Origin of the sequence: Aureimonas jatrophae, assembly GCF_900104035.1 — a bacterium.
GTDB classification, from domain to species: domain Bacteria; phylum Pseudomonadota; class Alphaproteobacteria; order Rhizobiales; family Rhizobiaceae; genus Aureimonas; species Aureimonas jatrophae.
In genome coordinates, this window is sequence record NZ_FNIT01000011.1 from 56,107 (window position 1) to 108,601 (window position 52,495).

Below are 52,495 nucleotides of genomic sequence, written 5' to 3' on the forward strand. Positions count from 1 at the left end.
GCCAAGAACCCCGAGGCGACCCGTATCCGCCTCGTGCGCTACGGCAAGACCTCCGACGTCACGACCGGGAACTGACCATGGCCGCGTCCCTCCGCAAGCCGCAATCGCTCGCCCTGCGCGCCGGTCTCTCGGCCCTGGTGCTCGCCCCGACCCTCGCGCCGCTGCCGGTCCGGGCCGAAACCGCGATCGTGTCGGTCAACCGCGTCAACCAGTCGATCGCGCTCGGACTCAACAAGTCCAAGGTCATCGACCTGCCGCGCGACGCGCACGACATCATCGTGGCCAATCCCGGCGTCGCCGACGCGGTGACGCGAACCGCGCGCCGCATCTACATCTTTGGCAAGCAGATCGGCCAGACCAACGTCTTCGTGTTCGATCAGGCGGGCCGCGAGATCGCGGTTCTCGACCTGCGTGTCGAACGCGACATCTCCGGCCTCGAATCGACGCTGCGCAAGTATCTCCCGACGAGCGAGATCCGCGCCGAGATGCTGAACGACAACGTCGTCCTGACCGGCACCGTGGAGAACGCGCAGGACGCCACGCGCGCGGTGGATCTAGCCCGGATCTACGTGACGGGCGGCGAGGCGACCACGAACCAGTACACGCAGAGTTCGGCGGTCTCGGTGTCGGGCGGCGTCTCGATCGGCACCGACAACAACGAGCAGCGCCAGCGCAGCCAGATCGTCAACCTGCTGCAGATCCAGGGCGAGGATCAGGTCACGCTCAAGGTGACGGTGGCCGAGGTCCAGCGCTCGGTGGTCAAGCAACTCGGTCTCGACGGCGTGGTCAAGGGCTCGATCGACGGCATCGCGTTTGCGGCCGCCACCGACAACCCGTTCGGCCTCGGCAAGTCCATCGCGGAGGCGGGCGCCGACTTCACCAACCTGACGGGCAACGACGACCTCAACGGCGTTTCGGGACAGCTGCGCGCGCTGGAGCAGGCCGGCGTCATGCGCACGCTCGCCGAGCCGAGCCTCACCGCCATCTCGGGCGAGAGCGCGAGCTTCAAGGTCGGCGGCGAGTTCTCGGTCGCCAGCGGCAAGGACGAGACGGCCGAGAAGCGCACGCCCATCCTGAACGCGGCCGGGGGGGTGATCGGCTACGACGTCACGCCGGGCGGCGTCCAATACGAGCATCGCGAGATCGACTACGGCATCGGCCTCGACTTCACCCCGGTGGTGCTGTCGCCCGGCCGCATCTCCTTGAAGATCCGCACCTCGGTCTCGGAGCCGACCTTCGAGTCGCCGTTCAACGTGCCCAAGGGCATCTCGGCCGGCCTCAACCTGATCGGCATTCGCAAGCGCCTCGCCGACACGACCGTGGAACTGCCGTCCGGCGGCAGCCTCGTGATCGCCGGCCTCGTGCGCGACGAGACGCGCCAGGTCATCTCCGGACTGCCGGGCCTCGCCAAGCTGCCGGTTCTCGGCACCCTGTTCCGCTCGCGCGACTTCCAGCGCTACGAGACCGAGCTCGTGGTGATCGTGACGCCTTATCTGGTGCGGCCCGTCGCCCGCCAGCAGCTCCAGCGTCCCGACGACAATCTCAGCTTCTCGGGCGACGGAGCCTCGAGCTTCCTCGGTCGCATCAACCGCGTCTACGGCACGGCCGTCGCCGCTCCTCCTCCCGGCCGCTACCACGGCAACGTCGGATACATCTACAAATGACGTCCCCGACCTTTTTCCGTCTCGTTCTTCTGGGCAGCGTCGTGACGCTCGGCGCCTGCGCCCGGCCCTCCGACCTCGTGACCGGCGCCATTCCCGACGATTACCGCTCGCGCCATCCGATCGTGGTGGCCGAGGATACGCGCGACCTGGAAATCCTGGTCGCCTCCTCGGACACCCGCCTGACCCTTCCCGACGAGAAGCGCCTCGCCGAGTTCGCCCGCCGCTTCCGCGCGGCGCGTGCGGCGGCGATGCGGGTCGAGGTGCCGGCCGGGGCACGCAACGCAAGGGCCGCCGACCTCGTCGCCCGCACCGCCGTCGCCGCGCTTCAGCGCAACGGCGTTCCACGCTCGCGCCTCGTGGTGACCCGCGTCGACGGCTCCGGGTCAGACGAGATCCTGCCGCTGCGCTTCAGCTTCAATGCCGTGACGGCCAGCGTCGAGGGTCCCTGCGGCCAGTGGCCCGAGGATCTCGGCAACACCTACGAGAACCGGAACTACCACAATTTCGGTTGCGCCAGCCAAGCCAACCTCGCGGCGCAGATCGCTGATCCGCGCGATCTTCTGGAGCCGCGCGGCCAGGAGGAGATCGACGCCGAGCGCCGGACCACGGTGATCGGCAAGTACCGCCAGGGCCAGCGGACCGGTGCGCAGGCGCCGGTCACCGAATCCGACTACAGCTGGTAGGAACGCCAAGGATGAGCGACGCTCCCGAGACACTCGACAGCGGATACCGGCCGAGCGACAGCGTCATGGCCGAACGCCTCGACATGCTGCGTCCCCTGCCGCGCATCTCCGTGCAGGCCTTCTGCGAGACCGAGGACGTGGCCCGCGCCATCGAGGCCGCGGGCGCCGACCGGCGCATGGCCAAGGCGCACCTGCGCGTCCAGACCGGCGGCATCCGCGCCGCCGCGGAGCACTATGCCGGTGCGCCGACGCCCAACCTTGTGATCCTCGAATCGTGCCTCGAGCCGGCCGAACTCCTGGTCGAGCTCGAGAGTCTTGCCGATGTCTGCGATCCCGGCTCCAAGGTCGTGGTGATCGGCCATGCCAACGACGTCTCGCTGTATCGCGAGCTGACGCGTCGCGGCATCTCCGAATACATCCTGGCGCCCGTGCATCTGGCCGACGTCATGGCCGTGATCTCGCATCTCTTCGTGGCGGAGGGCACCGCGCCGCTCGGGCGCGTCATCGCCTTCATGGGCGCGAAGGGCGGCGTCGGCTCGTCCACGATCGCCCACAACGTCGCCTGGGCGATCTCCAAGGAGTTCGCCAACGAGGTGGTGCTGGCCGACCTCGACCTGCCCTTCGGCACCGCCAACATCAACTTCGACAAGGACCCGCCTCAAGGCATCGCCGAGGCCGTGTTCTCGGCGGACCGGCTGGACGAGGTGTTTCTGGACCGGCTTCTGGCCCGCTGTGCCGACCGCCTATCGCTGCTGGCCGCTCCGTCCGCCCTCGACCGCACCTACGACTTCGGCGCGGACGCCTTCTCGGCGCTGATCGAGGCGGCCCAGCGCGGAACGCCGGTGGTCGTGCTCGACGTGCCGCATGGCTGGACCGACTGGACGCACTCGGTGCTGCGGCGGGCCGACGAGGTGGCCGTGGTGGCCTCGCCGGATCTGGCGAACCTGCGCAACGCCAAGAACCTCGTCGACACGCTGAAGCGCATGCGACCCAACGATCCGCCGCCCCGGCTCGTCCTCAACCAGGTCGGCATGCCCAAGCGGCCCGAGATCGCGGTGGCCGAGTTCGCCGAGCCCCTGGGCGTCGAGACGCTGGCCACGATCGGCTTCGATCCGCTCGCCTTCGGCAGCGCGGCCAATGCCGGCCGCATGCTCGCCGAAACCGACGCCAAGCATCCCGCCTCGGCCGCGTTCGGCGAGATGGCCTACGCCTTGACCGGCCGCAACCGCGTCAAGCGGCAGGCCAAACCCTCCCGCGTCGGCCTGCTCAACCGCATGCGGCGCCGCTGATCCGATCGCGGCCATCTCGGAAGGAAGCTGACCCATGTTCGGAAAGCGCGGAAGCGACACCCCCCGAGCCAGCGCGCCGCCGGCCGCCGTGGTCGCGGCCGCGATGCCCGAGCGTGCGCCCCCGCCGCCAACGGCCGTCCATACGCCGATCCCGCCCAACCAGCGGGTGGAAGCGCCCGCTCCCATGCGCGAGCGCGGCGAGAGCTACTATGCCACCAAGAGCAAGGTCTTCGCCGCGCTGATCGACACGATCGATCTGTCGCAGCTCGCCCGCCTCGAGACCGAGGCGGCGCGCGAGGAGATCCGCGACATCGTCAACGACATCATCGCGATCAAGAACTTCGCGATGACGATCGCCGAGCAGGAGGACCTGCTCTCCGACATCTGCAACGACGTGCTCGGCTACGGGCCGCTGGAGCCGCTCTTGGCGCGCGACGACATCGCCGACATCATGGTGAACGGCGCGCGCCAGACCTTCATCGAGGTCGCGGGCAAGGTGCAGGAGGCGGGTATCCGCTTCCGCGACAACCAGCAGCTCCTCAACATCTGCCAGCGCATCGTGAGCCAGGTCGGCCGGCGCGTCGACGAGACCTCGCCGATCTGCGACGCACGCTTGCCGGACGGCTCGCGCGTCAACGTGATCGCTCCCCCGCTCGCCATCGACGGCGCGGCGCTCACGATCCGAAAGTTCAAGAAGGACAAGCTCACCCTCGACCAGCTCACGAACTTCGGGGCCATCTCGCCCGAAGGGGCTGAGATCCTCCAGATCATCGGACGCGTGCGCTGCAACGTCGTGATCTCGGGCGGCACGGGCTCGGGCAAGACGACGCTTCTCAACTGCCTGACGCGCTACATCGACACCGACGAGCGCATCATCACCTGCGAGGACTCGGCCGAGCTCCAGCTCCAGCAGCCCCACGTCGTGCGCCTCGAGACGCGCCCGCCCAACATCGAGGGTGAGGGCGAGATCACCATGCGCGACCTCGTCAAGAACTGCCTGCGCATGCGACCCGAGCGCATCATCGTCGGCGAGGTGCGCGGACCCGAGGTCTTCGATCTTCTTCAGGCGATGAACACGGGCCACGACGGCTCGATGGGCACGATCCACGCCAATAGCCCACGCGAGTGCCTGAACCGCATGGAATCCATGATCGCCATGGGCGGCTTCACGCTGCCCTCGCGTACGGTCAAGGAGATCATCACGGGCTCGGTGGACGTGATCGTGCAGGCGGCGCGCCTGCGCGACGGCTCGCGCCGCATCACCCACATCACCGAGGTGATCGGCATGGAAGGCGACGTCATCACGACGCAGGACCTCTTCCTCTACGACATCCTCGGCGAGGACTCGCGCGGCCGCCTGATCGGACGCCACCGCTCCACCGGCATCGGCCGCCCGGCCTTCTGGGAGCGCGCCCGCTACTTCGGCGAGGAGCAGCGGCTCGCGCGCGCGCTCGACGCCGCCGATCCCGCTCGGGCGGCCGCGTCGTGATCGCGATCCTCTTCGTCGCCCTTGTCGCCTTGTCCTGCGGGGCGCTCGCCTTCGCGGTGCTGGAGCCGCGCCTTCAGGCCGAAAAGCACCAGCGCAACCGGTTCTCGCAGTTTGCGGTCACCGAAGGCGAGGCGGCCAACCGCCAGCTTGCGCGCGACCGCCTACAGGAGGTCGCCAAGCGGCGACGCACCATCCAGGCCTCGCTGGACGAGCTCGACGCCAAGAACCGCAAGCGCGACAAGCACGTGCGCAAGCTCTCGCTCGAGCGCCAGATCGCGCAGGCCGGCTTCCACTTCTCGGTGCGCAGCTTCTGGCTCGGCAGCGCGGGCCTCGGCGTCGTGGCGTTCCTGGTCGCTCTCGTGATGGGAGCAGGGCTTCTGATCGGCGCGGGCATCGCCCTGTCGGCGGCCTTCGGCCTGCCCCGCTGGATCCTGTCCATGCGCCGCAAGCGCCGCCAGGCCCGCTTCTCCGACGACTTCGCCAACGCGGTGGACGTGATCGTGCGCGGCATCCGCTCCGGCCTTCCGTTGACCGACACGCTGCGCATCGTCGCCAACGACACACCCGAGCCGGTTTCCACGGAGTTCCGCAACATCATCGAGGCCCAGCAGATGGGCCTGGGTATCGCGGAAGCGGTGGAGCGCCTCTACCAGAACATGCCGCTGCCCGAGACGAACTTCTTCGCGATCGTCATCACGATCCAGAGCCAGGCCGGCGGCAACCTCGCGGAAGCCCTGTCGAACCTGTCGCGCGTGCTGCGCGAGCGCAAGAAGATGAAGGCCAAGATCCAGGCCATGTCGATGGAGGCCAAGGCGTCCGGCGGCATCATCGGCGCCCTGCCGCCGATCGTGGGCATTCTGGTCTACCTGACGGCGCCCGAATACATCTCGGTGCTCTTCTCGACGACGCCCGGCAACTTCATCCTGGCAGGCTCCGCGCTGTGGATGAGCATGGGCGTCTTCGTGATGCGCCAGATGATCAACTTCGACTTCTGATCGGCACGAGAGGCCCTCATCATGGATGCCGTGCTCCGCTTTCTGGGCGTGTCCGGCGAGACGGCGCTCGGCCTTCTCGTGGCGGTGGCGGTCTTCGCCACGCTCGTGACCGTGGCCTTGCCGCTCCTCACGGGCCGCGAGCTCAAGACGCGTATGCGCGCCGTCGCCCTGGAGCGCGACCAGGTCCGGGCCCGCGAGCGGGCGCGCATGGCGAGCGAGCGCGACGGCAAGGGGCGCGGGCTGCGCCAGGAGTCCGCCCAGGGCTTCGCCGCAACCGTCGTCGAGAAGCTCGACCTTCGCAAGGCGCTGGCGGACGAGGCGACGCTCACCAAGCTGCGGGTCGCGGGCTTTCGCTCCCAGCGCGCCCTCACGCTCTTCCTGTTCTGCCGCGTGGCGCTGCCGCTGGTCTTCCTGCTTCTGGCCGTCTTCTACATCTTCGGCCTCGGCGTCCTCGCCTCGAAGCCCTTCTTCTTCCGGATGCTGGTCTGCGTGTTTGCGGCCTATGCCGGCTTCTACGCGCCGATCATCTATGTGCGGAACGTGGCGGCCAAGCGCGCGCAGTCGATCGGCCGCGCCTGGCCGGACGCGCTGGACCTGCTCCTGATCTGCGTGGAGTCGGGCAATTCGATCGAGGCCGCCTTTCGGCGCGTCGCCGACGAGATCGGCATCCAGTCTGTGCCGCTCGCCGAGGAGCTGGTGCTGGTCTGCGCCGAGCTTTCCTACCTGCCGGAGCGCCGGCAGGCCTACGAGAACCTGACGAGCCGTACCGGGCTGGAAAGCGTGCGCTCCGTTTGTACCGCGCTGATCCAGGCCGAGCGCTACGGCACGCCGCTCGGCGTCGCCCTGCGCACCATGAGCCAGGAAAGCCGCGACACGCGCATGAATCTCGCCGAGAAGAAGGCCGCCGCCCTGCCGCCCAAGCTCACGGTCCCGATGATCGTGTTCTTTCTGCCGGTCCTGTTCGCGGTGATCATCGGCCCGGCGATCATTCAGATCATGGCGCTGCCCTGAAAACCGGGAGCGCCGGCCAACGTCAGCCGCGCTCGGCGCGCAGCTCGCTCCAAGTGTTCTTCTGGCCCAGCATCTGACGCAGATACGCGACGTTGCCCTTGGCTTCCTCGGGCGACAGCACCGCCGAGGCGATGCGCTCGGCCTCCTCGAAGCGGCCCTGCAGCCCGACCACCAGCGCCAGGTTCTGGCGCACGCGCACGTCGGCGCCGGGCTGCTTCACGGCGCGCGACAGCGCGTCTTCGGCGGCCGGCAGCTCGTTCGACAGGAGGTAGCTCATGCCGAGGTTCGACAGGACCGAGGGTTCGTCCGGCTGGATCACCAGCGCCCGGCGGAACTGCGCGCGGGCGGCGTCCTTGCGTCCCAGCTGATCGAGAATCGCGCCTTCCGCCGACAGGAGCCGCCAGTCCGGCCGGTCCGGGGTCTGGGCGCGCCGCACCGTTTCCAACGCCTTGGGCAGGTCGCCCGCCGCCGCCAGCGCCTTGCCGTAGGCGGCCAGGACATCGCGGTCGGTCGGATGCTTGATCGCGACCTGCTGCATCACGGCGAGCGACTGCTCGTTGCGGCCCGCCGCCTGCAGCGCCGACGCGTAGGCTAGACCCGTGCCCCGGTCGTTCGGATTCTTCTCGTAGGCCGCGCCATAGACCTTCTCGGCCGCTTGCGGGTCGGTGGCGATCAGCGAGGCGGTTTCGGCGGAGGGCGGGCTGGCCGGCGCGGAGGCGGGCGTCACCGAGCCCGTGGTCATGCGCGAGGTCTGCGTGCAGCCCGTCAGGAGAACCGCGGCCAGAACCGCCAGCGCGCCCGCACCGCTTGCACGCACGGGGGAGCGGGGGTAGGCCAGACGACGTCGTCCGCTCGTCTCGGGCTGGGCGGGGACGGCCGTCACGCGGGTCTCGGGCAAGGTTCGCATCGCTCGTTCTTCTCTCGGCCGGTCCGTCAACGGGCGGCATCGGGGCGACCCTAGAAACCCAACCTTGACGCGCCCTTGATCCTCTGAAGGACAGACAACATGACGATTGCCGAGCGCCTGCTGTCCGACCCGTCCGACACGCGGCCCGTTTATCCGGTCTTCGAGGGCGGTCTGGAGGCGCTGCCGGAGAGCGCGCGGGTCTGGGCCGAGGCGAACGGCTTCAAGGCGAGCCCCGGCGCGCTTCTCGTCCTGCCGGGCGAGGACGGGCGTCCCGGCGGTGCGGTTCTGGGGCTCGGGCAGGGGTCTGCGGGCCCCGAAACGGCGATGCTGGCGGGCGCACTGGCCCAGCTGCCGGCCGGAGCCTGGCGCCTGGACACGGTGGGCCTCGACGCCGAGCTTGCGGCGCTCGCCTTTCTTCTCGGCGGCTACCGTTTCGAGCGCTACGTGAAGCCGGCCGATCCCGACCGGGCGCCGCGCCTCCACGTGACCGCGCTCGCCTCGCGCGAGGCCGTCCTGCAGGCCGCCGAGGCGATCGTCCGCGTGCGCGACCTCGTCAACACGCCCACCAACGACCTCGGACCGGACGGGATCGAGGCTGCCGCGCGCGACCTGGCCGAACGACACGGAGCAGGCATCGAGGTGACGGCGGGCGACGCGCTCCTGCCCGGCTTCCCGCTGATCCATGCCGTCGGGCGCGCGAGCGCGGTCGCGCCGCGCCTGATCGACATCCGTTGGGGTGAGCCGGGCGCGCCGCGCGTCACGCTGGTCGGCAAGGGTGTCGCCTTCGACACGGGCGGCCTCGACATCAAGCCGGCGTCCGGCATGCTTCTCATGAAGAAGGACATGGGAGGCGCCGCCAACGTCCTCGGCCTCGCCTCCATGGTGATGGCCGCCGGGCTGCCGGTGCGCCTGCGCGTGCTCGTGCCGGCGGTCGAGAACGCCATCTCGGCCAACAGCTTTCGTCCCGGCGACATCCTGCGCTCGCGCCAGGGCGATACGGTGGAGATCGGCAACACCGACGCCGAAGGCCGCCTGATCCTGGCCGACGCCCTCTCGCTGGCCGGCGAGGAGGAGCCCGAGATCCTCGTCGACATGGCGACGCTGACGGGGGCGGCGCGCGTGGCGCTCGGCCCCGAGCTTCCGCCCTTCTACACCGACGACGAGGCGCTGGCCGACGAGATCGCGGCCGCCAGTGCGGCTGTCCACGATCCGCTCTGGCGCCTGCCGCTCTGGCGTCCCTACGCCAAGGCGCTCGCCTCCAAGATCGCCGATACCAACAACGTGACGGCGGACGGCTTCGCGGGCTCGGTCACCGCCGCGCTGTTTCTCCAGCGCTTCGCGGGCGGGGCGAAGGCTTGGGTGCATTTCGACGTCTACGGCTGGCGGCCGCAGGCCGGGCCGCTGGGGCCTGCCGGCGGCGAGGCGCAGGGCATCCGGGCGTTGTTCCGGGTGCTCGCCGCGCGCTATCCCGCGCCCCGAGGCTAGCGGGACGCCGTGGTCGAGATCCGGCCCGCCCAGGCGCTTCGGCTCCTTCATCGCACGGCGCTCGCGCAGTCGCACGAGGCCGGGCCGGATCTCACCTTGCGCCAGACCGCGATCCTCCTCACCATCTATCTCGAGCCCCCGCCCCACACGGTGCGCGGACTCGCCGAGCGGCTTGGCGTGCGCAAGCCCGTGATCACGCGGGCGCTCGACACGATGGGCCGGATGGACCTCTTGGAGCGCCGGCGCGACCCCGCCGATGCCCGCGTCGTGCTCGTTCGTCGAACCGTGAAGGGAAGCCTCTACGTGAGCCACATGGCCGATCGTCTCGTCGCGGAAGCGGGAGCCCTCAACCGATGACCGCGCTCGATCCCCGCCTCAACGCCATCCGGCCGGACCTCGCCGACGCGCGCCTGCGCGGGCAGATCGAGGCCCGGCATTTCGCGGACGGGCGCGTTGCCACGGTGCGCACGCCGTTCGCCGACCTACGCCGCCGCGCGGGCTCCGATCAGCCGCTGGAAACGCAGGCGCTCTTCGGCGAGGCCGTGCGCGTCTTCGAGGAGGATGAGGAGGGCTGGAGCTGGGTGCAGCTCGAGCGCGACCGCTATGTCGGCTGGATGCCGAGCGCCTCGCTCGTCGACGGCGCCTCGCCCGAGCCGACGCACCGCGTCCGCGTATCGCGCACGCTGGTCTTCCCGGGACCCGACATCAAGCAGCCGCCCATGCACGACCTGCCGCTGGGCGCCATGGTCCGCGTGAAGGGCGAAGCCGAGGACCGCAACGCGCGCTACGCCCTGATCGAGCCGTTCGGCGCGGTGGTGCTGCAGCATCTGGAGCCTGCGGATGCCGTCGCCCCGGACGTCGTGGCGGTGGGCGAGCTCTTCATGGGCGTGCCGTATCTTTGGGGCGGCAAGTCGGCGCTGGGTATCGACTGCTCCGGGCTCGTCCAGCTGGCGCTGGCGCAGGCCGGCATCGAGGCGCCGCGCGATACCGACCTTCAGTTCCGCGACCTGGGAACCGCGCTTCCCGAGGGAGCGCGCCTGCAACGCGGCGACCTCGCCTTCTGGCCGGGCCATGTCGGGATGATGCTGGACGGGGAACGCCTGCTCCACGCCAACGCCCATCACATGATGACGGCGGTCGAGCCACTTGCCGAGGCGATCTCGCGCACAGGTGCCAAAGGCACGGCGTTCCTCGGTCTTAAGCGTCTCTGAGGGCGCCGGACCTCAGTAGCCCGCGCGCCGGTCCACCACGTGCCGCAGCGGCTCGCCGCGGCGGTGGGCGGCGATCTGCTGGGTGATCAGGGGCGCGAGCGCCGCCGGGTCCGAGGAGGCGGCGGCATGCGGCGTCACGAAGACGCGCGGGTGGCGCCAGAGCGGGCTGTCCTGGGGGAGGGGCTCGCGCTCGAACACGTCGAGCGAGACCTCCATCAGACGGTTGTCGTTGAGCGCGCGCAGGATCGCCGAGTCGCGCTGCAGGGCGCCGCGACCCGCGTTGATGAGAATCGGCGTGCCGAGCGGCGTTTCGCGCTTGAGGCGCGACAGGAACTCGTCGTCGATCAGGCCGCGCGTCTCGGCCGTCAGGGGCAGGAGCACGACCAGGATATCGGAGCGCGTCAGAACCTCGGACAGGCCCTCCTCGCCGTGGAAGGTCTCGACGCCCTCCACCTCGCGCGGCCCCCGGCTCCAGCCGATCACGGGAAAGCCCATGAGGCGAAGCTTGGCGGCCGCGTCGCGGCCGAGCTCGCCAAGGCCGAGAACGCCCACCGTCACCTCGGCGGCGGCCGGCTGGCGCCGCTCGTTCCAGATGCGCGCGGCCTGCTGCGCGCGGTAGGTCGCGCCGCGCCGCAGGTGGTCGAGCACGCGCCACACGACGTACTCGCTCATGCGGTTGGTAAGGTCGGGGGCGACGATCCGCACCACCGGCACGGAGGGCGGGACGGTGCGGTCGGCTAGGATGTGGTCGACGCCCGCCCCAAGCGAGAAGATCGCCTCGAGGTTCGGCAGCTCCGACAGGACGCTCGGCGGCTGGCGCCACACCACGGCGTAGCGGATCGTCTCGTCGCGCGAGGACGAGGGCCTGAGGACGATGGTCTCGCTGGGTGCGGCGCGCAGCATGGCGTCGCGCCAGCGCGTCGGGTCGAAGCCGGTGACCGAAAGAAGGATGCTCATTCTGCGCCTTGCGTCGTCAGCGTGTCCTGGAGAAGCCGCGCGCGTTCGCGGCCGTGGCGCGCGAACCAGTGGGTCGCGCAGAGAAGAAAGCCGTTCTCGATCGCTCCGGCATCGGCCGCCTCGACCAACGCATCGACCGGCGCGAGAAGCGGCAGGATGTCCTCGTGCTCCGAGGCGAGGCCGGCCGAGCCGGCAAGGTTCGATGCGTCCACCAGCGCGAGAAAGAAGGTGATGCGCTCGTCGGTAAGGCCGGGCGAGGAGAGCATGGAAAACAGCTCCGAGACCGCCTGCGCCTCAAGCCCGGTCTCCTCGCGCAGCTCGCGCGCGGCGCTGTCCTGCGTCGCCTCGCCGTCGTCCACGAGCCCGGCCGGCAGCTCCAGGGGGGCCGCGTGGGGGGTGGCCAGCGCGGCGCCGATGCGGAACTGGCGGATCAGGACGAGCGCGTCGAGCGCGGGGTCGTAGGGCAGGATCACCGCCGCGCGACCGCCCCGCATCACCTCGCGCCGCACCTCGAGCGGCTCGCCCTCGGCCAGACGCTCGTGCCGGATCTCGATCCCGTCCACCGGCCGGAAGCCGTCGAAGACGCGCGGTTCGTTCGTGATCGTGAAGTCGAGCGGCTGATCCTCCAGCCGGCGCCGGTAGAGGCTCACGAGCCGATCCCTTCCGCGGAGGCCGCCTCGATGCGGAAGGCCGCCGCCATCAGGGCACGCGTGTAGTCGCTTTGCGGCCGCTCGAAGATCGCCTCGGCGGAGCCACGCTCCACCACCTCGCCGCCGCGCATGACGATCACCTCGTTGGCCAAAGCCCGGACCACCTTGAGGTCGTGGCTGATGAAGAGATAGGCGAGCTGGTGCTTCTGCTGCAGCTCGCGCAGGAGATCGACCACCTGCGCCTGCACGCTCATGTCGAGCGCCGAGGTCGGCTCGTCCAGCATCACGAAGCGCGGGTTCAGCACCATGGCGCGGGCGATCGCCACCCGCTGGCGCTGGCCGCCGGAGAACTCGTGCGGGTAGCGGAAGCGCGTGGCGGGATCGAGCCCGACCTCCTCCAGCGCCGCGACGACGCGCCGGTCGCGATCCGCCGCCGACAGCGAGCGGTGGTGGACGCGCAGCCCTTCCGCGATGATCTCGCCCACCGGCATGCGCGGCGAGAGCGAGCCGAACGGGTCCTGGAAGACGATCTGCATGCGTTCGCGCAGCGCGCGCAGATCGCCCGAGCGCTTGTCGTCGATCCGCTCGCCCTCGAACAGGATCTCGCCCTCGCTCGCGATCATGCGGGTGAGAGCGAGGCCGAGCGTCGTCTTGCCGGAGCCGGACTCGCCGACCACGCCCACGGTCTGGCCGGCGCGCACCTGGATGTCGATGCCGTTCACCGCGCGCACGTGGTCGGTGACGCGGCGAAGCAGCCCCGTGCGCACCGGAAACCAGACCTTCACGCCGCGCCCTTCCATGACGACCGGCGCGTTCGCGTTGGCGGCGGGCGGGCGGCCCTTGGGCTCGGCCGCGAGAAGGTGCCGCGTGTAGGGATGCTGCGGGTTGGCGAAGATCTCGGCGGTCGGGCCGGTCTCGACGATCTCGCCTTTCGTCATCACGCAGACCCGGTCGGCAATGCGCCGGACGATGCCGAGGTCGTGGGTGATGAACAGGAGACCCATGCGGCGCTCGCGCTGAAGCTTTTTCAGGAGCTCCAGGATCTGGGCCTGGACCGTCACGTCGAGCGCGGTGGTCGGCTCGTCGGCGATCAGAAGGCGCGGCTCGTTGGCGAGCGCCATTGCGATCATGACGCGCTGGCGCTGGCCGCCCGACAGCTGGTGGGGATAGGCGCCGAGCCGCTTCTCCGGGTCACGGATGCCGACCTGGTGAAGAAGCTCCAGCGTGCGGGCGCGCGCGGCCGAACCCGACAGGCCGCGATGGACGCTCATCACCTCGCCGATCTGCCGCTCGATCGTGTGGAGCGGGTTGAGCGAACTCATCGGCTCCTGGAAGATCATCGAGATCTGGTTGCCGCGCACGCGCCGCAGCGCCGCCTCGTCGGCATGGAGAAGGTCGGTGCCCTCGAAGCGCACCGTCCCGCCCGGATGGCTCGCGGCGGGATAGGCGAGCAGCCGCAGGATCGAGAGCGCCGAGACCGACTTGCCGGAGCCCGACTCGCCGACCAGCGCCACGGTCTCGCCCTCGCGGATCGCGAAGGACACGCCCTTCACGGCCAGGCTCGTGCGCCCTTCCGCGCGGAAGGCGACCTGCAGGCCCTCGACGCTGAGGAGCGGCGGCGCGGCGGGGGAGGCGAGGGATGGGCTCAAGGGCGGCTCGACGTCTCAGGCGAAGCGGGGCGGGGCGGCGTGTGCATGGCCGTGCTCGTGGTCATGGTCGTGACGGCCGCCGGCGTGATGATGGTGATCGTGCCCGTCGTGGGCGCGGGTGGTGCCGCCGGCGCAGGCGTCGCTCCCCGCATCCGCACAGGCGCCGCGCTCGATCTCCACGGTCGCGTGGCCGATCGCGAAGCGCTCGCGAAGCTCGGTCTTGATGCGCACGACCGTATCCTCCGCGGCGCCGTCCGCGACGCAGGCATGAAGGGTCGCGGCCCGGCGCTGGGGCGTCAGCATCCAGACATGGACATGGTGGACGTCGGCGACGCCCGGAACGCTCGTCTCGAGATGCCGCGCCACGGCCGGGCCGTCGACGCCGGCCGGCGCGCCCTCGAGAAGGACGTGCGCGGACTGGCGCACGAGCCGCGCGGCATTGCCGAGGATCAGGAGGCAGACCAGCACCGAGAGGATCGGGTCGATCGGCGTCCAGCCGGTGGCGAAGATGACGATCGCAGCCAGGATCGCCGCGACCGAGCCGAGGAGGTCGCCGAGAACGTGGAGCAGCGCGCCACGCAGGTTGAGGTCCTCGGCGTCGCCCCCGTGCAGGGCGAAGAAGGCGCCGATGTTGACGAGGAGTCCGGCAATCGCGACCGCGAGCATGGGGCCGGCCAGGACCGGCGCGGGATCGGCGAGCCGCTCCCACGCCTCGTAGAGGATGAAGCCGGCGATCGCGAACAGGACGAGCCCGTTGGTGTAGGCGACGAGCACCGAGAAGCGGTCGTAGCCGAACGAGCGCCGCGCGTCGGCCGGCCGCCGGGCGAGGCGCGCGGCAAACAAGGCGAGCAGCAGCCCCGCGAAGTCGACCAGCATGTGGCCGGCGTCGGCCAGAAGCGCCAGCGAGCCCGACAGCCAGCCGCCCGCCGCCTCCACCACCATGAAGACGCCGGTGAGCCCCGCCGCGATCAGGAGCCGACGTTCGCTCGCGCCGTGGGCGTGATCGTGGTGATCGTGACCGTGGCCGGAATGATCGTGGGCGTGGTCGTGCTGGCTCATGGGGTCACCCGAAGCTCTTGCGGGGGTCGAAGGCGTCGCGCACCGCCTCGCCGACGAAGACGAGGAGCGACAGCATCAGGCTGAGCACCACGAAGCCGGAGATGCCGAGCCAGGGCGCCTGGAGGTTGTTGCGCCCCTGCGACAGGAGTTCGCCGAGCGAGGGCGAGCCCGGCGGCAGGCCGAAGCCGAGGAAGTCGAGCGAGGTCAGCGTCGAGATCGAGCCGTTCAGGATGAAGGGCAGGAAGGTCAGCGTCGCGACCATGGCGTTGGGCAGGAGGTGGCGGCCCATGATGGTCCAGTCGCCCACGCCCAGCGCGCGGGCCGCGTTGACGTACTCGAAGTTGCGCGCTCGCAGGAACTCGGCCCGCACCACACCCACGAACGCCACCCATGAGAAGAGCAGCATGATGCCGAGCAGGATCCAGAAGCCGGGCGGCAGGATCGCGGCGACGATCAGAAGGAGGTAGAGAACCGGGATCGAGCTCCAGATCTCGATGAAGCGCTGGAAGACCAGATCGACCCAGCCCCCGAAATAGCCCTGCACGGCGCCCGCGAAGACGCCGATCACGGCGCTCGCCGCAGTCAGGATCAGGCCGAACAGCACCGAGATGCGGAAGCCGTAGATCAGGCGCGAGAGCACGTCGCGCGCCTGATCGTCGGTGCCGAGCCAGTTGTAGTTGCCGAAGGTGCAGTTGGGATCGCCGACGCCCCCGGGATAGCGCGCGCAGAGCTCCTCCTTGGAGAAGGTCCAGGAGGGCGGCGAGGGGGCGGGCGAGGGGATCTCGTTGTTGACGCTGTTGTAGCTGTAACGGATCAACGGCCAGAGCGCCCAGCCGTTCGCGGCGATCTCGTTCTGGATGAAGGGATCGCGATAGTCGGTGACCGGCAGGAAGCCGCCGAACACCTCTTCCGGATAGTCGCGGAAGACCGGCGTATAGTACTCGCCCTTGTAGGACACGAGGATCGGCCGGTCGTTGGCGACGAACTCGGCGCCGAGCGTGACCACGAAGAGCGCGAGAAAGATCCAGAGCGACCACCAGCCGCGCCGGTGCGCCTTGAAGTTGCGCCAGCGCCGCTGGTTGAGCGGCGACAGGCGTGGCGGCCGCGTGACGAGGGCGGGCGGCGCCATCTGCGCAAGGCCGCCGCTATCGGCCTGCGCTTGCGCCTCCACGACGGTTTCGGGCGTCCGGTCGTGGTGCAGGCGATCCTCGCGCGGGCTGTCGGGGGTGCGGTCCGCCATGGTCAGGAACCCCGCCGCTCGAAGTCGATGCGCGGATCGATCCAGGTGTAGGTGAGGTCGGAGAGGAGCGTCGTCAGGAGCCCGATCAGCGAGAAGATGTAGAGGGTGGCGAAGACCACGGGATAGTCGCGCTTGTAGATGCTCTCGAACGAGAGAAGGCCCAGTCCGTCCAGCGAGAAGATGGTCTCGATCAAAAGCGAGCCAGCGAAGAAGGCCGAGATGAAGGCGCCGGGAAAGCCCGCCACGATGATCAGCATGGCGTTGCGGAAGACGTGGCCGTAGAGGACGCGCCGCTCGGTCAGGCCCTTGGCGCGGGCGGTGGTCACGTACTGCTTGCGGATCTCGTCGAGAAACGAGTTCTTGGTCAGCAGCGTCGTGGTGGCGAAGGCCGAGAGCGAGAGCGCGACGAGCGGCAGCGCGAGGTGCCAGAAGTAGTCGACGATGCGCTCGGGCCAGGAGAGCTGCGCCCAGTTGTCGGAGGTGAGGCCGCGAAGCGGGAACCAGTCGAGGAACGAGCCGCCCGCGAACAGGACGATCAGGAGCACCGCGAACAGGAAGCCGGGGATGGCGTAGGCGACGATGATGATGCCGCTCGTCCAGGTATCGAAGCGCGAGCCTTCCCGGAGCGCCTTTCGGATGCCGAGCGGAATCGAGATCGCGTAGGACAGGAGCGTGATCCAGAGGCCCAGCGAGATCGAGACCGGCAGCTTCTGCCAGATCAGGTCGACCACGGTCGCGTTCGAGAAGAAGCTCGTGCCGAAGTCGAAGCGCGCGTAATTCCAGATCATCTCGCCGAAGCGCTGCAGCGGCGGCTTGTCGAAGCCGAACTGCTGCTCGAGCCGCTTGATGAACTCGGGGTCGAGACCCTGCGCACCCCGGTAGCTGGAACTCTCGCCCGATGCCGCCACCGCGTCGCCGCCCCCGCCGCCCAAACGGTCGCCCGCGCCGCCCTGACCCTGAAGCGAGGCCACCACGCTTTCCACCGGTCCGCCGGGCGCGAATTGGATCACCAGGAACGACACCGCCATGATGCCGAACAGGGTCGGGATCATTAAAGCCAAGCGTCGAAGGATATAGGCGGCCATAGAGGGTTCCGTGTGGGGGCCGGAGCGAGCGAGGACCCGTCAGGCCCGGCCGATCGCCCGGGCCTTCGCCTCGTCGTACCACCAGAGCCGTTCCGCCGGAAACCCGTAATCGGGCTTGGTGGCCGGGCGGCCGAACATGTCCCACCAGGCCATGGCGTGCCCCTGCGCATGGATGTTCGGGATCCAGTCGAGCCGGGAGCGCAGGACGCGGTCGAGGCAGCGCATCGCCACGTCGAGCTCGGGCCTCGTCCTCGCCTCGCCAATTCTCGTCAGAAGCGCGTCGACAGCGGGATCGGCCATGCCGGGATAGTTGTAGGAGCCGTTCCGCTCGCGCGTGTCCGACCCGAAGAAGAGCGACAGGCTTTCGCGCGTCGGCGTGCCGTTCAGGGAGAAGCGCGCCAGCACCATGTCGAAGTCGAAGCGGTTCAGCCGGTCCTGGTACTGCGAGGCGTCCACCACGCGCATCGTGGCGTCGATGCCCAGAAGCCGCATCGTCTCTACCATCTTGCCGTAGACGCGGGCCTGCTCGGGGTCGTTCAGCATGTATTCCAGCGTGAAGCGCTCGCCGCTCGCATTGACGAGCGCGCCGCCCGAGCGCGTCCAGCCGGCCTCGGCAAGAAGCTTCGACGCCTCCTGCAGGAGCCGGCGGTCACGGCCCGACCCGTCCGACACGGGCTGGCGCCACACCTCGCCGAAGACCTCGGGCGGCAACTGCGTGCGCAACGGCTCCAGGATCGCGAGTTCCTCGGGCGAGGGGGTGCCGGCCGCCACGTAGGTCGAGAGCTGGAAGGGCGAGTCCGAGTGCTCGCGCAGGCCGAACAGGAGGTTGGCGTTGGTCCACTCGAAGTCGAAGCACAGGTTGATCGCGCGGCGCACGCGTGCGTCGGCAAAGCGCGCGCGGCGCTGGTTCAGTGCCCAGCACTGGAAGTTCGGCCACTTCTCCTCGGGCAGGATGTCCTTCACGACCCGCCCCTCGCGCACGGCCGGAAAGTCGTACTCGTTGGCCCAGGCGCGCGTGGTGAACTCCTCGCGCAGCGTCGTGTCGCCCTTCTTGAAGGCCTCCAGCGCGGTCTGCCGGTCGCGGAAGAACTCGACGCGGATCGTCCCGAAATGGTCGAGCCCGCGCTGGAACGGCATGTCGCGCGCCCAGTAGTCCTCGCGCCGCTCGTACTCGACGAAGCGTCCGGCAATGAAGGCGCCGATCCGGTAAGGGCCGGAGCCGGGGATCGGGTCGAAGCCGCCTTGGGTGAACGGGCGGTTCGCAAAGAAGCTCGCCGGCACCACGGGCAGGGACAGCGTGGCGAGCGCCGTCGGCAGGGTCTGCCGGCCGGAGAACCGAAGGACCACGGTCCGCTCGTCCTCGGCCGTCGCCTCCTCCAGCTCGGCCAGGGCGACCAGAAGGCTCGGATGCCCGTCCCGCTTCATGGATGTGTAGGAGAAGGCGACGTCGGCCGCCGTGACGGGCTCGCCGGTCGAGAAGCGCGCCTGCGGCCGCAGGCGGAAGCGGAACGTGTTCTCGTCGCCCGAGACCGTGACGCTGTCCGCCAGCTGCCCGTAGAGCCCGTCCGGCTCGTCCAGCGAGCCCACCATCAGCCCGTCATAGAGGTATTCTATGCGCGGCGGGGCGTTGCCCTGCAGGACGAAGGTGTTGAACGTATCGAACGTGTCCGGCGCCTGGTTCAGGATCCAGGACGGCACGGTGAAGACGACGCGCCCGCCCTTCGGCGCATCCGGCGTCGCGTAATCGAAATGCGGGTAGTCCGGGCCGTAGCGCAGGTCCCCGAAGGCCGAGAGTCCATGAAGCGGCGTGTCCTTCGCAAGCGCCGCGAAGGCACGGGGGGCCAGCGCGCCGGATGCCAGCGCACTGAGCGCCAGCTGGCCGAAGCCGCGACGGGTGAAGAGGACGCTCACGGGCGCGCAGCCGGGGCGCTGGCCGGGTCGGGCTCACCGGCAGCCGCCGCGTCCGCTGGCGTGTTGACGGCGACCTCGCCCTTCACCCACCAGGAATAGGGGTCGATGCCCTGGTAGGCCGGACCCTTCTCGGGCATGCCGAACTTGTCCCACCACGAGAGCCAGATCTCGGGATTGTGGTACTGCGGCACGACGTACCAGTTCCACAGGAGCGTGCGGTCGAGCGCATGGGTCGCGGCGACCAGCGTGTCGCGGTCGGGCGCGTAGATCACCTTGTCGATCAGGGCGTCCACCGCCTCGTTGCGGATGCCCGGCGTGTTGCGGCTGCCGGGCTGGGTGGCGGCGCGGCTCGACCAGAAGTCGCGCTGCTCGTTGCCGGGGGACAGCGACTGGGCGAAGAGGTCGGTGACGACGTCGAACTCGAAATTCGTGACGAGCGCCTGATACTGCGAGGCGTCCACGATGCGCGTGGTGGCGAGGATGCCGAGCCGGCGCAGCTGGTTGGCGAAGGGGTCGATCACGCGGCTGGCGGACGGGTCGGCCGCAAGGAACTCGATCGTGAAGGGCCTTCCCTGCGCGTCGACGAGGCTCGAACCCTTGCGCGTCCAGCCGGCCGCCTGCAGGAGTTCGAAGCTGCGTCGCAGCGTGTCGCGCTCGGCCCCCGGCTTGCTGTAGTCCGGCAGCGTATAGGGGGTCGTGAAGACCTCCGGCGGCAGCTTGTCGCGCAGCGGCTCCAGCAGCGCCAGCTCGCGTCCCTCGGGCAGGCCGGACGAGGCCAGCTCGGAGCCCTGGAAGTAGCTCGTCGTGCGCCGGTACAGCCCGTAGAAGAGCGAGCGGTTCATCTCCTCGAAGTTGTAGGCGAGCGTGATGGCCTGGCGCGTGCGCGGGTCGGCGAACTTTTCGAGGCGCGTGTTGAGCACGAAGCCCTGCATCGGCTCGCCGGTCTCGGACGGGAAGGCGCCCTTCTTCACGCGGCCGTCCGCGGCGGCGGGGAAGGTGTAGCCGGTCGCCCAGCGCCCGGCCGAGTTCTCGAGGCGATAGTCCTGGTAGCCGCCGCGCTTGTAGGCCTCCCAGGAGGCGCTCTGGTCGCGGAAGTAGGTGTAGCGGATCGTATCGTAGTTGTAGCGGCCCCGGCGCGGGCCCTTGTCGGCCGCCCAGTAGTCCGCGACGCGCTCCCACTCGATCACGGATCCCGGCTGGAAGCTCTTGACCCGGTAGGGTCCCGAGCCGACCGGGATCTCCAGCGTCGGCTGCGTGATGTCGCGCTTCTTTCCGCTCGCGTCGGTTCCCTCCCAGAAGTGCCTGGGCAGCACCACGAGGTCGCCCATGATGTTGGGAAGCTCGCGGTTGCCGGTCTGGTCGAAGCGGAACGTGACCTCTTGGCTGCCCGTCACCTCGGCCGCCGTCACGCTGCGATAGTAGTTAGCATAGAGCGGCGAGAGCTGCGTGACGGTCTGGAAGCTCCAGACGACGTCCTCGGCCGTGATCGGCTGCCCGTCCCCGAACCGTGCGGCGGGATCGATGCGGAAGGTGACCGAGGAGATGTCGGCGGGATAGCGCAGGGCTTCGGCCACGAGCGCATGGGCGACACCCGGCTCGTCGGTGGATTGCTCGAGCAACGTGTCGTAGGCGATGCCGCCGCCGAACGCCGCAAAGCCCGCCGCCGGCGTGCCGCGCACGGGAAAGGGGTTGAAGCTGTCGAACGTGCCGGGCGCCGATAGGCGCAGCGTCCCACCCTTCGGCGCGTCGGGGTTGACGTAGTCGTAATGCGAGAAGCCGTCGGGATAGCGCGACGGGCGGATCAGGCCGTTGGACGTGTGCCATTCGCCTGCGGCCGGCGCGGCGGCGGTCGCGGTCCCCGGAGCCGACGCCTCCTGGGCCATCGCGACCTGCGAGGCGGCGGACAGAAGAAGCGCGGCGACAAAGGCGAGGCGGATCGGGCGAGGGTCCAAGGGCTGGGATCTCCGGCGGAACGCATGGGGCGGCCCCGGCCGGTCGAAGGGCACGGGGTGGCGCCCCCCGAAGGTAAAGACGCCGGCGCCTCTGTCCACCATTGATGCGAAACGGGGCCGGACATCGCTGTCCGGCCCCGTTCAAGATGCTGCGATGTCGCGTGCGTCGCCTTACTGCGCGGGCTGCGTCGCCGGTGCGGCGGGTGCGGCCGGCGTCGCTTCCGGGGCGGCGGGCGCGGCGCCCGGAGCGGGCGCGGGCTGGGCGGCGGGGTTGCCGTTCGCGCCATCGGGCTGGACACCGGTCGGGGCCGGCGCGGGAGCCGCGCCGGACGCTGCCGGCTGCTGCGCGGGCTGCGGCGGCTCGGGGGCCTGCGGGGGTGCCGAGCCGGCATTGTCGCCGGTGGCGGGAACCTGGCCCGTCAGCGGCGCGGTGGGCGCACCGCCCGTGGCGGGATCGGTGGTTCCGGCGCCCTGCGGCTGCGACACCGGGTCGCCCGGCAGGGCGGTCGAGGTCGAGGTGGCGGGCGCGGTCGGCTGCGGCGCCTGGGCATTGCCTTCGGCCGGTGCCTGACCGGCGGCCGGTGCCTGACCCTCAGCCGGTGCCGCGCCTTCGGCCGGCGCTGCGCCTTCCGCGGGAGCCGCTTCGGCGGTCGCGCCGGCATCAGGCGCGGGCAGGGCCGGCGGGTTGTCGGAGAGCGTGCGCAGGTAGGCCAGGAGGTCGGCGCGCTCCTGGTCCTTGGGCAGGCCGGCGAAGCCCATGGCCGTGCCCTTGATGTACTGCTTGGGGCCGTGCAGGAAGTGGTTCAGGTGATCCCAGTCCCAGACCACCGACTGGCCCTGGCTGAACTCGGTCATCGCGGCCGAGTAGCTGAAGCCCTCGTGGCTGGCGATCGGTCGGTTCACGATGTCCCAAAGATCGGGTCCGACCTTGTTGGGGCCGCCCTTCTCGCCGGAATGGCAGGCCTGGCAGCGCTTGAAGATGCCCGCGCCCGCGTCCGCGTTGGCGCTCGCCATGATCTGGCCGACCGGGGTCACCTCGTTGCCGGGCGCGGGAGCCGCCGCGCCGCCGGCGGCCGGCTCGGCCGCCTGGATCGCGTAACCGGGCTGCTCGGGCGCCTCGGAATGGAAGAGCCCCTCCGCCACCAGACTGCCGCCGAACAGCACGAACACGGTGCCCAGGAGGGCACCGAAGATCTTGTTGGCCTCGAATGAATCCATGGCGATGAGGAGGCTCCGCTGCGGCCGCTGCGAACCCCTCCCGAGGCGGCCGGCCGTTCAAACAAACACGCGCGGGCGTTACGGCCTTTTGCCGGGGGGCGGCAAGACCTATAAGCCCGCGAAGCTGGAAGCGTTCTGACATTGTGATCCGTTGCGATCAAGCGTCCGCTCGCCACAGCCCCGCCAAATCCCGTCGCCTGCCCCAGAAGTTTCGGGCCGGGCGCGCGAGCCCTCCTGTCCCGCGTCGGAAGAACCGCCCATGTCCACGCTCGTCCTCGTGCCGGCCCGCATCGCCTCGACGCGCCTGCCCGGCAAGCCGCTGGCCCCGATCCATGGCCGCCCGATGATCGTCCACGTGGCCGAGCGCGCGCGCGAGGCCGATGTCGGGCGCGTCGTGGTGGCGACCGATTCCCAGGACGTGCTGGAGGCGGTCCGCAGGGCGGGCTTCGAGGCGGTGATGACGCGCACCGACCATCCGTCGGGCTCGGATCGCATCTTCGAGGCGCTGCGCCTCGTGGATCCCGAGGGCCTCGTGGACACGGTGGTGAACCTGCAAGGGGACCTGCCCACCGTCGAGCCCGAGACCGTGCGCGCGAGCCTGCGCGCGCTCGCCGATCCGGCCTGCGACATCGGCACGGTGGTGGTGCCGATTGAGAACCGGCGCGACCGCGAGGATCCGAGCGTCGTGAAGGCGGTTCTGGCCGGCGCGGGCGAGGGCGATGCGCCGCGCCGCGCCCTCTACTTCACGCGGGCGACGGCACCCACGGGCGAGGGGCCGCTGTTCCACCATGTCGGCATCTACGCCTACCGCCGCGCGGCGCTGGAGCGCTTCGTCGCCCTGCCGCCGGGCGCCCTGGAGCGCCGCGAGACGCTGGAGCAGCTGCGCGCGCTGGAGGCGGGCATGCGGATCGACGCCTGCGTGGTGGACGCCGTGCCGCTCGGCGTCGATACGCCGCGCCAGCTGGCCGAGGCGCGGCGGCTCCTGTCGCCCGCCGGGGCCGGCGCGCGCATCGCCTTCCAGGGCGAGCCGGGCGCCAACTCCGACATCGCCTGCGAGGAAATGTTCCCGGGCCGCGAGACGCTGCCCTGCGCGAGCTTCGACGACGCCTTCCGCGCGGTCGCCGACGGCCAGGCGGAACTGGCCATGATCCCGATCGAGAACACGCTGGCGGGCCGCGTCGCCGACGTGCACCACCTCCTTCCCCAGGCCGGCCTGCGCATCGTGGGCGAGCATTTCCTGCCGATCCACTTCCACTTCATGGCGCTGCCGGGCGTGGACGAGTCGGAGGTCCGCACGATCCACAGCCACGTCCATGCGCTCGGACAATGCCGCGCGCTTCTGAACGAGACCGATCCCGCGACCGGCCGGCCTCGCTGGCGCGGTCGGACCGAGGGCGACACGGCGGGCTCGGCGCGGCTCGTGCGCGACAGCGCAGACCGGTCGATGGCCGCGCTCGCGCCTCGGCGGGCGGCCGAGATCTACGGGCTCCACATCCTGCGCGAGCGGGTCGAGGACGATCCCACCAACCAGACGCGCTTCGTGGTGCTGCGCCGGCCGGAGGGCGACGAGCGCGCTCTCTGGGCGCCGGCTGCGGGAGGCGGAGCGCCGACGCCCGGCGTCGTCACGACCTTTGTCTTCGACGTGCGCAACATTCCCGCCGCGCTCTACAAGGCGCTGGGCGGCTTTGCGACCAACGGCGTCAACATGACCAAGCTCGAGAGCTACCAGCTCGGCGGACGCTTCACCGCGACGCGCTTCTATGCCGACGTGATCGGCCATCCGGACGACGCGCCGCTCGCACGCGCGCTTGCCGAACTCGAACACTTCACGACCGACCTCGAGATCCTCGGCGTCTACCGTTTCGCGAGCACCCGGCCGCTGACGGACTGACGGCACGCCCGAACGCCCACAAGGTCCCAAACGCAAAAACCCCGCCTCGCGGCGGGGTTTTTGCGTTTCTGCAGTGGTGTGCGGCGCTTAGCGGCCGACGCGCACCATGCGGTCGATGTCACCGCGCATCACGCCGATGTCGCTCAACATACGGTCATCCATACGGTTGAGCTCGAGAACGGTCTTGCGGTGCGCGCGAATGGTCTGGAAGCGCTTGGCGAGGGAGGTCAGCATCGGTCGTGTCCGGTTCGTCAGTCAATCTGATGACCGGTATGTAGACCCTCGACCTGCCCAGAAGGAGAGCAGGTTCTGCACGCCTCTTGTGCAATCTGTGCATGGCCTGCGCAATTTTTGCGAAACCTTTCCTTAACCCTCCCATGATTCGACCGGTTCTTCGCTTGTGTCGAAGCTCGCCGGATCGGCGGCGAAGCGGCGGATGAGATGGTGCGCGATGGCGAATTCCTGCGGCGCCTGGATGCCGTCCGCATGGGTGCCGGCGAGCATGGCGCGCACCTCGTCGCGCCGGAACCAGCGGCAGTCCTCGAGCTCGGTCTCGTCGCGCCGGATCTCGCTGTCCAGCGCCAACCCGGCGCAGCCCAGCATCAGCGAGCCCGGAAAGGGCCAGGGCTGGCTCAGGAGATAGCGAACCTCGCCCACCGTGATGCCCGCTTCCTCCAGCGTTTCGCGGCGCACCGCGTCCTCCACCGTCTCGCCCGCCTCCACGAAGCCGGCGAGGCAGGACCACATGCCCGCGGGAAACTGCGGCTGGCGTCCGAGCAGGCAGCGCCCCCGTCCGTCGTGCACGAGCATGATCGTGACCGGATCGGTGCGGGGAAACAGGATGTGCCCGCAGGCCGTGCAGCGGCGCCGGAAGCCGCCGGCCTCCGAGGCCGTGGCCGAGCCGCACCGCCCGCAGAAGCGGTTGGCGGCGTGCCAGTTCAGAAGGTGAGACGCCTGCGCGAGCTGGCCCTCGCCGTTCTCGTCGAGAAGCTGGGCGCTGCCGATCCGCCGCAGAGGTTCGGGCGCGGCGCCAGCGGGCGCGGGCCCTGCCAACTCGCCCGCCCAGCGCGGCGCGCCCTCGCGCGTGTGGCCCAGAAGCACCCGCTCGCCCGCCTCTGCCTCGCCGAGCCGAAACAGCGGATCGCCGTCGCGCAGCTGCCAGGCGCCGTCCCCGTCGCGCAGCATGATGCGCGCGCGCTCGTTTCGCGCCGCCGCCTCGACCTGATCGGCGTCGCGATGCTCACCGTCGCGTACGAGGCGGTTGCCGCTGTATCCAAGGCGCATGGGGCTTATCCGTTCGTCACAGCCGTTCCAGGAGGCGGGCGGCGAACGTCCCGGCTTCCTCGTCGTTCCAGGGTTCGCGCTGCCCGAAGCCCCAGACGGGGCCCGGCCAGTTCGGGTCGCCCTCGCGCCGCGCCACCACATGGAGATGGAACTGGCGCACCGCGTTGCCGAGCGTCGCGACGTTGGTCTTTTCGGCGCCCGTGGTCTCGCGCAACGCGCCCGCGACGCGCGCCGCCTCCTCCACGAGAAGGGCGCGCTCCTCGGCCGTCAGGTCGGTGATCTCGACGACCCCCGTCCGGCGCGGCACGAGGATCGCCCAGGGCCAGCGCCGGTCGTTCATGAGAACGAGGCGGCAGAGTTCGAGATCGGCGAGAAGCCGCGTGTCGGCGTGGAGCCGCGGATCGAGCTCGAAGGGGGCGGGCGAAGGGGAAGCGTCTTGCATTCGGGAGCGGTCTCGCCGATATGAGGAGCGGGAGGTTGGTGGTGGACGAGCCGCTCGCCAACCGGGTCAGGTCCGGAAGGAAGCAGCCCCAACGAATCCGGCACGGGTCATCGTGCCAGCCTCCCACCCTCCTTAATCCTCGCCACCCCGCCTGTGTAGCCGGATCGCTCCGGCCGCCGCCGGGGATGTGCGTTCCCGTCTCGCGGCTGTTCAAGTCGAGCGCGAGGCTTTAGGGTCGTCCGGCTGCCGTCGGCGGACCTCCGCCTTCATTCCTGGGACCTCCTATCTCCGACCTGATGGCCGATCCAACGGACACCGCCGCCCAGCCCGGCACGCCGTATCGCGTGCTGGCCCGCAAGTATCGCCCGCGCTCCTTCCGCGACCTCGTCGGCCAGGAGCCGATGGTGCGCACGCTGACCAACGCCTTCGAGGCGAACCGCATCGCGCAGGCCTGGATGTTGACCGGCGTGCGGGGCGTCGGAAAGACCACCACCGCGCGCATCCTGGCGCGGGCGCTGAACTACCAGACCGACACGGTGGACCGGCCGACGATCGACATGCTGGACACCGGCGTCCACGACCAGGCGATCATGGAGGGCCGCCACGTCGACGTCGTGGAGATGGACGCCGCCTCCCATACCGGCATCGACGATATCCGCGAGATCATCGCGCAGGTGCGCTACCGCCCGGTCTCGGCGCGCTACAAGGTCTATATCATCGACGAGGTCCACATGCTCTCGACGCAGGCCTTCAACGGCCTGCTGAAGACGCTGGAGGAGCCGCCCGAGCACGTGAAGTTCGTGTTCGCCACCACCGAGATCCGCAAGGTTCCGATCACCGTCCTGTCGCGCTGTCAGCGCTTCGACCTGCGCCGGGTCGACCCGGCCGCGATGATCGGGCATCTGCGCAACGTGCTGGGCCAGGAGGGCATCGAGGCCGAGGACGATGCCTTGCGCATCCTGGCGCGCGCCTCGGAGGGCTCGGTGCGCGACGCGCTCTCGCTCACCGACCAGGCGATCGCGCACGGGGCGGGCCACGTCGGCACGCAGACCGTGCGCGACATGCTGGGCCTGGCCGACCGCGCGCGCGTCGTCCAGCTCTTCGAACTCGTGATGCGCGGCGACGGGTCGGGCGCGCTGCGCGAGTTCGCGGAACAATATCAGGCGGGTGCCGATCCGGTCGTCGTCCTGCAGGATCTCGCCGACTTCGCCCATCTCGTCACCTCGCTGCGCTTCGTGCCGGAGACCGCGGGCGATGCCTCGCTCTCGCCCGACGAGGTGGAGCGCGGGCGCGACTTCGCCGCGCGCCTGTCCGTGAAGGCGCTGTCGGAGGTCTGGCAGATGCTGCTGCGGGCGATCGGCGAGGCGCGCGAGGCCGCTTCGCCGCGCCAGGCGGCCGAGATGGCGCTGATCCGCATCAGCTACGCCGCGACGCTGCCCGGTCCCGACGAGCTCGTGCGCCTGCTTCAAGGGGCGGCGCCCGGAGGCGTCGCGCCGAACCCCGGGTCTGTTCCGGCGTCCGCTCCGGCTCCTGCCGCCGCGCAACCCGCGAGGTCGGCGGAGGCCAGCCGCCCTTTTGACCTGGCCGCGGCCGGGCCGCGACCCGAGCCGCCCCGCCCCGCGCCGGTGCCTGTGACGCCGGCGGCGACGCGCCCCGCGCCGGTCGTCGCGGCACCGCCGGCCGCAAGGCCGGATCCGGCGCCGGTGCCGTCCGAGCCGCGGCCGTCCCCGGTCGCGGAGATCGTGCCCCCGCCTGCTCCCAAGCCCGCGCCGCCCGCGCGGCTCGAGCCTGTTCGCCCGGAGACCGCCCGCCAAGCCCCGGCCTCCGTCGGGCTTGCGGAGCGCATGCAGGCCGCCCCCAGCGCCGCGCTGGCCCAGCGTCCGGTGCCGCAGCTCGCCGAAGACGCGCTTCCGCGCACGCTGGAGGCGGTGGAGGCGCTGATCCTGGAGCGGCGTGATTCGCACCTGCGCGCGCGCCTGCGCCGCTACATGCGCCCCGTGCACGTGGAAGCGGGCGTGATCCGGTTCGAGCCGGCTCCTGGCGCCCCGCCGACGCTCGCCGGCGACCTGCAGAAACGCCTCCTGGAATGGACCGGTCGGCGCTGGGTGGTGGACACCGTCGAGACCGGCGGCGCGCCGACGCTGGACGAGGCGGCGGCCGAACGGCGCGCCCGCCTGATCCGCGAGGCCGAGGGCGATCCCGAGGTCGCCGCGCTTCTGGCAGCGCTGCCCGGCGCCTTCGTGCGCGAGGTGCGCCTGCGCGGCGAGCCGGAGCCGGAAGAGGCCGCGCCCGAGGAGGCCGAGGCGCTGGCGCCGCTCGCCGAAGAGGGCGGCGAGCACGGCCTGCCGGAACTGATCGACGCCGATCCCGCTGATAGGGACTATGGCGAGGACTCCGTCCTGTTCGACCAGGACGCCCAACCCGACGAAGACGACGACTAAGGAGCGGCCGTGAAAGATCTGATGGGAATGATGAAGCAGGCCAAGGCCATGCAGGAGAAGATGCAGGGTCTGCAGGCCGAGATCGCGGAAGTGGCCGAGACCGGCCAGTCCGGCGGCGGCCTCGTCAAGGTCACGCTGAAGGGCACGGGCGAGATGGTGGGCGTCCAGATCGACCCGAGCCTCCTGAAGGATGGCGAGGGCGACATTCTGGAGGATCTCGTGGTCGCCGCCCACGCCGAGGCCAAGCGCCGACTCGACGCCACGATCGCCGAGAAGACGCAGGCCCTCACCGCCGGCCTTCCGCTTCCCCCCGGCATGAAGCTGCCGTTCTAGGAGGGCCGGCCGGTGCCCAAGCCCATCGCGGGCCCCGAGATCGAGCGGCTGATCCAGCTCCTGGCGCGCCTGCCGGGCCTGGGGCCCCGCTCGGCTCGCCGCGCCGCCCTGCAGCTCGTGAAGCGGCGCGAACAGCTGCTGCGCCCGCTCGCCGAGGCGATGACGGTGGCCGCCGAGGAGGTGCGCCTTTGCTCCAACTGCGGCAACATCGACACGCGCGACCCCTGTACGATCTGCACCGACCCGAATCGCGACACCGCCGTGGTGATCGTGGTGGAGGACGTGTCGGACCTTTGGGCGCTGGAGCGGGCCAAGGCGCTCAACGCGCGCTACCATGTGCTCGGCGGAGTCCTGTCGCCGCTCGACGGCGTCGGACCCGACGACCTGACCGTCGCCCGCCTCGTGGAGCGCGTGGCGGAAGGGGGGATCGAAGAGCTCGTGATCGCGGTGAACGCCACGGTCGAGGGCCAGACCACGGCCCACTACATCATCGACCAGCTGGCCGACCTGCCGGTGCGCATCACGCGCCTGGCGCATGGGGTGCCGGTCGGGGGCGAGCTCGACTATCTCGACGAGGGCACGCTTCTCGCCGCCATGCGCACGCGCACGCGGATCTGAGCGAGCGAGGCGAAACCGCCGGCCCGTCCCCGCATTAACCCTCCCGCAAGGGACGGCACAGACGGGGATACACACGGATGCGGCACACCCACCTCGCGCCGGCGCTTGCGCTCGGCCTCGCCCTCCTCGGCCAGTCTCCGGCCGAGGCCAAGACCTACACCAATCCGACCTACGGCACCTCGGCGAGCTTTCCCGAGGCGGCCTTTCCGCAGGCCGATCCCGCCCCGCCGGGCGGCGAGGGCGGCGTCTGGCGCTCGCCCGACGGGGCGGAGCTCGTGATCTACGCCTTCGAGAACGCCAAGAACTACGATCCCGCGCGGCTGGTCGCATGGCGGCGCACCGTGGACCGCGTGACCTACCAGAAGCGCGGCGGAAACTGGGCCGTGGTGTCCGGCTACCGTCCGGACGGGCGCATCTTCTACGAGCGCTACATCTTTCGTGGCGACCTGATCCACTCGGTCTCGATCCGCTATCCCGAAGCCCTGCGCGACCCCTACGACGACCTCGTCGGCCCGGTCGCCCACTCGCTGCGCGCGCCAGCGCGCTGACGACCCGTCCGGCCCGGCGCTCACGCCTCCGGGCCGGTCCACAGGAGATCCAGCTCCTCGTCCCGGCGCATGCGCACGACACGGCGCACGAAGCGGGCGATGTCGGGGACGCCCGGCGAGACGGCCAGCTCCACCACGCGCTCGCCCCGGGCGCGCTTGCCGCGCCAATGGGCATACGGGTAGTCCTCGATCGACAGAAACGTGTCCGCCCCGCGCGGGGCGGGATAGCGTGCCGTGAAGCCCGTGTTGATCGGCGCCAGCGTGATGCGGTCGCGATAGGCGTCGACCAGCGGCGCAGCGGCCACCTCGATCACGTCGTGCTCGTCGTCCCGATAGGGCCGTGCCTGCAGGAGGCGCAGGAGACGCTGGCGGGAAAGCGACAGGAAGGCGCGCTCGTTGAGGAGGCGGTACCAGGCCTCCGGCGTCATCCCGTCGCCGAGGCATTTCTCCAGGCCCCGGTCGCTCATCGGCTTCTGGTCGCGCACGGTCGCCTCGCCGAGATCGGGATGCTCGAGCCGCACGCCCTCGGGCCGGCGTTGCGCCAGGATCGCCTCGCGCCGCTCGCCCCGCACCTCGAAGAGATCGAGAAGGGCGCGCGTGCCGAGCAGCCCGTGGTGCTGGATCAGCGGCCAGGAGCCGCGCGCCGCCATGTGGTAGAGCGTCGGGCAGTCGCTCAAGAGCTCCCCTAGTTCCCCATCCGTCATGCCGCGCGCCTCCCGTTGGAACAGCGCAACGCGGCAGCCGCCCTCAGGTGCCGCAGAAGGTGCGGTAGTCCCGCCAGTCGCCGGGCGGCTCCTCGGCCAGATGGGCCAGCTCGGCGGGCGGATCGTCGAAGGGGTGGGCGAGCACCCGCTCCAACGCGGAGAAGGGCGCCATGTCGCCGCGGTGGGCGGCTGCCAGCGCCTCCTCGACGCGATGGTTGCGCGGGATCACGGCGGGGCTCACCCGGCGCATCAGGGCGCGCCGCTCGGCCGCGTCCACCTCCGGCTCGCGCGCGAGGCGCTGACGCCAGCGCTCGGCGAAGGCGTCGAAGCGCGTCGGATCGATGAAGAGCGAGCGCGCCGGCTCCGCCTCGCCGGTCACCGCGTCGGCAAGGCGTCGGAAAAGAAGCGTGTGATCCGCGCCGTTCTCGGCCATCGCCTTCAGGAGATCGTCGGCGAGCGCGCGGTCGCCCTCCTCCTCTGTGAGGAGACCGAGCTTGGCGCGCATTCCGGCCAGATGCGCGTCGAGGAAGCGCGCGGCGAAGCCGTCGAGCGCCGTTTCCGCCCGCTTGATCGCCGTCGCCTCGTCGTCGGCGAGAAGCGGCAGGAGCGCCTCGGCGAGCCGCGTCAGGTTCCAGAGCGCGATGCCGGGCTGGTTGCGAAAGGCGTAGCGGCCCATCCGGTCGATCGAGGAGAAGACGGCCTCCGGGTCGGCGCGGTCCAGAAAGGCGCAGGGGCCGTAGTCAATCGTCTCGCCCGAGACGGTCATGTTGTCGGTGTTCATGACGCCGTGGACGAAGCCGACCAGCATCCAGCGCGCCACGAGGTCGGCCTGGCGCGCGATCACGCCCTCGAGGAAGGCGAGCGCCGGGTTCTCGGCGCGCTCCGCCTCAGGGTCGTGGCGACGGATCGCAAAGCGCAGGAGTTCGCTAAGCCCCTCGCGGTCGCCGCGCGCGGCGAAGAACTGGAACGAGCCGACGCGGATGTGGCTGGCCGCCACCCGCGTCAGCACCGCGCCCGGCAGCGGCACCTCGCGATAGACCTCGGCGCCGGTCAGCGTGGCGGCGAGCGCGCGCGTCGTCGGGATGCCGAGCGCGTGCACCGCCTCGGAGACGAGGTACTCGCGCAGCACCGGTCCGAGCGCGGCGAAGCCGTCGCCCCCGCGCGAGAAACTGGTCGGCCCCGCACCCTTCAGCTGGATGTCGCGGCGCTGCCCGGCGCGGTCGACGACCTCGCCGAGGAGAAGCGCGCGCCCGTCGCCGAGGCGCGGCACGAAATTGCCGAACTGGTGGCCGGCATAGGCGGCGGCGAGCGGCTCGGCGCCCTCCGGAAGTCGGGCGCCCGCCAGCGCCTCGACGCCCTCGGGCGCGGCGAGCGCGTCCGGATCGAGACCCAGCTCCCCAGCAAGCGCCCGGTTGAGGCGCAGGAGCGTCGGCGCCGGCGCGCCGAAGGGTCGGGCCGGCTCGAAGAAGCCAGCGGGTAGGCGCGCGAAGCTGTTCTGGAAGGGGAAGAGAGCGGTCACGGGCGGTCCTTTGCAGGAAATCCGGCGCATCGCAGGCCCGGACGGCGCGGGGACAGGCGGCAGCGGATGGCGGCGGGGTGGTCGCGTCCACATGGGTTCGCCCGGCATGTCCCGCAACCGGAACGCGCAGCTGCGGCCGTCATTCCGCGATGCGCATGTCTCGCCCCTCGAAACAGGCGTGCCGTCGATCGCATCGATCCGCCCGGCTCACCGAGGCCGCAAGCCTTACGGGACCGGCTGAGCGCCCGAGCGACGCCCTTGTCGTCGGCGCGTCAGAAGTCGCCCAGCAACGACAGCTGGCCGTCGGCACGCGGTCTCGGCATGGCGGGCACGACGCTCGCCTTCCGGCGCGTGGGGCGGGGCTTGGCCATGCGCTCCATCGCCTTGTCGCGCGAGACCTGCTCGGGCGCGGCGGGGTCGTCGGTCAGCCACTTGCCGCGCTTCACCACCTCGTTCACGCGGCCCTGGTTGACGCCGAGCTTGAAGGCGATCTCCTGCTGCGTCATGCGCGTGGCGCCGTGCAGCTCCAGGATGCGGCGGGCGAGCTCCGGCGTCATTTTGCGGCCCGTCACGCGGCGTGCGGGGCTCAGCGAGCGCTTGGCCTTGTCGCGCTTGCGCAACTCGCCCAGCACCTCCAGCGCCGCTTCGTTGCCGCTCTGGCGCAGGGCGTCCTCGAATTCCTTGATCGTCGTCACGAGCCGCGACCTTTCCCACAGGAACAATCAGCGAACTATGTGGACGAAGCCGCCGTGCGATCAAGGGGTTGCAGAGGCGCTGTCCACAGGTGGCTGCTGCGTGCCTGTGGATGCCGCGGCGGTGGAGCCCTGCGCTGCCGTGTCGATGCTGACCACGACCGAGAGGCCGGGCGACAGGTCCTCGACGCCCGCCTGGCCTGCGTCGATCGCGATGCGCACCGGCACGCGCTGGGCGACCTTGGTGAAGTTGCCGGTGGCGTTGTCGGGGCGAAGGACCGCGAACTCCGAGCCCGTCGCCGGGGCGAAGCGCTCGATCCGGCCCGTCATGCGACGGCCCTTCAGCGCGTCCACCGTGAACGACACGGGCTGGCCGACCTCCATGCCGGGCAGCTGCGTTTCCTTGAAGTTGGCGACCACCCAGACTTGGTTCGGCACGAGGCTGGTGAGCTGCGTGCCGGCCTGGACGTACTGGCCGAGCCGGACGCCGACCTCGCCCAGGCGCCCGGCCTTGGGCGCGACGACGCGCGTATTGGACAGGTCGATCTCGGCAAGCTTCACGGCGGCCTCGGCGCCCTCCACCGCCGCCTCCAGCGACTGGCGCTGCACGATCACGGTCTGGAGGTCCTGGCGCGACACCTCGGCCGACGCCTTGGCTTGGTCGAGAGCGGCGGCCGCCTGGTCGCGCGTGCGCGTCGCGACGTCGAAGTCGCTGCCCGGCACATAGCCCTGGCGGGCGAGCGGCTGGACGCGCTCGAAGTTGGCCTGCGCGGTGTCGGAGGCGGACTGGGCACTGGCGATCGCGGCCTCGGCGGCCTTGACGCGCGCCTCGGCGGCACGGCGCTGCTGGGCGGCGTTTTCGAGAGCGGCGCGCTGCGCGTCCAGCGTCGCGCGCGCCTGGGCGAGCTTCTGCTGGAAGATGCGGTCGTCGATCTGGGCGATCACCTGCCCCTGCGCGACCTCCTCGTAGTCCTGGACGTCGACCGCCGCGATGTAGCCGGCCAGCTGGGGGGCGATGATCGTCACCTGGCCGCGCACATAGGCGTCGTTGGTGACCTCGGTCGTGGTCGCGAACGGCGGCAGACGCCAGGCGTAGAGAACCAGCGCGACGCCGGCGCAGCCGACGGTGAGGGCGACAAAGGTGGCGAAGGAGCTGAAGAGCTTGCGCATGGATCAAAGGGCCGAAGCGAGGGGACGGGGTCAGGCGGCGGGGGCGGGCTCGGGCGCAAGACGCGCGCGCAAGGCTCGCCAGGCGACGTGAAGAAGCAGCACGCCGAGCCCGAAGACCGACAGGCAGCCGATCACGAAGAAGGCGTCGTTGTAGGCGAGGACGTTGCTCTCGCGGGTTGCGATGGCGCCGAGTTGCGCCACGCCCTCGGCCTGCCGCAGCGCGGGGTCGAGGAGCGTGCGGGCATAGGCCGCGCCCTGCTGGGTGATGCGGGCGGCCACCACCGGGTCCGACAGGACGATGTTCTCGGCCAGCTGCGAGGAGTGGAACTTCTCGCGGATGGTGACGAAGGTGCGGAACAGGGCCGAGCCGAGCGCGCCGCCGAGCGACTGCGTGGTCAGGAAGATGATCAGGAAGGAAAGGATGTAGTTCATGCCCCGGCTCATGGCCGACAGGAAGCCGATCGACATGGCGGGGGGCAGGAACAGGGTTCCGGCGGCCGAGATCAGGCCCTGGCTCAGATACATCTGCTCGGGCCGCGTCAGCTGGGTCGCCTGCGCGTCCATGAACGAGCCGGTGGCGAGCAGGCCGAGGGCGACGGCGTGGATCGCCGGCTCGCGCCCCGGCTTCATCACCGCCGCGCAGACGAGACCCGCCGCCAGCCCCGACCCCAGCATCACGAGATAGAGCACCGTCATCTGCTCGTTGCGCAGGCCGAGCACCTGAAAGAAACCGCTCGCGCCGCTGGTCTGTTCCGACAGGAGGAGGCGGAACAGGAACAGGACGCCCGCGAAATGCAAGATCTGCGGCGACAGGATCCAGCGCAGGTCGATCAACGGGTTGGTGCGGTTGAGCTCGATCGCGGCGGCCACCGTGAGGCTGGCGAGACCGACGGCCAGCATCCAACCGAGCCAGTCCACCTCCAGCCACCAGTAGAAGGCGCCGAGCGTCAGCGCGACCGCGAGCGAGCCGAGGCCGACCGCGATGAAGACATAGCTGACGAGGTCCATCGGCTCGATCACCTTCGCCTTGGGCGGCGAGTTGAGCGGCAGGAGGTTGATGAAACCGAAGCTGATCATGGCGAGCGCGGTCTCGAGCAGGAACAGGCCGTTCCAGTCGCCGATGTCGAGAAGCGAGGGCGAGACGAGACGCGCGATCGAGGGGGCGATCGCGATGTTGGTGAGCGCGAACGACAGGCCCATCGTCATCTTGCGCTCGGGCGGAAAGCTTTCCAGCATGTAGAGGAAGGCGAGCGAGGACATGGGGCTGGCCGCCACGCCGGCAAAGAAGCGCACCACGACGGCCGACTGGATGTCGTCCACGAAGAGATGAAGCGCCGCGACCACGACGAAGAGCACGATCGCGGCCTTGGCGAAGGCCCGCAGGCCGAACTGGGCCCGCATCTTGGTGAGGAAAAGGGTCAGGCTGACGTTGGGCGCGAGGTAGGCGGCGATCAGCCAGGTCGTCTCGTTGGTGGTGGCGCCGAGCGGTCCCTGGATCTGGTAGAGGTTGGCCGAGACGAGGTTGAGGCCGAGGCCTTGCGTCTGCGCGATCACGGTCGAGGCGAGGATGTAGAGCGCGGCCATGAGCGGAGGCTTGCGCACGTAGGGCGCGGGCGCAGGCATGGGCGCGCCGCGCCACCAGGGCTGGGCGGGAAGCGCCGGGCCCTCGTCCGGCATCGTGTCGGCAGGCGCCGGCCCGCCGAGCGCGGCGCGCGGCTCTTCCGGCAGGGAACGATCCTCAGCGCGCATCGCGGCAGACCTCGTCGAGGCGTTGGCAGACGGTTCGCAGAACGCCGAGCGCGACGTCGAGGTCCCGCTCCGGCACATCCGCCAAGATATCGCTCCGAAGCTCGGTGGCGATGCGCGACACCTCGTTTGCTTCCGCGACGCCGTGCGGTGTCAGCGCGACATGCCGTGCGCGCCGGTCGCCCGGCACCTCGATCCGCTCCACGAGACCGAGCCGAACCATGCCGTCGAGAAGGCGCACGAGCGTCGCGCTTTCCAGCACCATCTCGGCGGCGAGTTCGGTCTGCGTGCGCAGGCGCCCGTCGCGGAGGATCCGGAGGGCGCGCGCCCGCCCGAAGGTCAGGCCCCGTTGCGAGACGCGCGCATCGAAGGCGGTGCGCAGGCGGCGACCGGCTTGCGCGAGCGTATCGGCAAAGGCGGCATGCGTTTCGGACAGGTTCGACGACATGGCGGCACCGATCAAGATAGGGTGCTTAAGATAAGCTTGCATGATTTATAGCCGCCGGAACCGCGTTGCAACCGCGCGTCGCGGTTGCCAAGTCCGGTCGCACCGGTTCAGGATCGAAGCCGGTTCCTGGTTTCAAAGGTTTTCCCGCCCGTGTCCTCGCCCCGCATCGTGATCCGCTACTGCACGCAATGCGGCTGGTTGCTGCGCTCGGCGTGGCTGGCGCAGGAACTCCTCCACACGTTTGGGACCGATCTCGGCGAGGTCGCGCTGGAGCCGGGTACGGGCGGCGTGTTCGAGGTACGCTACGAGGGCGAGGTGATCTGGGAGCGCGTCGCCGACGAGGGCTTCCCCGAGGCGAAGGTGCTGAAGCGGCGCGTGCGCGACCGGCTGGATCCCGAGCGCTCGCTCGGACACTCGGACCGGTAAGGGTCTTCAGTCGGTAGGCAGCGGATCGTTGCCGCTGGAGCCGCGCCGCCAGTAGCTGACGACGAGGTGGTGCTCGCGCGGCCAACGGCGCTCGGTGCGCAGATGGGCGCGCATCGCACGAAAATCGCTGAACTCGCCCGCCGCCCAGATAAAGGCGTCCTCGCCCAGCGCATCGAGGTCGCACGCGCGCACCGCCTGCGGCAGGAGCCCAGCGGTTCCCGCCGGCCGGCCGGCGCGGTGAAGCCAGCGCGTCTCGATGCCGGGACGCGAGGCCAGCGGCAACTCGTCCTCCGGCCCGTCCACCTCGATCACGGCGCGCGCGGGCACGCCCTCGGGCAGCATCTCCAGGATGCGAGCGATGGCGGGCAGCGCCGTCTCGTCGCCGAACAGGAAGAGTGGGCGGTCCAGCGGCGCCTCGCCGCCGCCGGGACCCGTCATGCCGACCCGGTCGCCGGGCTGCGCCCCCAGCGCGAAGGCCGAGCCCGGCGTCTGGTCGCCCTCGTGGATGACGATATCGACGTCCACCCAGCCGGCTGCCGCGTCCATGCGGCGGATCGTATAGACGCGCGTCTCCAGCCGGTCCTCGTCGCACGGCCAGGCGATGCGCCCGTCCTCGCGAAGATGGGGCCAGAGCGGTTCGCGGCCGGCTGGGGGGAACAGGAGGCGGACGTGGAGGCCGTTCTCGCCAAAGCGCGCGAGGTTTTCGCCCGCAAGGCGGATGCGGCGCATGCGGGGCGCGATCGGGCGGGCCGAGGCGACGCGCATCTCGCGGAAGAAGGGCGGAACGCGCAGGCCCGCGTCGTCCCCGTCCCAGCGGATCGAGGGAGCGGCGTCGGCAAGACACTGCGCGACGGTCTCGGCCAGGCCCATCTTCACGTAGGCGAGGTTCACGGCGTCGCTCGCCTCGACGCGCGCCAGAAGCTCGCCCGATGCCACGGTCTCGAAGTGGGTGCGGCCGAACACGGTCTCGATGCGGCCCCGCCCGCCTTCCGCGGCGACCTCGCCGAACTCGGCGTAGAGGCGGCAGGCCTCGGCGATCAGCGCGGCGGGGTCGACGACCGGAAAGCGCGTCGTGGCCGAGAGCGGCAGAGGGGGCGGGGTGGCGATCTGGTCCATGCCGTCGATCCTGCGCGCCGGAACAGGGTAGATCGGGCGCCGCGCAGGGTTAGGAAATCCTGACCGCTCACGTCAACAAGCCATGGGCGCCCGCGACCGGACGCCCATGGGTCTTCGGTCAACGGACCGAGGCGGTGCCGAGGCGGCGCGAGAGCGCGAGGCCCGACGAGACCAGCGGCCAGAACAGGAGGAGCGCGGCGAGCACGATCAGCGTCGTGACGAGCCCGTTCGACCAGAAGATCGAGAGCGAGCCGTTCGACAGGATCATGGACTGGCGGAAGGCGTCCTCCGCCTTATCGCCCAGCACCATCGCGAGAACGAAGGGCGCGATCGGGTAGTCGAGGCGCTTGAACACGTAGCCGACGATGCCGAAGGCCACGGCCAGCCATACGTCGAAGCTCGAGCCCGCCACCGTATAGGCGCCGATCAGGCAGACCACGATGATGATCGGCGCGATGATCGCGAACGGGATGCGCAGGATCGAGGCGAAGATCGGCACGGTCGCGAGCACGAGGACCACGGCGATCACGTTCGACAGGTACATCGAGGCGATCAGGCCCCAGACGAAGTCCGGCTGCTCGGTGAAGAGGAGGGGGCCGGGCTGAAGGCCCCAGATCATCAGGCCGCCCATCATCACGGCGGCGGTCGCCGAACCCGGCACGCCGAGCGCCAGCATGGGCAGGAGCGCCGAGGTGCCGGCCGAATGGTCGGCGGTCTCGGGCGCGACGACGCCCTCCGGCTCCCCCTTGCCGAAGTTCGAGCCGAACCGGCCGAAGCGGCGGCCGATGCCGTAGCTCATGAAGGAGGCCGCCGTCGGGCCACCCGGCGTGATGCCCATCCAGACGCCGATCACCGCCGAGCGCAGGAAGGTCGCCCAGTAGGTCGGCAGGCGCCGGATCGCGACCCAGATCTCGCGCGGCTCGATGCGCGAGGACACGCCGCGGAACTTCAGCTCCTCCTGCACGGTGAGCAGGAGCTCGCCGATACCGAAGAGGCCGATCACGGCAACCAGGAACGAGACGCCGCGCAGGAGGTCGGTGAGGCCGAAGGTGAGGCGCAGCTCGCCCGACACCGTGTCCATGCCGACCGTCGCGAAGGCCAGGCCGGTCAGAAGCGACACGGCGGTCTTCATCGGGTCGGCACCGCCCAGGCCGATGAAGGAGCAGAAGGCGAGGAGGTAGATCGCGAAGAACTCGGGAGACGAGAAGCGCAGGGCGAACTCGGCGATCTGGCCGGCCAGCAGCGTGATCACGAGGATGCCGACGAGCGCGCCGAGACCGGCCGAGAAGAAGGCGGTGGATAGGGCCTCGGTGGCGCGTCCCGCGCGCGCCATCGGATAGCCGTCGAAGGTCGTGGCGACCGAGGAGGGCTCGCCCGGGATGTTGAACAGGATCGACGTCGTCGACCCGCCGAACAGCGCCCCCCAGTACATGGAGGACAGAAGGATGATCGCCGAGACCGGGTCCATCGTGAAGGTGAGCGGCAGGAGCAGCGTCACGCCGTTGGGCGCGCCGAGCCCCGGCAGGACGCCCACCAGGATGCCGAGCAGCACGCCCACCACGATGATGGCGACGTGGTAGAACGAGAAGGCGACCGAGAAGCCGTGCAGGAGCATCGCGAAGTCTGCGCCCATGGGGATGCTCCTATTCGAGGCCGAGAAGGGGCAGGACGACGCCCTTCTCCAGCGGGACCTGGAACCAGAATTCGAAGATCAGGTAGAAGGCCACCATCACGGCGACCGAGATCAGAAGACCCTTCCAGACCGGGACCTGGCCGAGCTTCCACATCGAGAAGACCAGGAACAGGACCGAGGCGAGGTAGAGGCCGAGCGAGGGGATAAGGGCCGCCGCGATGGCGGTCGGCACGAAGAGCACGAGGATGCGCCCGAACGAGCCCGGCTCGAAGAAGCGCGCGTCGAAGGCGGCCACCGCCTCGGTCGGATGGGCGGGGTCGGCGGCGGCGAGGCGCGCGGGGCGCCGCTGGCGGCCGATCAGCGCGTAGCGCACGGCGATCGCCAGGCCCAGCACCACGATCAGGAGGCCGATGCGGAACGGAAAGTAACCGGCGGCGGGGCCGATCTCGGTCCAGCCGATGCCGTTCTCCAGGCTGCCGTAGAGCGTGACGGCACCGATCAGCGCGAGCGCGAGGCCCGTGCCGACTTCCATATGACGTCGGGTCATCATGCGACGGGTTCCGGTCTGGGAAGAGGGGAGGCGGCCGAGCCGCGACGGGGCGCGGGACCGCCGCCGAGGCGGTCCCGAACCAGGCGAAGGATCAGCGCTGGACCAGCCAGCCGTCCTTCTCGTACTGCGCGCGCAGCTGCTCGCGGCTGGTGTCGACGAAGCTCTTCATCTCCTCGCCGGTCATGAAGCGGCCGGTCTGGGAGCTGTTCTTGACATACTCCTTGAACTCCGGCGTCTCGGACACCTTGCGCAGCATGTCGGCGTAGTAGCTGACCGCCTCGGGATCGGCCTCGCCCGGCATGAACACGGTGCGCGGCATCTGGTAGCTGTCGATCGGCAGCCCCTGCTCCTTGCAGGTCGGGATGTCGCTCCAGGCCATGGTGTCGGTCACCTTGGTCGTGTCGGCAAGGCGCTGGGCCGACATCACGCAGAGCGGGCGGACCTGGCCGGCGCGCCACTGACCGGTGATCTCGGCGGGGTTGTTGGTGTTGGCGTCGATGTGCTTGCCGGCAAGCTGGGTCGAGGCTTCGGCACCCGACTTGAAGGGCACGTAGGTGAACTTGGCGCCGGTCGCGTTCTCGATCTGGCGCACCAGGGTCTGGTCGGTGTCCTTGGACTGCGAGCCGCCGAAGCGCACCGAGCCGGGCGTGGCCTTGGCCGCCTCGACCATGTCCATGATGGTCTTATAGGGCGCATCGGGCTGGACCCAGACGATGAACTCGTCGAGCGCCATCACCGCCACGGGCGTCAGCTCGCCGGAGGTGAAGCCGACCTTGGCGACCATCGGCAGGATCCACTCGTTGTTGGTGCCGATGATGAGCTTGGTCTCGTCGCCGGCATAGCCCTTGCCGTAGATGAAGCCCTCGGCGCCCGAGCCGCCGCCCTTGTTCACCACCACGATGTTGGTGGGGTTGAGGTCATGCTTCTGGACGGCCGCCTGAATCTGGCGCGCGAACTGGTCGGAGCCGCCGCCGGCATTGCCGGAGACCACCATCTCCACGGGCTTGCGCGGCGCGAACTGGGCGTGCGCCGCCGGGGCGGTGGCGGCGAAGGCCGCGAGGGCGGCGCCGGCAGCGAGAAGTCGGGTCATCATCATGTCATCCTCCCTGGATGGTTGTGGAGCCGCACGGCGTGTCCGGGCGGGAAGGGAACGTCTCGTCCCGCCACGGTCGCGGCGGGATATCGGCGGTCCCGCTCCTCCCAGAGCGGGACCGGAACTCTCAGCGCGCGGCGTCCGGCAGGCGCTCGGCGAGGCGCCGCGCGATCATGGCGAGCGACACGGCGCCGGCATCGGGATGGCCGACCGACCGGCTGGCGAGCGGCCGGGCGCGTCCGAGCCGCGGTGTCATGGGGGCGGTCGCCTCGGCGGCGCGGGTCGCGGCCTCGGCCGCCTGCTTCCAAGCCTCGGCCAGCGGCCGGCCGGCCTCGATCCCGCCAGCCAGCGTATCGGCGAAGGGCACGAGCGCGTCCACCAGCGTCTTGTCACCGGGGCGCGCCCGGCCAAGGCGCATGACGCGGTCCACGGCCTCGCGCACGCCGGCCGCCACCATCGCGTCGCTCACGGCCTCGTCGTCGGAGAGCTTGTCGCTCCAGCCGCGCAGGAGGAGGCCCCAGATCGCGCCGGACGTGCCGCCCGCGCGATCGGCCCAGGCATCGGCAGCCGTGCCGAGCAGCGTGCGGGCACCCGCACCGGCCGAAGCAGCTGCTTCCGCCGCCTCGAGAGCGGCGGCCGAGCCGCGCCGCATGCCCTGGCCGTGGTCGCCGTCGCCAGCAAAGGCGTCGATGCGGCCGAGCTCCTCTTCGCTCTCGACGAGCAAGGCGGCGGTGTCGCGCAGCAGGGCGAGGATGCAGGCCGCGCTCCGGCGCGAGGCGTCGGAGGCCGGCGGAACCGCCGGCGCGGGATCGGGGTCGTTGCCGACCACGGCGGCCGCACGCGAGGCCAGCGCCGCGCCGCGTCGCAGGAAGGGCGTGTCGCAGGGAGCCAGCCACAGCGGCTCCAGCTCGTCGTCGAGAAAGCCGAGCGTCAGCGAGCAGCCGGCCATGTCGAGGCTGGTGACGAGCTCGCCCGCCTCGGGGCGCACCAGCGTGATGCCGGCCGCCTTGAGACGGTCCTCGACATGCGTCCAGAGAACGAAGAGCTCCTCGTACTTGGTGGAGCCGAGGCCGTTGAGGATGGCGCAGGCGCGCCGGTTCCAGCCGGCCGGCGCCTCGGGCAGGAGCTTGTCGACAAGGAGCGCGGCCAGCTCGCTCGCACTCATCGCGTCGACCTCGTCGACGCCGGGCTCGCCGTGGATGCCGAGGCCGACGCCGATGCGGCCCTTGGGCACCGTGAAGAGCGGCTCGCGCGCACCCGGCAGCGTGCAGCCGGAGAAGGCGACGCCGAACGAGGCGGTGCGCCGGTTGGCATGGGCGGCGAGGCGCATGACCTCGTCCATCGCGTCGCCGCGCTCAGCCGCGGCGCCCGCGACCTTGAACACCACGACGTCGCCGGCGACGCCCCGGCGCTTCTCCTGCTCGGACGCGTCCGCGCTCGCCACATCGTCGGTGACGGCGAGGATGCGCGCATCGATGCCCTCGGCCCGCAGCCGCTCGGCCGCCGCGCCGAAGTTCAGGACGTCGCCGGCATAGTTGCCGAAGCCGAGCACGACGCCCATGCCGCGATGGGCGAGGCGTCCGATGCGCGCCACGGCCTGCGTGGACGGCGAGGCGAAGACGTCGCCCGCGACCGAGGCGTCGGCAAGGCCCGGACCCACAAACCCGAGAAAGGCGGGGTAGTGGCCCGAACCGCCGCCGATCACGAGCGCGACCTTCTGCTGGCGCGTCTCGGCGGAGCGAAGCGCGCCCCCGTTCACGCGCTGCACGTGGTCGGGGTAGAGGCGGCAGAAGCCGTCGAGAGCCGTTGCGGCGAACTGGTCCGGTGCGTCGAAGATGCGGGTCATCGCGAGGTCGCCAGGGCGGTGGACAGGATGCGGCGCAGGTACTGCTGGTTCGCGGCGCAGACGCTGAGACCGTCGCCGCCGTAGTGCTCGAGCAGGAAGGCCGAGCGGAAGCCGTGCGAGAGCGCCAGGCGAACCGCCTCGCGATAGTTGATAACGCCGCTTTCCATGGGCGCAGGCGAGGACATCACCACGCCCGTGGAGCTGTCCTCGAGGCGCAGGTAGTTCTTGGCGTGCCAGTAGCCGGCAAAGGGGGCCAGCTTCTCCATCATCGCCTGCGGATGCTCGACCGGGCGATGGAGGCGCACGAGATTGCCGATGTCGCAGTTGAGCTTGACGTTCGGCAGGTCCACCTCGGTGCAGAAGCGCACCGCGCTCTCCGCCGTGCCAAGATAGGTGTCCTCGTACATCTCGAGCGCGACCTCGATCCCGAGTTCCGCGCCATGCCGGCCGAGCTCGCGGATGCGCTCCACGGCCTTCGCCCAGGTCGCCGGCTCGTCGGGGTTGACGACGCCGGGCACGGTCCAGAACCACAAGGCGCGCTGCTGCTCGGGCGAAAGCGGCCCGAAGAAGCCGAAAGACACGGCGGTGGCGCCGATGCGCGCCGCCGTGTCGATCAGGCGATGGCCGTAGGCGAGGTACGCGTCGCCCTCGACAGGGTCGATCACCGAGCGGCGCGCGGTCGAGATCGCAGGAACGCCGAGGCCGAGCGAGCGGGCGACCGCCATGAACTCGTCGACGCGCGCGGGTTCCAGATCCGCAAGGCGGATCCAGCTGTCGGTCGGGTCGACATGGTGGAAGCCGGCGGCGCGGACCTCGCCCAACGCCACGGCCCATTCCTCGGCGCTCTGATCCTGCACGGTGCGCCCGTCGCCGAGCGCGTTGCGGCGGTGGATCATGGCCGAGGCGATCGGCCAGGTCTCCGCCGTCCAGGGATAAGCGGCCATGTGGCTTACTCGGCGGCCTGGGCGAAGCGCCCGCGCTGCCGGGCCATGCGGATGGCCAGGCGCAGCGCCTCGCGCGTCGCGCCGACGTCGGCGATGCCGCGGCCCGCGATATCGTAGGCCGTGCCGTGGGCCGGCGTGCAGAGCGGGAAGGGCAGGCCGCCCATCATGGTCACGCCCTTGTCGAAGCCCATCATCTTCATCGCGATCTGGCCCTGGTCGTGATACATGGTCAGGACCGCGTGCCAGCCCTCCTTGAGGGCGCGCAGGAAGACGGTGTCGGACGGGAAGGGGCCTTCAACGTTCAGGCCGCGCCGCTTGGCTTCCGCCACGGCCGGCTCGATGATCTCGATCTCCTCCATGCCGAAGGAGCCGCCGTCGCCCGCATGCGGGTTGAGGCCGGCGACGAGGATGCGCGGGTTCTCGATGCCCGACTCGGCCAGGCACCGCAGCGTGAGGTCCATCTCGGCAAGGATCGCGTCCACCGAGAGGTGCTGCGAGACGTCCTTGAGCGGCACGTGCGAGGTGACGCGCGCGTTCCAGATCTGCGGCAGCACGTTGAACTCGCGAACCTTGCCGCGAAAGCCCGTGACGTCGGCCACGAAGCGGATCTCGTCGTCGTAGCCCTCGTAGGCGTAGCGCATCGCCTTCTTGTTGAAGGGCGTGAACGTGACGGCGTCGGCCTCGCCGCGATGGGCCATCAAGAGCGCCTCGCGGAAGTTGTGGGTGGCGAAACGTCCGCCGGCGGGCGTCGCCTCGCCGCGGTCGACCTCTTCGGGGGCGAGGTTGCCGAGATCCACGAGGACGTTGCCCGGGCGCGAAAGCGCTTCGGCCGGGGTCTTCACGGTGTCGATGTCGAGCGTGATGCCGGCGTCGCGCGCTCCGCCGTCCAGAATGCGGCGGTCGCCGAACACGACGATGCGGGCGTCGTCGCGCGCTTCCGGAAGGTCGAGGAACTTGGCGGTGAGCTCGGGGCTGACGCCGGCCGGGTCGCCCATGGCGAGCGCGATAACAGGCTTGGCGGACGCGGTGCTCGGGATCGTCATGATCCGTCTCTCCCTCAGATCTGCGATCCCTCTCGACTAAGCGATCTTTTTGCTTGTCTCAAGTCTTTTGTGTTGTGTATGCAAAATTCTACGTGGTGCGGCGCGGCGACTGGCGGTAGTCTTCGAGGGGGAGGGCGCCCGGGCGCCGAACAGCGGAGAGCGTCCCATGAGCGAGACCCTGACGGCGAACGCGGGCGACCGGATCAGCCGCCTGTCGCTGCACGAGATGATCGTCGGTCGCCTGCGCGACATGATCATCGAGGGCGAGCTGGCGCCCGGCACGCGGCTGCACGAGGTGCAGCTCGGCGAGCGGCTCGGCATCTCGCGCACGCCGCTGCGCGAGGCCATCAAGTATCTGGCGAGCGAGGGGCTGGTGGAGCTGATCCCCTCGCGCGGCGCCACCGTGAAGCGTTTCGAGCCCAAGGACGTGCGCGACATGCTGCGCGTCATCCGTCAGCTGGAGATGTTGGCGGGCGAGCTGGCCTGCGAGGCGGCGAGCGACGAGGCCATCGCGAACGTGCGCTCGTTGCACGACGAGATGGTTCGGTGCTTCGAGCGGCGCGACCGGCTCAGCTACTACAAGCTCAACCAGGCCATCCATACCGCGATCGCGGAACTGTCGGACAACGCGACGCTCGCCGCCATGCAGGCGCGCCTGCAGATGCGGCTCAAGCGCATCCGCTTCATCGGCCACGAGGGCGAGGAGAACTGGGCGGCGGCCGTCGCCGAGCACGAGGCGATGATCGCCGCGCTGGAGGCGCGCGACGGCCAGCGCCTGGCCGCCGTTCTGGGTCAGCATCTCGCCAATGCCTGGGACCGTGTCGAGCGGTTCGTGTGAGCTGACGCCCTTCGCGGACGCCGCCGCTGTCGGTCGGCCGTCCGCCCATCTCGTGCCGGAACCCGTGTCCGGCCCGTCCTGCCTGATCGTCAGGCTTCGCAGCGGTGCCGCGCCCCGATGGACGCGGCATCCGATCCAGGGACGGGGTCCTTGTCGGCCTCGTCCGAACGGGTCCGCCGTGGGAGCGGTGGGCCGGGAGGACTTGTTCCATGACCCCATCCCAGACGGGCGCCCCGTCCACGCTTGCGCGCGCCCCGGTTCCCCATGCCCCCGGAGCGGCGCCGACCGGGCAGCGCTGGCGCGTCCTTGCGCTTCTGTTCGGCATCTCGGTCCTGAACGGCGTCGACCGCATCGCGCTCGCGGTCGGCCTGCCGGTGATCGGGCAGGAGTTCCAGCTTTCGCCGGCCGTGCAGGGCATCGTCCTGTCGAGCTTCTTCTGGACCTACTGCCTGTTCCAGGTGCCGGGCGGCTGGGCCGTCGACCGCTTCGGCGCGCGGCGCGTTCTGAGCCTCGGCGCGGGCCTCTGGGGCTTGTTCCAGGCGCTCGCCTCGCTCGCGGTCGGCGGCGTCAGCCTGATCCTGACGCGTCTCGGGCTCGGCCTCTTCGAGGCGCCCATGATGCCGTCCGCCTCGAAGTTCACCGCTGCCTGGTTTCCCGAGCGCGAGCGCTCGCGCTCGATCACGCTGATCGACGCCGGCGCGCCGATCGGCTCGGCGATCGGCGGCCTCGTGCTGGCGGAGCTGATCGCGCTCTTCTCGTCCTGGCGCATCGCCTTCTTCGTGGTGGGCGCGGTGACGATCGCCTACGCCATCCTTCTCTACGTCCGCCTGCGTTCGCGCCCCGACGAGGACCCGCGCGTCAATGCGGCGGAGCGGGCGCTGATCAGTGCGCGGATGCAGCCCGAAGCCATCGCCGAGCCCGTGCGCTACATGTCGCGCCGCACGTTCGCCGCGATGATTGTCGGGCGCATCGGCTGGACCATGATCTTCTTCGGTCTCGCGACCTGGGGGCCGAACTACCTCGCGCAGGCGCGCGGCTTCGACCTGAAGTCCATGGGCTACGCGACCTTTGCGATCTTCATGGCGGGCGGCGTCGGCGCGATCGTCTCGGGCGCGCTCGCCGACTGGCTGCAGCGAAAGCTGCCGCGCGACTGGGCCTTCAAGATCCTGTTCGGCGTGTCGGGCCTCGTGGTGCTGGGCGGACTTCTGCTGCTGCCGCGCGTCAGCGATCCCGTCACGGCCGTCGTGGTCCTGTCGGTGCTCGTGATGTTCCACTTCTTCGGCTCGCTCTACTGGACCATCCCCGCCATGCTCGCCCCGCGCGAGCGGATCGGGGTCGTCGGCGGCGTCATGAACTTCGCGGGCACCTCGTCGGGCATCGCCGCGCCGATCCTGATCGGCTTCCTCGTGCAGTGGACCGGCGGCTTCGACGCCGTGCTCACCTACTTCGCGGCCTGCGCCGTGGTGTATCTCGTGGGCTCGCTCCTGATCGACTTCCGCGAGCGGCGGGTGCTTCCATGAGCGCGCCGCTCTACGACGGCCCCGTCATCGACGCCCACCACCATGTCTGGGAGCCCGAGCGCGGCACCTATCCCTGGCTGCGGCCGGAGGCGGCGATCCCGTTCCGCTACGGCGACTACACGGCGATCAAGCGGCGCTACCTACCGCCGGAGTTCCGCGCCGATGCGGCTGGCGTGCCCTTGGCCGCCACGGTCTACATGGAGGCCGAGTGGGACCCTGCCGATCCACTCGGCGAGACCGCCTACGTCCATGACGTGGCGAAGCACTTCGACCTGCCGAACGCCATCGTCGCTCAGGCCTGGCTCGACCGCGAGGACGCGGCCGAGGTGATCGCCAAGCAGGCCAGCTTCCCGCTGGTCCGCTCCGTGCGCCACAAGCCGGAAGGGGCCAGGTCGCCCGAGGAAGCGCGCGCGGGCGTGCGCACGCTGATGAGCGACGAGCGCTGGCGGCGCGGCTATGCGGAGCTCGCCCGCTACCGTCTCCACTTCGACCTGCAGACGCCCTGGTGGAACTTGACCGAGGGCGCCGAACTCGCCCGCGACTTCCCCGAGACCACCATCATCGTGAACCACGCCGGCGTGCCCGGCGACCGCGAGCCCGAGACGCTGCGCGGCTGGCGCGCCGGCATGGAGGCGTTGAGCCGGCACGAGAACGTCGTGGTGAAGGTGTCGGGCATCGGCGAGCGCGACCATCCCTGGACGGTGGAGCGCAACCGCGAGGTGGTCGAAACCATCCTCGACCTCTTCGGGGGCGGACGCGCGATGTTCGGCTCGAACTTTCCGGTGGACGGGCTCTGCGCCTCCTACCGGACGATCTTCGACGGCATCCGCCGGATCGCCGCGACGCGCTCCGCCGCCGACCAGCACGACCTCTTCTTCGAGACCGCGCGCCGCGTCTACCGTCCCCTCAAGGGCGGGGTTCCGCTGCCACGCATGGGAGACACCGCATGAACAGCCATCTTCGTTTTCCGCCCGGCAGCCGCCCCGTCGAGGTCGCGCTGGTGGGTGCCGGCGCCTTCGGACGCTCGCTCCTGGGCCAGGGTCGACGCATGCCGCTCCTCAACGTGCGCGTCGCCGTCGACGTCACGGCCGAGCGTGCCGCGGAGGCCTTCCGCGCGGTCGGCTGGCCGGAGGGCGAGATCGCGCTGTGCCGGAGCACCGATGAGGCGCGCGCCGCCTGGGAGGCGGGCCGCGCGGTCGCGTCCGGCCGGCTCGCCGACGTGCTGACGCTCCCGGTCGACATCGTGGTGGAGGCGAGCGGCCATCCCGAGGCGGGCGCCGCCCACGCCCATGAGGCGATCTTCCACGACAAGCACGTCGCGCTGGTCACCAAGGAAACGGACTCCGTGGTCGGGCCCTGGCTCGCCCATCTCGCCCGCGAGCGGGGGCGCCTCGTGACGCCGGTCGACGGCGACCAGCCGGCGCTCCTGATCGGGCTCGTGACCTGGGCCGAGACGCTGGGTCTGCCGATCATCGCGGCCGGAAAGTCGAGCGAATACGACTTCGTCTACGACCGCACCGCAGGCCGCATCGCCAACGAGACGGCGGCTGCCGACGTGCCGGGCTTCGAGGCGCTGTGGACGCTCGGGGAAGGCGAGATCGGCCAGGTCCTCGCCAAGCGGGCCGAGGCGGCGGCCAGGCTGCCCCAGCGCACCGTGCCGGACCTGTGCGAGATGGCGGTGGTGGCCAACGCGACGGGGCTGCGGCCCGACGTGCCGGGCTTCCACGTGCCGGTCGCGCGCATCGGCGAGGTCGCCGACGTGTTTTCGGAAGCCGCCGCTGGCGGCCTCCTGTCGGGCCGGCGCCGGCTCGACGTCTTCAACTGCCTTCGCGAGGCCGACGAGGTGTCGTTCGCCGGCGGCGTCTTCGTGGTGGTAGCCTGCGAGGACGCAGAGACCTGGCCGATCCTGGCCGCCAAGGGCCACACCATGAGCCGCGACGGGCGCTCGGCCATGCTCTGGTTGCCGCGCCACATTCTCGGGCTGGAAGCCCCGATCAGCCTTCTCGACGTGGTGCTGAACGGGCGCTCGGTCGCGCCCGAGCCCAAGCCCGTCGTCGACCTCGTCGGCCGCGCGACGCGCGCGCTTCCCGCCGGCGCGCTCCTGGAGGCGGTCGGTCACCACCACACGATCGACGGGCTGGAGCCCGCCCTGGTCGAGGCCGGGCCGCTTGGGAGCGAGCGCCCGGCGCCCTACTACCTCATCTCCGGCCGGCGCCTCGGCCGCGCTGTCGCCAAGGGCGCCTTCGTGACGCTCGGCGATCTGGAACTCGGCGAGGGCTCCGCGATGCTGGAGCTTCGCCGCGCGCAGGACCGGCACTTCTTCGGCGCGGACGCCAGGGCGGAGGCGGCCTGATGCATCTTGGGATCATCGGGGACGACTTCACGGGGTCGTCGGATGCGGCGAACACGCTGGCGCGGGGTGGCTTGCGGGTCGTGCAGTATGCGGGGGTTCCGTCGGGTCCGGCGGAGCGGGGTGTCGAGGCGGGCGTGGTGGCGCTGAAGTCGCGCACGATCGCGGCCAGTGAGGCGGTGGCCTTGTCGCTGGGTGCGCTGGACTGGCTCCTGGCGCAAGGCTGCCGGCAGATCCTGTTCAAGGTGTGCTCGACGTTCGACTCGACGCGGAGCGGCAACATCGGCCCGGTGGCCGAGGCGCTGCGGGCGGCGCTGGCGGCGCGGCTGGGTGCGGGAGCGGCGGCGATGGGCCCGGTCCTGGTGTGCCCGGCCTTTCCGCGCGCGGGGCGCTCGCTCTACCAGGGGCACCTGTTTGTCGCCGACGCGCTCCTGTCGGAGTCGGGCATGCGCGACCACCCGCTCACCCCCATGCGCGATCCCGACATCCGGCGCTGGTTGGGCTACCAGACACAGCTCGGTGTCGGGCACGTGGCGGCGTCCACGGTGTTTGCCGGGGCGGACGCGATCCGCGAAGGCGCGCTAGCGGAAGCCGCGGCGAACCGCCCGCTGGTGGTGGTGGACGCGATCCGCGACGAGGACCTGCACGCGATCGGGCAGGCGGCCGCCGACTGGCCGCTTCTGGTGGGGGGCTCAGGGATCGCGCTGGGCCTGCCGGAGAACCTGCGCCGGGAGGGGCTGGTCCCGGTGCGCGGCCCCGACGCGGACGCCTGGGCGGGCTCGCGCGGTCGGGCGGCGATCCTGTCGGGCTCGTGCTCGGTGATGACGCGCGCGCAGGTGCGCCGCCATCTGGCGGACGGCGCGCCGGGGCTGGAGGTCTCGGCCGACGAGATCGTGGCCGACGGGGCGGGGGCGGTCGGGCGCGCGCTGCGCTTTGTGGACGATCACCCGGGGCCGGGCGAGGGCGGCGAGGGAGGCAACGGGGCGGGCGGCGCGGCGGCGGGCGCTCCGCTGGTCTACACCTCGGCCGATCCGAGCGTCGTGCGGGAGGCGCAGGCGCGCTTTGGACAGGAGCGCGTGGCAGGCGCGGTGGAGGGCTTCTTTGCCGAGCTGGCGCGCCGGCTGGTGGCGGGGGGCGTCACGCGCCTCGTGACGGCGGGCGGCGAGACGTCCGGGGCGGTGGTGGAGGGCCTGGGCCTAGCCTCGCTGGCCATCGGCCCCGAGATCGCGGCCGGCGTGCCGGCGGTGCGCGCGGACGGGGTGGGGGAAGCCGGGGGCGCCGGCGGCGGGCGCCCGCTCTGGCTGGCGCTGAAGTCGGGCAACTTCGGCGACGAGCGCTTCTTCGCGCAGGCGCTCGACGTGCTCGGGCAGACCGTCCCGGAAGCGGGGCGACCGGAAGCGCGACGACCGTGAGCGGGGTGATCGCAAGCGACGCCCGCGCCGAGAGCCAGCTTCGCGAAGACGTCTGCCGGCTGGCCGCCAGCCTGTTCGACCGCGGGCTGACGCAAGGGGCGTCCGGCAACGTCTCGGTGCGCCTGCCCGATGGTGGGCTGCTCGTCACCCCGACCGGCCGCTCGCTCGGCCGCCTCGACCCCGGGCGCCTGGCCAGGCTGGGCGCCGATGGGCAGCTCGTGTCGGGCGATGCGCCCACCAAGGAGGTGCCGCTTCACGCCGCCTTCTACCAGACGCGCGGAACGGCGGGGGCGGTGGTGCATCTGCATTCCGCCCATGCGGTGGCCTGGTCGACGCTGCCCGAGGTGGACCCCGAGAACGCGCTGCCCGCGATCACCCCGTATGCCGTGATGCTGCTCGGGCGCGTCAAGCTTCTGCCCTTCTTCGTGCCGGGCGACCCCCTCACCGGCGAGGCGATCCGGGGCTTGGGGGGCCGGCGCTCGGCGGTGCTTCTCGCCAACCACGGGCCGGTCGTGGCCAGCCGCGACCTCGAGGCGGCGGTCAACGCCATGGAGGAGCTGGAGGCCACCGCGCGCCTGGCGCTGCTCACGCGCGGCCACCATCCGCGCCTTCTGTCGGAGGGCGAGGTCGCGCGCGTGGTGAAGCGCTTCGACGTGGAATGGGACGGGTGAGGGAGGCGAACATGATCGAGCTGTCGGCCAATCTGGGCTTCCTGTGGAGCGAGCTGTCGCTGCCGGACGCCATCCGGCGCGCCGGGGCGGCGGGCTTTGCGGCGGTGGAATGCCACTGGCCATACGAGACGGATGCAGGCGCGGTGGCCGACGCGCTTGCCGAGACCGGCCTGCCGATGCTCTCGCTCAACACCCGTCGCGGCCAGCCCGGCGAGAACGGGCTCGCCGCCCTGCCCGGGCGCGAGGGCGAGGCGCGCGAGGCCATCGGGCAAGCCTTCGAGTACGGGGCGCGGATCGGGGCGCGCTGCGTGCACGTCATGGCGGGCGCGGCGCGCGGGCAGGCGGGGGCCGAGGCGACGTTCCTCGCCAACCTCGCCTATGCCGCCGATCTCGCCTGCGACACCGGCATGGGCGTCCTGGTCGAGCCGCTGAACCGGCGCGATGCGCCCGGCTACCTCCACGCCACGGTGGAGGAGGCGGCCGCGCTCGTGCGCCAGCTGGCGCGCCCCGAAGTCCGGATCCTGTTCGACTGCTACCACCAGCAGATCATGGGCGGCGACCTCGTCACGCGCTTTGCCGCGCACAAGGACCTTGTCGGCCACGTCCAGTTCGCAGCCGTCCCCACCCGCGCCGAGCCTGACCGGGGCGAGGTCGACTACCCCTGGCTCCTGCCCGCCCTCCAGGCCGCCGGATACGCAGGACCCTTCGGCGCCGAGTACAAGCCAACGGGCGCAACCGACGACGGACTGGCCTGGATGAGGG

General features: G+C 70.8%; 49 protein-coding genes, 1 other RNA gene and 1 pseudogene (1 of these 51 cut by a window edge). 25 read left to right on the plus strand and 26 right to left on the minus strand.

Translation table 11 applies throughout. The annotated features are described in order from the left end of the window. From cpaB to BLQ76_RS18395, 7 genes are all read left to right on the plus strand, one after another. Positions 1-75: the 3' portion of a Flp pilus assembly protein CpaB gene (cpaB, locus tag BLQ76_RS18365; protein ID WP_090676400.1), read on the plus strand. The gene continues 747 nt to the left of window position 1, outside the view; 75 of the gene's 822 nt are visible here — the last part of the coding sequence; its start codon lies off the left edge, out of view; the stop codon is at positions 73-75. A 2-nt stretch (positions 76-77) separates the two neighbouring features. Further along, positions 78-1,664: a type II and III secretion system protein family protein gene (locus tag BLQ76_RS18370; RefSeq protein WP_090676402.1), complete on the plus strand. Its 1,587-nt coding sequence runs from the start codon at positions 78-80 to the stop codon at positions 1,662-1,664. Next, a complete protein-coding gene (locus BLQ76_RS18375; protein ID WP_090676403.1) occupies positions 1,661-2,347 on the plus strand; it encodes a CpaD family pilus assembly protein in 687 nt (228 codons plus the stop codon). The genes BLQ76_RS18370 and BLQ76_RS18375 overlap by 4 nt, the downstream gene beginning before the upstream one ends. A gap of 65 nt (positions 2,348-2,412) precedes the next feature. Then, complete coding sequence (locus tag BLQ76_RS18380; RefSeq protein ID WP_244519719.1) at positions 2,413-3,636, plus strand: CpaE/TadZ family protein; 1,224 nt, start codon at positions 2,413-2,415, stop codon at positions 3,634-3,636. 34 nt (positions 3,637-3,670) lie between these two features. After that, positions 3,671-5,125 (plus strand): TadA family conjugal transfer-associated ATPase, encoded by a 1,455-nt coding sequence (locus BLQ76_RS18385; RefSeq protein ID WP_090676405.1) that lies wholly within the window; start codon positions 3,671-3,673, stop codon positions 5,123-5,125. Then, on the plus strand, positions 5,122-6,120 hold the full coding sequence (locus tag BLQ76_RS18390; RefSeq protein WP_090676407.1) for a type II secretion system F family protein: 999 nt from the start codon (positions 5,122-5,124) through the stop codon (positions 6,118-6,120). Before BLQ76_RS18385 ends, BLQ76_RS18390 begins: the two co-directional genes overlap by 4 nt. A 21-nt stretch (positions 6,121-6,141) precedes the next feature. Beyond that, positions 6,142-7,131, plus strand: coding sequence for a type II secretion system F family protein (locus BLQ76_RS18395; protein ID WP_090676408.1), 990 nt, complete (start codon positions 6,142-6,144; stop codon positions 7,129-7,131). Between the two features lie 22 nt (positions 7,132-7,153). Here BLQ76_RS18395 and BLQ76_RS18400 read toward each other — a convergent pair whose 3' ends face one another. Further along, on the minus strand, positions 7,154-8,038 hold the full coding sequence (locus tag BLQ76_RS18400; RefSeq protein WP_170842658.1) for a tetratricopeptide repeat protein: 885 nt from the start codon (positions 8,036-8,038) through the stop codon (positions 7,154-7,156). Between the two features lie 99 nt (positions 8,039-8,137). On the opposite strand from BLQ76_RS18400, the gene BLQ76_RS18405 reads away from it, so the two are divergent. Genes BLQ76_RS18405 through BLQ76_RS18415 form a run of 3 tightly spaced genes read left to right on the plus strand, consistent with a single transcriptional unit; the run spans position 8,138 to position 10,734 of the window. Further along, on the plus strand, positions 8,138-9,523 hold the full coding sequence (locus tag BLQ76_RS18405) for a leucyl aminopeptidase family protein (protein ID WP_090676410.1): 1,386 nt from the start codon (positions 8,138-8,140) through the stop codon (positions 9,521-9,523). A 9-nt stretch (positions 9,524-9,532) separates the two neighbouring features. Beyond that, positions 9,533-9,880, plus strand: coding sequence for a MarR family transcriptional regulator (locus tag BLQ76_RS18410; RefSeq protein WP_090676411.1), 348 nt, complete (start codon positions 9,533-9,535; stop codon positions 9,878-9,880). Beyond that, positions 9,877-10,734: a C40 family peptidase gene (locus BLQ76_RS18415; RefSeq protein WP_090676413.1), complete on the plus strand. Its 858-nt coding sequence runs from the start codon at positions 9,877-9,879 to the stop codon at positions 10,732-10,734. Before BLQ76_RS18410 ends, BLQ76_RS18415 begins: the two co-directional genes overlap by 4 nt. Positions 10,735-10,746: 12 nt before the next feature. Here BLQ76_RS18415 and BLQ76_RS18420 read toward each other — a convergent pair whose 3' ends face one another. The 9 genes from BLQ76_RS18420 to BLQ76_RS22750 form a co-directional block, all read right to left on the minus strand. Next, positions 10,747-11,691 carry a 2-hydroxyacid dehydrogenase gene (locus tag BLQ76_RS18420; RefSeq protein ID WP_090676414.1) on the minus strand — a complete coding sequence of 315 codons (945 nt, stop codon included), beginning with the start codon at positions 11,689-11,691 and terminating at the stop codon, positions 10,747-10,749. Beyond that, positions 11,688-12,341 carry an NUDIX domain-containing protein gene (locus tag BLQ76_RS18425; RefSeq protein WP_090676416.1) on the minus strand — a complete coding sequence of 218 codons (654 nt, stop codon included), beginning with the start codon at positions 12,339-12,341 and terminating at the stop codon, positions 11,688-11,690. Before BLQ76_RS18425 ends, BLQ76_RS18420 begins: the two co-directional genes overlap by 4 nt. Next, positions 12,338-13,990: an ABC transporter ATP-binding protein gene (locus tag BLQ76_RS18430; protein ID WP_090676418.1), complete on the minus strand. Its 1,653-nt coding sequence runs from the start codon at positions 13,988-13,990 to the stop codon at positions 12,338-12,340. Before BLQ76_RS18430 ends, BLQ76_RS18425 begins: the two co-directional genes overlap by 4 nt. Before the next feature lie 15 nt (positions 13,991-14,005). Then, positions 14,006-15,049, minus strand: a complete 1,044-nt coding sequence (locus tag BLQ76_RS18435; RefSeq protein WP_090676419.1) for a cation diffusion facilitator family transporter — start codon at positions 15,047-15,049, stop codon at positions 14,006-14,008. Between the two features lie 4 nt (positions 15,050-15,053). After that, positions 15,054-16,178, minus strand: a complete 1,125-nt coding sequence (locus BLQ76_RS18440; RefSeq protein WP_090676473.1) for an ABC transporter permease — start codon at positions 16,176-16,178, stop codon at positions 15,054-15,056. 113 nt (positions 16,179-16,291) lie between these two features. Continuing rightward, positions 16,292-17,374, minus strand: coding sequence for a microcin C ABC transporter permease YejB (locus tag BLQ76_RS18445; protein ID WP_090676421.1), 1,083 nt, complete (start codon positions 17,372-17,374; stop codon positions 16,292-16,294). Positions 17,375-17,413: 39 nt separating this feature from the next. After that, positions 17,414-19,285, minus strand: a complete 1,872-nt coding sequence (locus BLQ76_RS18450; RefSeq protein ID WP_090676422.1) for an extracellular solute-binding protein — start codon at positions 19,283-19,285, stop codon at positions 17,414-17,416. Further along, the gene (locus BLQ76_RS18455) at positions 19,282-21,168 is read right to left on the minus strand and encodes an extracellular solute-binding protein (RefSeq protein ID WP_090676474.1); all 1,887 of its coding nucleotides are present in this window, start codon (positions 21,166-21,168) and stop codon (positions 19,282-19,284) included. Before BLQ76_RS18455 ends, BLQ76_RS18450 begins: the two co-directional genes overlap by 4 nt. Positions 21,169-21,408: 240 nt before the next feature. Next, complete coding sequence (locus tag BLQ76_RS22750) at positions 21,409-22,455, minus strand: c-type cytochrome (protein ID WP_090676424.1); 1,047 nt, start codon at positions 22,453-22,455, stop codon at positions 21,409-21,411. Positions 22,456-22,714: 259 nt separating this feature from the next. Between BLQ76_RS22750 and BLQ76_RS22595 the strand changes: the two are divergent. Together BLQ76_RS22595 and BLQ76_RS18465 are read left to right on the plus strand one after the other, a co-directional pair. Beyond that, positions 22,715-23,431: pseudogene (locus tag BLQ76_RS22595) on the plus strand (3-deoxy-manno-octulosonate cytidylyltransferase); the annotation flags it as partial. 6 nt (positions 23,432-23,437) lie between these two features. Then, positions 23,438-24,346, plus strand: a complete 909-nt coding sequence (locus tag BLQ76_RS18465; RefSeq protein WP_244519720.1) for a prephenate dehydratase — start codon at positions 23,438-23,440, stop codon at positions 24,344-24,346. An 87-nt stretch (positions 24,347-24,433) separates the two neighbouring features. Here BLQ76_RS18465 and BLQ76_RS18470 read toward each other — a convergent pair whose 3' ends face one another. The 3 genes from BLQ76_RS18470 to BLQ76_RS18480 all read right to left on the minus strand — a co-directional run bounded on the left by BLQ76_RS18470 (position 24,434) and on the right by BLQ76_RS18480 (position 26,072). After that, positions 24,434-24,580 (minus strand): DUF1127 domain-containing protein, encoded by a 147-nt coding sequence (locus BLQ76_RS18470; protein ID WP_090676425.1) that lies wholly within the window; start codon positions 24,578-24,580, stop codon positions 24,434-24,436. Between the two features lie 132 nt (positions 24,581-24,712). Then, positions 24,713-25,630 carry an NAD(+) diphosphatase gene (gene nudC / locus BLQ76_RS18475; RefSeq protein WP_090676427.1) on the minus strand — a complete coding sequence of 306 codons (918 nt, stop codon included), beginning with the start codon at positions 25,628-25,630 and terminating at the stop codon, positions 24,713-24,715. Between the two features lie 16 nt (positions 25,631-25,646). Then, positions 25,647-26,072, minus strand: coding sequence for an HIT domain-containing protein (locus tag BLQ76_RS18480; RefSeq protein WP_090676428.1), 426 nt, complete (start codon positions 26,070-26,072; stop codon positions 25,647-25,649). 30 nt (positions 26,073-26,102) lie between these two features. On the opposite strand from BLQ76_RS18480, the gene ffs reads away from it, so the two are divergent. The 5 genes from ffs (at position 26,103) to BLQ76_RS18505 (ending at position 30,012) form a co-directional block, all read left to right on the plus strand. Beyond that, an RNA gene (gene ffs, locus BLQ76_RS18485) (signal recognition particle sRNA small type) lies at positions 26,103-26,199 on the plus strand. A 157-nt stretch (positions 26,200-26,356) separates the two neighbouring features. Continuing rightward, on the plus strand, positions 26,357-28,513 hold the full coding sequence (locus BLQ76_RS18490; protein ID WP_425285178.1) for a DNA polymerase III subunit gamma/tau: 2,157 nt from the start codon (positions 26,357-26,359) through the stop codon (positions 28,511-28,513). A gap of 9 nt (positions 28,514-28,522) precedes the next feature. Then, positions 28,523-28,846, plus strand: a complete 324-nt coding sequence (locus BLQ76_RS18495; RefSeq protein ID WP_090676431.1) for a YbaB/EbfC family nucleoid-associated protein — start codon at positions 28,523-28,525, stop codon at positions 28,844-28,846. A gap of 12 nt (positions 28,847-28,858) precedes the next feature. Then, a complete protein-coding gene (gene recR, locus BLQ76_RS18500) occupies positions 28,859-29,464 on the plus strand; it encodes a recombination mediator RecR (RefSeq protein WP_090676433.1) in 606 nt (201 codons plus the stop codon). Positions 29,465-29,541: 77 nt separating this feature from the next. After that, positions 29,542-30,012, plus strand: coding sequence for a hypothetical protein (locus tag BLQ76_RS18505; RefSeq protein WP_090676434.1), 471 nt, complete (start codon positions 29,542-29,544; stop codon positions 30,010-30,012). Between the two features lie 20 nt (positions 30,013-30,032). Here the strand turns inward: BLQ76_RS18505 and BLQ76_RS18510 are convergent, their stop codons facing one another. The 6 genes from BLQ76_RS18510 to BLQ76_RS18535 form a co-directional block, all read right to left on the minus strand. Next, positions 30,033-30,716, minus strand: coding sequence for a DUF7002 family protein (locus tag BLQ76_RS18510; RefSeq protein ID WP_139184059.1), 684 nt, complete (start codon positions 30,714-30,716; stop codon positions 30,033-30,035). 43 nt (positions 30,717-30,759) lie between these two features. Further along, on the minus strand, positions 30,760-32,235 hold the full coding sequence (locus tag BLQ76_RS18515) for a protein adenylyltransferase SelO (protein WP_090676437.1): 1,476 nt from the start codon (positions 32,233-32,235) through the stop codon (positions 30,760-30,762). 272 nt (positions 32,236-32,507) lie between these two features. Beyond that, positions 32,508-32,930, minus strand: a complete 423-nt coding sequence (locus BLQ76_RS18520) for an RNA polymerase subunit sigma-70 (RefSeq protein WP_090676439.1) — start codon at positions 32,928-32,930, stop codon at positions 32,508-32,510. Positions 32,931-32,990: 60 nt separating this feature from the next. Then, complete coding sequence (locus tag BLQ76_RS18525; RefSeq protein WP_090676440.1) at positions 32,991-34,097, minus strand: HlyD family secretion protein; 1,107 nt, start codon at positions 34,095-34,097, stop codon at positions 32,991-32,993. Positions 34,098-34,127: 30 nt separating this feature from the next. Beyond that, entirely contained in the window at positions 34,128-35,720 is a 1,593-nt protein-coding gene (locus BLQ76_RS18530) for an MFS transporter (protein ID WP_244519721.1), read from the minus strand. A 115-nt stretch (positions 35,721-35,835) separates the two neighbouring features. Then, the gene (locus BLQ76_RS18535; protein WP_090676443.1) at positions 35,836-36,333 is read right to left on the minus strand and encodes a MarR family winged helix-turn-helix transcriptional regulator; all 498 of its coding nucleotides are present in this window, start codon (positions 36,331-36,333) and stop codon (positions 35,836-35,838) included. Between the two features lie 108 nt (positions 36,334-36,441). Between BLQ76_RS18535 and BLQ76_RS18540 the strand changes: the two genes are divergently transcribed. After that, a complete protein-coding gene (locus BLQ76_RS18540; RefSeq protein WP_090676445.1) occupies positions 36,442-36,717 on the plus strand; it encodes an Rdx family protein in 276 nt (91 codons plus the stop codon). A gap of 6 nt (positions 36,718-36,723) precedes the next feature. Here BLQ76_RS18540 and BLQ76_RS18545 read toward each other — a convergent pair whose 3' ends face one another. From BLQ76_RS18545 to BLQ76_RS18575, 7 genes are all read right to left on the minus strand, one after another. Beyond that, positions 36,724-37,833, minus strand: a complete 1,110-nt coding sequence (locus BLQ76_RS18545) for a siderophore-interacting protein (RefSeq protein ID WP_090676446.1) — start codon at positions 37,831-37,833, stop codon at positions 36,724-36,726. A gap of 118 nt (positions 37,834-37,951) precedes the next feature. Next, positions 37,952-39,466: a tripartite tricarboxylate transporter permease gene (locus tag BLQ76_RS18550; RefSeq protein WP_090676448.1), complete on the minus strand. Its 1,515-nt coding sequence runs from the start codon at positions 39,464-39,466 to the stop codon at positions 37,952-37,954. Positions 39,467-39,476: 10 nt separating this feature from the next. Beyond that, positions 39,477-40,016 (minus strand): tripartite tricarboxylate transporter TctB family protein, encoded by a 540-nt coding sequence (locus BLQ76_RS18555; RefSeq protein WP_090676449.1) that lies wholly within the window; start codon positions 40,014-40,016, stop codon positions 39,477-39,479. 91 nt (positions 40,017-40,107) lie between these two features. Next, complete coding sequence (locus tag BLQ76_RS18560; protein WP_090676451.1) at positions 40,108-41,112, minus strand: tripartite tricarboxylate transporter substrate binding protein; 1,005 nt, start codon at positions 41,110-41,112, stop codon at positions 40,108-40,110. Between the two features lie 124 nt (positions 41,113-41,236). Then, positions 41,237-42,955: a dihydroxyacetone kinase family protein gene (locus tag BLQ76_RS18565; protein WP_090676452.1), complete on the minus strand. Its 1,719-nt coding sequence runs from the start codon at positions 42,953-42,955 to the stop codon at positions 41,237-41,239. After that, entirely contained in the window at positions 42,952-43,899 is a 948-nt protein-coding gene (locus BLQ76_RS18570; protein WP_090676454.1) for a sugar phosphate isomerase/epimerase family protein, read from the minus strand. Before BLQ76_RS18570 ends, BLQ76_RS18565 begins: the two co-directional genes overlap by 4 nt. Before the next feature lie 5 nt (positions 43,900-43,904). Then, entirely contained in the window at positions 43,905-44,942 is a 1,038-nt protein-coding gene (locus tag BLQ76_RS18575; RefSeq protein WP_090676455.1) for a 4-hydroxythreonine-4-phosphate dehydrogenase PdxA, read from the minus strand. Positions 44,943-45,108: 166 nt separating this feature from the next. Between BLQ76_RS18575 and BLQ76_RS18580 the strand changes: the two genes are divergently transcribed. The 7 genes from BLQ76_RS18580 to BLQ76_RS18610 form a co-directional block, all read left to right on the plus strand. Next, positions 45,109-45,780: a GntR family transcriptional regulator gene (locus BLQ76_RS18580; RefSeq protein WP_090676457.1), complete on the plus strand. Its 672-nt coding sequence runs from the start codon at positions 45,109-45,111 to the stop codon at positions 45,778-45,780. Between the two features lie 209 nt (positions 45,781-45,989). After that, positions 45,990-47,300, plus strand: coding sequence for an MFS transporter (locus BLQ76_RS18585; RefSeq protein ID WP_090676459.1), 1,311 nt, complete (start codon positions 45,990-45,992; stop codon positions 47,298-47,300). Continuing rightward, a complete protein-coding gene (locus BLQ76_RS18590; RefSeq protein ID WP_090676463.1) occupies positions 47,297-48,250 on the plus strand; it encodes an amidohydrolase family protein in 954 nt (317 codons plus the stop codon). The genes BLQ76_RS18585 and BLQ76_RS18590 overlap by 4 nt, the downstream gene beginning before the upstream one ends. Then, positions 48,247-49,653 carry a flagellar biosynthesis protein FlgA gene (locus BLQ76_RS18595; RefSeq protein ID WP_090676466.1) on the plus strand — a complete coding sequence of 469 codons (1,407 nt, stop codon included), beginning with the start codon at positions 48,247-48,249 and terminating at the stop codon, positions 49,651-49,653. The genes BLQ76_RS18590 and BLQ76_RS18595 overlap by 4 nt, the downstream gene beginning before the upstream one ends. Next, the gene (otnK, locus tag BLQ76_RS18600) at positions 49,653-51,062 is read left to right on the plus strand and encodes a 3-oxo-tetronate kinase (protein ID WP_090676043.1); all 1,410 of its coding nucleotides are present in this window, start codon (positions 49,653-49,655) and stop codon (positions 51,060-51,062) included. The genes BLQ76_RS18595 and otnK overlap by 1 nt, the downstream gene beginning before the upstream one ends. Further along, a complete protein-coding gene (otnC, locus tag BLQ76_RS18605; RefSeq protein ID WP_244519706.1) occupies positions 51,059-51,733 on the plus strand; it encodes a 3-oxo-tetronate 4-phosphate decarboxylase in 675 nt (224 codons plus the stop codon). Before otnK ends, otnC begins: the two co-directional genes overlap by 4 nt. A gap of 11 nt (positions 51,734-51,744) precedes the next feature. Further along, a partial coding sequence (locus BLQ76_RS18610) for a hydroxypyruvate isomerase family protein (RefSeq protein WP_090676467.1) occupies positions 51,745-52,495 on the plus strand: 751 nt, incomplete at its 3' end.

What these genes read in the sequence shown, in the direction of transcription:
- BLQ76_RS18370 (WP_090676402.1), top strand. Translation starts at nt 78, where the DNA reads ATGGCCGCGTCCCTCCGCAAGCCGCAATCGCTCGCCCTGCGCGCCGGT.
- BLQ76_RS18375 (WP_090676403.1), top strand. Translation starts at nt 1,661, where the DNA reads ATGACGTCCCCGACCTTTTTCCGTCTCGTTCTTCTGGGCAGCGTCGTG.
- BLQ76_RS18380 (WP_244519719.1), top strand. Translation starts at nt 2,413, where the DNA reads ATGGCCGAACGCCTCGACATGCTGCGTCCCCTGCCGCGCATCTCCGTG.
- BLQ76_RS18385 (WP_090676405.1), top strand. Translation starts at nt 3,671, where the DNA reads ATGTTCGGAAAGCGCGGAAGCGACACCCCCCGAGCCAGCGCGCCGCCG.
- BLQ76_RS18395 (WP_090676408.1), top strand. Translation starts at nt 6,142, where the DNA reads ATGGATGCCGTGCTCCGCTTTCTGGGCGTGTCCGGCGAGACGGCGCTC.
- BLQ76_RS18400 (WP_170842658.1), bottom strand. Translation starts at nt 8,038, where the DNA reads ATGCGAACCTTGCCCGAGACCCGCGTGACGGCCGTCCCCGCCCAGCCC.
- BLQ76_RS18405 (WP_090676410.1), top strand. Translation starts at nt 8,138, where the DNA reads ATGACGATTGCCGAGCGCCTGCTGTCCGACCCGTCCGACACGCGGCCC.
- BLQ76_RS18415 (WP_090676413.1), top strand. Translation starts at nt 9,877, where the DNA reads ATGACCGCGCTCGATCCCCGCCTCAACGCCATCCGGCCGGACCTCGCC.
- BLQ76_RS18420 (WP_090676414.1), bottom strand. Translation starts at nt 11,691, where the DNA reads ATGAGCATCCTTCTTTCGGTCACCGGCTTCGACCCGACGCGCTGGCGC.
- BLQ76_RS18435 (WP_090676419.1), bottom strand. Translation starts at nt 15,049, where the DNA reads ATGAGCCAGCACGACCACGCCCACGATCATTCCGGCCACGGTCACGAT.
- BLQ76_RS18440 (WP_090676473.1), bottom strand. Translation starts at nt 16,178, where the DNA reads ATGGCGCCGCCCGCCCTCGTCACGCGGCCGCCACGCCTGTCGCCGCTC.
- BLQ76_RS18445 (WP_090676421.1), bottom strand. Translation starts at nt 17,374, where the DNA reads ATGGCCGCCTATATCCTTCGACGCTTGGCTTTAATGATCCCGACCCTG.
- BLQ76_RS18455 (WP_090676474.1), bottom strand. Translation starts at nt 21,168, where the DNA reads ATGGCCCAGGAGGCGTCGGCTCCGGGGACCGCGACCGCCGCCGCGCCG.
- BLQ76_RS22750 (WP_090676424.1), bottom strand. Translation starts at nt 22,455, where the DNA reads ATGGATTCATTCGAGGCCAACAAGATCTTCGGTGCCCTCCTGGGCACC.
- BLQ76_RS18470 (WP_090676425.1), bottom strand. Translation starts at nt 24,580, where the DNA reads ATGCTGACCTCCCTCGCCAAGCGCTTCCAGACCATTCGCGCGCACCGC.
- nudC (WP_090676427.1), bottom strand. Translation starts at nt 25,630, where the DNA reads ATGCGCCTTGGATACAGCGGCAACCGCCTCGTACGCGACGGTGAGCAT.
- BLQ76_RS18480 (WP_090676428.1), bottom strand. Translation starts at nt 26,072, where the DNA reads ATGCAAGACGCTTCCCCTTCGCCCGCCCCCTTCGAGCTCGATCCGCGG.
- BLQ76_RS18505 (WP_090676434.1), top strand. Translation starts at nt 29,542, where the DNA reads ATGCGGCACACCCACCTCGCGCCGGCGCTTGCGCTCGGCCTCGCCCTC.
- BLQ76_RS18510 (WP_139184059.1), bottom strand. Translation starts at nt 30,716, where the DNA reads ATGACGGATGGGGAACTAGGGGAGCTCTTGAGCGACTGCCCGACGCTC.
- BLQ76_RS18525 (WP_090676440.1), bottom strand. Translation starts at nt 34,097, where the DNA reads ATGCGCAAGCTCTTCAGCTCCTTCGCCACCTTTGTCGCCCTCACCGTC.
- BLQ76_RS18530 (WP_244519721.1), bottom strand. Translation starts at nt 35,720, where the DNA reads ATGCCTGCGCCCGCGCCCTACGTGCGCAAGCCTCCGCTCATGGCCGCG.
- BLQ76_RS18535 (WP_090676443.1), bottom strand. Translation starts at nt 36,333, where the DNA reads ATGCAAGCTTATCTTAAGCACCCTATCTTGATCGGTGCCGCCATGTCG.
- BLQ76_RS18545 (WP_090676446.1), bottom strand. Translation starts at nt 37,833, where the DNA reads ATGGACCAGATCGCCACCCCGCCCCCTCTGCCGCTCTCGGCCACGACG.
- BLQ76_RS18550 (WP_090676448.1), bottom strand. Translation starts at nt 39,466, where the DNA reads ATGGGCGCAGACTTCGCGATGCTCCTGCACGGCTTCTCGGTCGCCTTC.
- BLQ76_RS18555 (WP_090676449.1), bottom strand. Translation starts at nt 40,016, where the DNA reads ATGATGACCCGACGTCATATGGAAGTCGGCACGGGCCTCGCGCTCGCG.
- BLQ76_RS18560 (WP_090676451.1), bottom strand. Translation starts at nt 41,112, where the DNA reads ATGATGATGACCCGACTTCTCGCTGCCGGCGCCGCCCTCGCGGCCTTC.
- BLQ76_RS18565 (WP_090676452.1), bottom strand. Translation starts at nt 42,955, where the DNA reads ATGACCCGCATCTTCGACGCACCGGACCAGTTCGCCGCAACGGCTCTC.
- BLQ76_RS18570 (WP_090676454.1), bottom strand. Translation starts at nt 43,899, where the DNA reads ATGGCCGCTTATCCCTGGACGGCGGAGACCTGGCCGATCGCCTCGGCC.
- BLQ76_RS18575 (WP_090676455.1), bottom strand. Translation starts at nt 44,942, where the DNA reads ATGACGATCCCGAGCACCGCGTCCGCCAAGCCTGTTATCGCGCTCGCC.
- BLQ76_RS18580 (WP_090676457.1), top strand. Translation starts at nt 45,109, where the DNA reads ATGAGCGAGACCCTGACGGCGAACGCGGGCGACCGGATCAGCCGCCTG.
- BLQ76_RS18585 (WP_090676459.1), top strand. Translation starts at nt 45,990, where the DNA reads ATGACCCCATCCCAGACGGGCGCCCCGTCCACGCTTGCGCGCGCCCCG.
- BLQ76_RS18590 (WP_090676463.1), top strand. Translation starts at nt 47,297, where the DNA reads ATGAGCGCGCCGCTCTACGACGGCCCCGTCATCGACGCCCACCACCAT.
- BLQ76_RS18595 (WP_090676466.1), top strand. Translation starts at nt 48,247, where the DNA reads ATGAACAGCCATCTTCGTTTTCCGCCCGGCAGCCGCCCCGTCGAGGTC.
- otnK (WP_090676043.1), top strand. Translation starts at nt 49,653, where the DNA reads ATGCATCTTGGGATCATCGGGGACGACTTCACGGGGTCGTCGGATGCG.